The 56469-nt window shown below is 72.2% G+C and carries 51 protein-coding genes, 5 tRNA genes and 1 pseudogene (1 of these 57 only partly in view); 39 read left to right on the forward strand and 18 right to left on the reverse strand.

All coding sequences use genetic code 11. From position 1 onward, the window contains the following. Both ACIQUT_RS26665 and ACIQUT_RS26670 read left to right on the forward strand, forming a co-directional pair. Positions 1 to 146 (forward strand): carboxyl transferase domain-containing protein (locus tag ACIQUT_RS26665; RefSeq protein WP_403566515.1); only part of this gene is annotated, 146 nt, incomplete at its 5' end. Between the two features lie 38 nt (positions 147 to 184). After that, positions 185 to 388 (forward strand): acyl-CoA carboxylase subunit epsilon, encoded by a 204-nt coding sequence (locus tag ACIQUT_RS26670; RefSeq protein ID WP_403566516.1) that lies wholly within the window; start codon positions 185 to 187, stop codon positions 386 to 388. A gap of 338 nt (positions 389 to 726) precedes the next feature. Here ACIQUT_RS26670 and ACIQUT_RS26675 read toward each other — a convergent pair whose 3' ends face one another. From ACIQUT_RS26675 to ACIQUT_RS26710, 8 genes are all read right to left on the reverse strand, one after another. After that, positions 727 to 1308 carry an ATP/GTP-binding protein gene (locus ACIQUT_RS26675; RefSeq protein WP_037792108.1) on the reverse strand — a complete coding sequence of 194 codons (582 nt, stop codon included), beginning with the start codon at positions 1306 to 1308 and terminating at the stop codon, positions 727 to 729. After that, on the reverse strand, positions 1289 to 1843 hold the full coding sequence (locus ACIQUT_RS26680) for a DUF742 domain-containing protein (RefSeq protein WP_403566321.1): 555 nt from the start codon (positions 1841 to 1843) through the stop codon (positions 1289 to 1291). The genes ACIQUT_RS26675 and ACIQUT_RS26680 overlap by 20 nt, the downstream gene beginning before the upstream one ends. 93 nt (positions 1844 to 1936) lie before the next feature. Then, positions 1937 to 2350 (reverse strand): roadblock/LC7 domain-containing protein, encoded by a 414-nt coding sequence (locus ACIQUT_RS26685; protein WP_114058494.1) that lies wholly within the window; start codon positions 2348 to 2350, stop codon positions 1937 to 1939. 10 nt (positions 2351 to 2360) lie between these two features. After that, entirely contained in the window at positions 2361 to 5546 is a 3186-nt protein-coding gene (locus ACIQUT_RS26690) for a nitrate- and nitrite sensing domain-containing protein (RefSeq protein ID WP_403566323.1), read from the reverse strand. A gap of 292 nt (positions 5547 to 5838) precedes the next feature. Continuing rightward, on the reverse strand, positions 5839 to 6420 hold the full coding sequence (locus ACIQUT_RS26695; protein WP_403566325.1) for a GTP-binding protein: 582 nt from the start codon (positions 6418 to 6420) through the stop codon (positions 5839 to 5841). Next, on the reverse strand, positions 6401 to 6796 hold the full coding sequence (locus ACIQUT_RS26700; protein ID WP_125541140.1) for a DUF742 domain-containing protein: 396 nt from the start codon (positions 6794 to 6796) through the stop codon (positions 6401 to 6403). The genes ACIQUT_RS26695 and ACIQUT_RS26700 overlap by 20 nt, the downstream gene beginning before the upstream one ends. A 151-nt stretch (positions 6797 to 6947) precedes the next feature. Beyond that, positions 6948 to 7361 (reverse strand): roadblock/LC7 domain-containing protein, encoded by a 414-nt coding sequence (locus ACIQUT_RS26705; RefSeq protein WP_162793327.1) that lies wholly within the window; start codon positions 7359 to 7361, stop codon positions 6948 to 6950. A 9-nt stretch (positions 7362 to 7370) separates the two neighbouring features. Further along, positions 7371 to 11063 (reverse strand): nitrate- and nitrite sensing domain-containing protein, encoded by a 3693-nt coding sequence (locus ACIQUT_RS26710; protein WP_403566326.1) that lies wholly within the window; start codon positions 11061 to 11063, stop codon positions 7371 to 7373. Positions 11064 to 11627: 564 nt separating this feature from the next. Between ACIQUT_RS26710 and ACIQUT_RS26715 the strand changes: the two genes are divergently transcribed. The 9 genes from ACIQUT_RS26715 to ACIQUT_RS26755 all read left to right on the forward strand — a co-directional run bounded on the left by ACIQUT_RS26715 (position 11628) and on the right by ACIQUT_RS26755 (position 15629). After that, complete coding sequence (locus ACIQUT_RS26715; RefSeq protein ID WP_403566328.1) at positions 11628 to 11816, forward strand: hypothetical protein; 189 nt, start codon at positions 11628 to 11630, stop codon at positions 11814 to 11816. An 87-nt stretch (positions 11817 to 11903) separates the two neighbouring features. Beyond that, the gene (locus ACIQUT_RS26720) at positions 11904 to 12704 is read left to right on the forward strand and encodes a fumarylacetoacetate hydrolase family protein (RefSeq protein ID WP_403566329.1); all 801 of its coding nucleotides are present in this window, start codon (positions 11904 to 11906) and stop codon (positions 12702 to 12704) included. Then, entirely contained in the window at positions 12697 to 14181 is a 1485-nt protein-coding gene (gene gltX, locus ACIQUT_RS26725) for a glutamate--tRNA ligase (RefSeq protein WP_403566331.1), read from the forward strand. The genes ACIQUT_RS26720 and gltX overlap by 8 nt, the downstream gene beginning before the upstream one ends. A 129-nt stretch (positions 14182 to 14310) precedes the next feature. Further along, positions 14311 to 15039: an HAD family hydrolase gene (locus tag ACIQUT_RS26730; protein ID WP_403566332.1), complete on the forward strand. Its 729-nt coding sequence runs from the start codon at positions 14311 to 14313 to the stop codon at positions 15037 to 15039. Between the two features lie 89 nt (positions 15040 to 15128). Next, positions 15129 to 15200, forward strand: a tRNA-Gln gene (locus ACIQUT_RS26735). Positions 15201 to 15228: 28 nt separating this feature from the next. Continuing rightward, a tRNA-Glu gene (locus ACIQUT_RS26740) sits at positions 15229 to 15301 on the forward strand. Positions 15302 to 15362: 61 nt separating this feature from the next. Continuing rightward, positions 15363 to 15435: transfer RNA gene (locus ACIQUT_RS26745), tRNA-Glu, on the forward strand. 22 nt (positions 15436 to 15457) lie between these two features. Beyond that, a tRNA-Gln gene (locus ACIQUT_RS26750) sits at positions 15458 to 15529 on the forward strand. Between the two features lie 27 nt (positions 15530 to 15556). Continuing rightward, positions 15557 to 15629 (forward strand) — tRNA-Glu (locus ACIQUT_RS26755). A 180-nt stretch (positions 15630 to 15809) separates the two neighbouring features. On the opposite strand, the gene ndgR is transcribed toward ACIQUT_RS26755, so the two are convergent. After that, a complete protein-coding gene (gene ndgR, locus ACIQUT_RS26760) occupies positions 15810 to 16526 on the reverse strand; it encodes an IclR family transcriptional regulator NdgR (protein ID WP_114054338.1) in 717 nt (238 codons plus the stop codon). 184 nt (positions 16527 to 16710) lie between these two features. Between ndgR and leuC the strand changes: the two genes are divergently transcribed. The 4 genes from leuC to ACIQUT_RS26780 all read left to right on the forward strand — a co-directional run bounded on the left by leuC (position 16711) and on the right by ACIQUT_RS26780 (position 19922). Next, on the forward strand, positions 16711 to 18135 hold the full coding sequence (gene leuC / locus ACIQUT_RS26765; RefSeq protein ID WP_403566335.1) for a 3-isopropylmalate dehydratase large subunit: 1425 nt from the start codon (positions 16711 to 16713) through the stop codon (positions 18133 to 18135). Between the two features lie 3 nt (positions 18136 to 18138). Further along, the gene (gene leuD / locus ACIQUT_RS26770) at positions 18139 to 18732 is read left to right on the forward strand and encodes a 3-isopropylmalate dehydratase small subunit (RefSeq protein ID WP_403566336.1); all 594 of its coding nucleotides are present in this window, start codon (positions 18139 to 18141) and stop codon (positions 18730 to 18732) included. A gap of 137 nt (positions 18733 to 18869) precedes the next feature. Further along, entirely contained in the window at positions 18870 to 19097 is a 228-nt protein-coding gene (locus ACIQUT_RS26775) for a hypothetical protein (RefSeq protein ID WP_189811706.1), read from the forward strand. Positions 19098 to 19241: 144 nt separating this feature from the next. Beyond that, positions 19242 to 19922: an HU family DNA-binding protein gene (locus tag ACIQUT_RS26780; RefSeq protein WP_403566338.1), complete on the forward strand. Its 681-nt coding sequence runs from the start codon at positions 19242 to 19244 to the stop codon at positions 19920 to 19922. A gap of 282 nt (positions 19923 to 20204) precedes the next feature. On the opposite strand, the pseudogene cofC reads toward ACIQUT_RS26780, so the two are convergent. After that, positions 20205 to 20885: pseudogene (cofC, locus tag ACIQUT_RS26785) on the reverse strand (2-phospho-L-lactate guanylyltransferase); the annotation flags it as partial. A 169-nt stretch (positions 20886 to 21054) separates the two neighbouring features. Between cofC and ACIQUT_RS26790 the strand changes: the two are divergent. From ACIQUT_RS26790 to ACIQUT_RS26800, 3 genes are read left to right on the forward strand one after another with little or no spacing between them, the layout of a single operon-like run. Then, the gene (locus tag ACIQUT_RS26790) at positions 21055 to 21807 is read left to right on the forward strand and encodes a lysophospholipid acyltransferase family protein (protein WP_403566339.1); all 753 of its coding nucleotides are present in this window, start codon (positions 21055 to 21057) and stop codon (positions 21805 to 21807) included. Then, positions 21804 to 22814 (forward strand): NAD(P)H-dependent glycerol-3-phosphate dehydrogenase, encoded by a 1011-nt coding sequence (locus tag ACIQUT_RS26795; protein WP_403566341.1) that lies wholly within the window; start codon positions 21804 to 21806, stop codon positions 22812 to 22814. The genes ACIQUT_RS26790 and ACIQUT_RS26795 overlap by 4 nt, the downstream gene beginning before the upstream one ends. A 39-nt stretch (positions 22815 to 22853) precedes the next feature. Then, entirely contained in the window at positions 22854 to 24011 is a 1158-nt protein-coding gene (locus ACIQUT_RS26800; RefSeq protein WP_403566343.1) for a D-alanine--D-alanine ligase family protein, read from the forward strand. A 100-nt stretch (positions 24012 to 24111) separates the two neighbouring features. Here the strand turns inward: ACIQUT_RS26800 and ACIQUT_RS26805 are convergent, their stop codons facing one another. Together ACIQUT_RS26805 and ACIQUT_RS26810 are read right to left on the reverse strand one after the other, a co-directional pair. Beyond that, entirely contained in the window at positions 24112 to 24609 is a 498-nt protein-coding gene (locus tag ACIQUT_RS26805) for a DUF3515 domain-containing protein (protein ID WP_403566345.1), read from the reverse strand. Between the two features lie 23 nt (positions 24610 to 24632). Beyond that, the gene (locus ACIQUT_RS26810; protein ID WP_403566347.1) at positions 24633 to 24866 is read right to left on the reverse strand and encodes an Lrp/AsnC family transcriptional regulator; all 234 of its coding nucleotides are present in this window, start codon (positions 24864 to 24866) and stop codon (positions 24633 to 24635) included. Positions 24867 to 25111: 245 nt separating this feature from the next. Between ACIQUT_RS26810 and ACIQUT_RS26815 the strand changes: the two genes are divergently transcribed. Further along, complete coding sequence (locus ACIQUT_RS26815) at positions 25112 to 26095, forward strand: thiamine-phosphate kinase (RefSeq protein ID WP_403566349.1); 984 nt, start codon at positions 25112 to 25114, stop codon at positions 26093 to 26095. After that, positions 26092 to 26895 carry a bifunctional hydroxymethylpyrimidine kinase/phosphomethylpyrimidine kinase gene (thiD, locus tag ACIQUT_RS26820; RefSeq protein WP_403566351.1) on the forward strand — a complete coding sequence of 268 codons (804 nt, stop codon included), beginning with the start codon at positions 26092 to 26094 and terminating at the stop codon, positions 26893 to 26895. Before ACIQUT_RS26815 ends, thiD begins: the two co-directional genes overlap by 4 nt. Positions 26896 to 27063: 168 nt before the next feature. Here the strand turns inward: thiD and rpmB are convergent, their stop codons facing one another. Then, positions 27064 to 27249, reverse strand: a complete 186-nt coding sequence (gene rpmB, locus ACIQUT_RS26825) for a 50S ribosomal protein L28 (RefSeq protein ID WP_064070327.1) — start codon at positions 27247 to 27249, stop codon at positions 27064 to 27066. Positions 27250 to 27490: 241 nt separating this feature from the next. Here rpmB and ACIQUT_RS26830 point away from each other — a divergent pair, with 241 nt between their 5' ends. The 9 genes from ACIQUT_RS26830 (at position 27491) to mutM (ending at position 36692) form a co-directional block, all read left to right on the forward strand. Beyond that, complete coding sequence (locus tag ACIQUT_RS26830; RefSeq protein ID WP_403566353.1) at positions 27491 to 29152, forward strand: DAK2 domain-containing protein; 1662 nt, start codon at positions 27491 to 27493, stop codon at positions 29150 to 29152. A 16-nt stretch (positions 29153 to 29168) separates the two neighbouring features. Continuing rightward, on the forward strand, positions 29169 to 31397 hold the full coding sequence (gene recG, locus ACIQUT_RS26835) for an ATP-dependent DNA helicase RecG (RefSeq protein ID WP_403566354.1): 2229 nt from the start codon (positions 29169 to 29171) through the stop codon (positions 31395 to 31397). A 145-nt stretch (positions 31398 to 31542) separates the two neighbouring features. Beyond that, positions 31543 to 32121, forward strand: coding sequence for a 16S rRNA (guanine(966)-N(2))-methyltransferase RsmD (gene rsmD / locus ACIQUT_RS26840; protein ID WP_403566355.1), 579 nt, complete (start codon positions 31543 to 31545; stop codon positions 32119 to 32121). Positions 32122 to 32150: 29 nt separating this feature from the next. Then, positions 32151 to 32630 (forward strand): pantetheine-phosphate adenylyltransferase, encoded by a 480-nt coding sequence (gene coaD, locus ACIQUT_RS26845; RefSeq protein WP_403566518.1) that lies wholly within the window; start codon positions 32151 to 32153, stop codon positions 32628 to 32630. A 103-nt stretch (positions 32631 to 32733) separates the two neighbouring features. Beyond that, entirely contained in the window at positions 32734 to 33861 is a 1128-nt protein-coding gene (locus ACIQUT_RS26850; protein ID WP_403566357.1) for a cell division initiation protein, read from the forward strand. Between the two features lie 69 nt (positions 33862 to 33930). Then, a complete protein-coding gene (locus tag ACIQUT_RS26855; protein WP_403566359.1) occupies positions 33931 to 34641 on the forward strand; it encodes a YceD family protein in 711 nt (236 codons plus the stop codon). A 2-nt stretch (positions 34642 to 34643) separates the two neighbouring features. Next, on the forward strand, positions 34644 to 34817 hold the full coding sequence (rpmF, locus tag ACIQUT_RS26860) for a 50S ribosomal protein L32 (protein WP_026165248.1): 174 nt from the start codon (positions 34644 to 34646) through the stop codon (positions 34815 to 34817). 19 nt (positions 34818 to 34836) lie between these two features. Continuing rightward, positions 34837 to 35667 carry a ribonuclease III gene (rnc, locus tag ACIQUT_RS26865; RefSeq protein WP_403566361.1) on the forward strand — a complete coding sequence of 277 codons (831 nt, stop codon included), beginning with the start codon at positions 34837 to 34839 and terminating at the stop codon, positions 35665 to 35667. A gap of 164 nt (positions 35668 to 35831) precedes the next feature. Beyond that, the gene (gene mutM, locus ACIQUT_RS26870) at positions 35832 to 36692 is read left to right on the forward strand and encodes a bifunctional DNA-formamidopyrimidine glycosylase/DNA-(apurinic or apyrimidinic site) lyase (protein ID WP_403566362.1); all 861 of its coding nucleotides are present in this window, start codon (positions 35832 to 35834) and stop codon (positions 36690 to 36692) included. On the opposite strand, the gene ACIQUT_RS26875 is transcribed toward mutM, so the two are convergent. Next, entirely contained in the window at positions 36665 to 37045 is a 381-nt protein-coding gene (locus tag ACIQUT_RS26875; RefSeq protein ID WP_179172568.1) for a helix-turn-helix domain-containing protein, read from the reverse strand. The two genes, mutM and ACIQUT_RS26875, sit on opposite strands and share 28 nt — an antisense overlap. Before the next feature lie 86 nt (positions 37046 to 37131). Beyond that, positions 37132 to 38106 (reverse strand): CAP domain-containing protein, encoded by a 975-nt coding sequence (locus ACIQUT_RS26880; protein ID WP_403566364.1) that lies wholly within the window; start codon positions 38104 to 38106, stop codon positions 37132 to 37134. Between the two features lie 134 nt (positions 38107 to 38240). Here ACIQUT_RS26880 and ACIQUT_RS26885 point away from each other — a divergent pair, with 134 nt between their 5' ends. The 4 genes from ACIQUT_RS26885 to ACIQUT_RS26900 all read left to right on the forward strand — a co-directional run bounded on the left by ACIQUT_RS26885 (position 38241) and on the right by ACIQUT_RS26900 (position 44660). Next, the gene (locus ACIQUT_RS26885; RefSeq protein ID WP_361095212.1) at positions 38241 to 38522 is read left to right on the forward strand and encodes an acylphosphatase; all 282 of its coding nucleotides are present in this window, start codon (positions 38241 to 38243) and stop codon (positions 38520 to 38522) included. Between the two features lie 348 nt (positions 38523 to 38870). After that, complete coding sequence (locus ACIQUT_RS26890) at positions 38871 to 39086, forward strand: hypothetical protein (RefSeq protein WP_030162422.1); 216 nt, start codon at positions 38871 to 38873, stop codon at positions 39084 to 39086. Positions 39087 to 39240: 154 nt separating this feature from the next. After that, positions 39241 to 42987, forward strand: coding sequence for an AAA family ATPase (locus ACIQUT_RS26895; protein ID WP_403566366.1), 3747 nt, complete (start codon positions 39241 to 39243; stop codon positions 42985 to 42987). A gap of 233 nt (positions 42988 to 43220) precedes the next feature. After that, complete coding sequence (locus ACIQUT_RS26900) at positions 43221 to 44660, forward strand: sugar porter family MFS transporter (RefSeq protein ID WP_403566367.1); 1440 nt, start codon at positions 43221 to 43223, stop codon at positions 44658 to 44660. A 50-nt stretch (positions 44661 to 44710) separates the two neighbouring features. Here the strand turns inward: ACIQUT_RS26900 and ACIQUT_RS26905 are convergent, their stop codons facing one another. Both ACIQUT_RS26905 and ACIQUT_RS26910 read right to left on the reverse strand, forming a co-directional pair. Beyond that, on the reverse strand, positions 44711 to 45697 hold the full coding sequence (locus ACIQUT_RS26905; RefSeq protein ID WP_403566369.1) for an LLM class flavin-dependent oxidoreductase: 987 nt from the start codon (positions 45695 to 45697) through the stop codon (positions 44711 to 44713). A gap of 134 nt (positions 45698 to 45831) precedes the next feature. After that, the gene (locus tag ACIQUT_RS26910) at positions 45832 to 47301 is read right to left on the reverse strand and encodes a cytosine permease (RefSeq protein WP_403566370.1); all 1470 of its coding nucleotides are present in this window, start codon (positions 47299 to 47301) and stop codon (positions 45832 to 45834) included. 179 nt (positions 47302 to 47480) lie between these two features. Here ACIQUT_RS26910 and ftsY point away from each other — a divergent pair, with 179 nt between their 5' ends. Next, positions 47481 to 48707: a signal recognition particle-docking protein FtsY gene (ftsY, locus tag ACIQUT_RS26915; protein WP_403566371.1), complete on the forward strand. Its 1227-nt coding sequence runs from the start codon at positions 47481 to 47483 to the stop codon at positions 48705 to 48707. Between the two features lie 123 nt (positions 48708 to 48830). Here ftsY and ACIQUT_RS26920 read toward each other — a convergent pair whose 3' ends face one another. Further along, positions 48831 to 49499 (reverse strand): bifunctional DNA primase/polymerase, encoded by a 669-nt coding sequence (locus ACIQUT_RS26920; RefSeq protein WP_403566372.1) that lies wholly within the window; start codon positions 49497 to 49499, stop codon positions 48831 to 48833. Between the two features lie 394 nt (positions 49500 to 49893). Between ACIQUT_RS26920 and ACIQUT_RS26925 the strand changes: the two genes are divergently transcribed. From ACIQUT_RS26925 to ffh, 5 genes are all read left to right on the forward strand, one after another. Then, positions 49894 to 51399 (forward strand): hypothetical protein, encoded by a 1506-nt coding sequence (locus tag ACIQUT_RS26925; protein WP_403566374.1) that lies wholly within the window; start codon positions 49894 to 49896, stop codon positions 51397 to 51399. A gap of 320 nt (positions 51400 to 51719) precedes the next feature. Next, positions 51720 to 53066, forward strand: a complete 1347-nt coding sequence (locus tag ACIQUT_RS26930) for an ammonium transporter (protein ID WP_403566376.1) — start codon at positions 51720 to 51722, stop codon at positions 53064 to 53066. After that, positions 53063 to 53401, forward strand: coding sequence for a P-II family nitrogen regulator (locus ACIQUT_RS26935; protein WP_360628390.1), 339 nt, complete (start codon positions 53063 to 53065; stop codon positions 53399 to 53401). The genes ACIQUT_RS26930 and ACIQUT_RS26935 overlap by 4 nt, the downstream gene beginning before the upstream one ends. A gap of 16 nt (positions 53402 to 53417) precedes the next feature. After that, complete coding sequence (locus ACIQUT_RS26940; protein ID WP_403566377.1) at positions 53418 to 55838, forward strand: [protein-PII] uridylyltransferase; 2421 nt, start codon at positions 53418 to 53420, stop codon at positions 55836 to 55838. A 561-nt stretch (positions 55839 to 56399) separates the two neighbouring features. Continuing rightward, positions 56400 to 56469, forward strand: the 5' end (the start) of a protein-coding gene (gene ffh, locus ACIQUT_RS26945; RefSeq protein WP_403566379.1) for a signal recognition particle protein. Its footprint extends 1499 nt past the window's final position; the window shows 70 of its 1569 coding nt (coding positions 1–70); the start codon lies at positions 56400 to 56402; the stop codon falls past the right edge of the window.

Raw genomic sequence — 56469 nt, forward strand, 5'->3', positions numbered from 1 at the left:
ACCCGTACTACGCGGCCGAACGCGGCCTCGTCGACGACGTCATCGACCCCGCCGAGACCCGCGAGACGCTGATCGGCGCCCTCGCGATGCTCCGCAGCAAGCACGCCGATCTGCCGTCCCGCAAGCACGGCAACCCGCCGCAGTAACGAGCGAAGGAGACCTGCCACCCATGAGTCTGAGCACGATGAACCGCGCTGCCGACACCCTGCTGCGCGTCGAGAAGGGCAACGCCGAGCCGGAGGAGCTGGCCGCGATCACCGCGATCCTGCTCGCCCGCGCCGCCGCCACGCCGGAAGCCCGCCCGACGCACCGCATCGGCACCCAGGCCGGCTGGCGCCGCCTGGAGCGCGCCCGGGGCTTCCGCGCCCCGCACAGCTGGCAGGGCTGACCCGCAGCTGCCCTCCGTCAGGCCCCGCACCCTCCCCGGATCCGTCCCGGGCCCAGGGTGCGGGGCCTGACGCATTGCGCCACCGTGCCCTCGCCGCGGCGACCGCCGTGCCCGGCGTTCGGCATCTGAAGTGCCGACCGGGAACCCGCACACGGGACCCACGGTGCCCGCCGCGGCGGCAGGGGCGGCTGGGAGCCTCCCTGCGGGCCTCCCGGGACCCTGTTGGACCGAAGGGCTGCCGGGCGCGCACCAGGGCCTCAGGAGGCCGCGTACGGCGGGAACGGGAAAGGCCCCGTGTCCACAGGGACACGGGGCCTTCGCGTACGCGCTGCGCAGTGCTACCGCAGCCGTGCCATGAGGGCGTGCTCGACGAGGGTGATGAGCGCGCTCTTGGCGTCGGCCCGGTGGCGGGCGTCGGTGGTGATGATGGGGGCGTCCGGGCCGATCTGGAGGGCCTCGCGGACTTCTTCGGGGGTGTAGGGCTGGTGTCCGTCGAAGCCGTTGAGGGCGATGACGAAGGGCAGGCCGCTGTTCTCGAAGTAGTCGACGGCGGGGAAGCAGTCGGCGAGGCGGCGGGTGTCGACGAGGACGACGGCGCCGATGGCGCCGCGGACGAGGTCGTCCCACATGAACCAGAACCGGTCCTGTCCGGGGGTGCCGAACAGGTAGAGGATGAGGTCCTGGTCCAGGGTGATGCGGCCGAAGTCCATGGCGACGGTGGTCGTCGTCTTGTCCCCGGTGTGGGTGAGGTCGTCGATGCCGGCGGAGGCGCTGGTCATCACGGCTTCGGTGCGCAGCGGGTTGATCTCGGAGACCGCGCCGACGAACGTGGTCTTGCCCACGCCGAAGCCGCCCGCCACCACGATCTTCGCCGAGGTGGTGGAGCGAGCCGCTCCGCCGTTAGAGCTTGCGAAGTCCACTGAGCACCCTTTCGAGCAGTGTCACATCTGGCTGGCCACCGGCGGATTCGTCGCCGCCGGGCTGGTGAATGGCGACAAGGCCCGCCTCCGCCAGGTCGGCGACGAGAATGCGGGCGACACCAAGAGGAATGGAGAGAAGTGCCGAGATCTCCGCAACGGATTTGATCTCCAGGCACAGGCGGCAGATGCGCTGGTGCTCGGGCAACTGCCCTTGCATCCGCGCGGGGTCTGCCGTGGTACTGACCAGCGCCTCGATGGCGAGCTGGTAGCGCGGCCGCGTACGGCCGCCGGTCATCGCGTACGGGCGCACCAGCGGGTTGTGGGCCTTGGGAGCCTGCGGCTGACCGCCCCGGTGGGGCTGCTGCGGAGGCCGCTGGGGCACCTGGTGCTGGGGCTGGCCGTACGGCTGTTGCTGGTAGGGAGACTGCTCCGGCACGGGCCGGCTTGGCGCGGAGGGGAAGTTGAAGCGGTTCTGGTCGTGCCCACCCTGCGGCTGCTGAGAGCCGCCATAAGGATGTCCTCCGGGTGTTGTCACGTCTCCTCCTCCGACTCCAAGAACGCAGTACTCCCTGTGGAACCGCGCCACCGCACCCTACGGTGCGATGGCGCGAAACGCACTGCCTGTTTGCTAGTTGAGAAGGCTTCCCTGCAGTTCGGCGCGCAGGTCCGGGGTGAGGACCGTGCCCGCTCGATCCACGAGGAGGGCCATCTCGTAGCCGACGAGACCGATGTCGCACTCGGGGTGCGCGAGCACCGCGAGCGAGGACCCGTCGCTGATGGACATGAGGAAGAGGAATCCCCGGTCCATCTCGACGACAGTCTGGTTGACGGCGCCGCCCTCGAAGATGCGGGAGGCTCCGGCGGTCAGCGAGGTCAGACCGGAGGCCACGGCCGCCAGCTGATCCGCGCGGTCACGCGGGAATCCATCGGACATCGCCAGAAGGAGGCCGTCGGCGGAGACCACCACCGTGTGGGACACCCCGGGGGTGTTGTCCACGAAGTTGGTGATCAACCAGTTAAGGTTCTGTGCCGCCTGGCTCATCGGGCTCACACTAACGCTCCTGGTCATAGCTGTTACTTGACTGCTCAGTACCCGCGCTCCGGCCCTGCTGGACACCGCGCCGCAGGTTGCTCAACCTGCCGCGCACGTCCTCCGGAGCCCGGGAGACCTGGGGGCCGTTCTGCGGAGTCGTCTCCGCCGAACCTTCGACCAGGTTGGCCTTGGGCACCCGCCGAGGCAGACCGGACGCGGTGACCCCGCCCGCCTTCGGCTCACGGAGCTTTCCGGCTGCCGACCAGCGCTCGTCGTTCTTCGAGCGCCAGGCGTCGCTGCCCGTCTCGCCCTGCTCCGCGGCGGCGGGCTGCTGCTGTCGCGGCGACCGCTGCTCGAAGAGGGATCCGGGGGACTCCGCTTCCTGCTGCGCCGGCTGCCGCTGCTGCTGGCTGCCGCGGCGCGGCAGGCCCGCACCGGTCATCTGGTGACCGGCGTCGGCAGCGGCGCCCGGACGATCGAAGCCTACGCGGTCCGCGGCGGGTTCGGGAGCGACCTGGGGTTCCGATTCAGTCCCGTACCCCTGCTGGTAGCCATCGGAGTACGTGTTCTGCTCGGGCCACTCCGCATGCTGCGACTGGGCAGCGTAGCCGTTGTCGTAACCCTGCGCGTCCTGCTGAGGCTGCTGGTAACCCGCTTCCGCATAGGGGTAGTCCTGCTGCGGGTAGCCCTCGTAGCCCTGCTGGTCAGCGTGGGCCTGCTGCTCGTCGTACGAGGCGTCATAGCCCTGCGAGGGCTGCTGCTCGAACTCCGGATACGGCTGGTAGCCGTGCTCCGGCTGCGGTTCCGCATACTCCTGCTGCGCAGCGTAGTCGTCGGCCGGGGCCTGCGGCTGGTGCAGCTGCGCCTCCAGCGCCGCACGGCGGTCCTGCTGGCCGAGGGAGCGGCCGACCGCGTTCAGGCCGCCTTCGGCGCCCTGACCGTCGTAGCGGGAGTCGTCGAAGCCGAGTTCGGCGGCCGTGCGCATCGGCGCGGCCTGCTGGACGTGCTGCTCCGGGATCATCGAGGAGACGGTGAACTCGTCGTCCGGGATGCCCTCGCCACCGCCACCGTGGGTGATCGCGTCGGGGAGCATGACGAGCGACGTCGTACCGGCCGCCTCGCCCGAAGGACGCAGCTGGACGCGGATGTTGTGCCGGTCCGCCAGGCGGCCGACCACGAAGAGGCCCATGCGCTGCGAGATCGCGGCGTCCACGGTCGGCGGGTTGGCCAGCTTGTGGTTGATGTCCGCGAAGTCCTCGGCGGTCAGGCCGATGCCCTTGTCGTGGATCTCGACCATGACGCGGCTGTCCGGCAGACGCGTGGCGTTGACGCGGACCTTGGTCTGCGGGGAGGAGAACGTCGTGGCGTTCTCCAGCAGCTCGGCGAGCAGGTGCACGAGGTCGGTCACGGCCTGGCCGTGGATCTCGGCCTCGGAGACGTTCGACAGCTCGATGCGCTCGTACTGCTCCACCTCGGAGGAGGCGGCGCGCAGCACGTCGACGAGGGGCACCGGCTGGTCCCAGCGGCGGCCCGGCTCCTCGCCCGCGAGGATGAGGAGGTTCTCGCCGTTGCGGCGCATACGGGTGGCCAGGTGGTCCAGGCGGAAGAGGTTCTCCAGCTGGTCCGGGTCGGCCTCGTTGTTCTCCAGCTCGGTGATCAGGGTCAGCTGGCCCTCGATCAGCGACTGGTTGCGCATGGAGAGGTTCGTGAAGATCGCGTTGACGTTCCCTCGCAGGAGCGCCTGCTCGGCGGCGAGCCGGACGGCCTCCCGGTGGACCTGGTCGAAGGCGCGGGCAACCTCGCCGATCTCGTCCCGGGAGTCGATCGGGATCGGCGCGACGCGGGTGTCGACCTTGCCCGGGTCGGTCCGCGAGAGCTGGTCGACGAGCATCGGCAGGCGCTGCTCGGCGACGTCGAAGGCGGCGGAGCGCAGGCGGCGCATCGAGCGGCTCATCTGGCGGGCCACCATGGCGGCCAGGATGAAGGCGGCGAGCAGGGCCACGACCACCGCGGCGCCGGTCCAGATGGCGACGTTGCGGGCGTCGTCGGAGACCGTGACGGTGTCCTTGACGGCCTTGTCGAGGAGATCCTTCTCGATCTCGACGTAGCCCTCGAACTTGGCGGTGGCACCGGCCTGCCAGGCGGCCGGCGTGACGCCGATCTTCGCCAGGGCGGCGGGCTTGTCGCCCCGGGCTATCGCATCGGTCATGCCCGTGAGCACCGAGCCGTTGACCGTGGGCGGAGTCGTGAACGTGGTCCCGCTCTGCTCCGCCTGCGCCTTCGCGGCGGCGAGCTTCGCAGCCCCGTCCTGGGACTTCTTCTGCATGACGTCCTTGAAGCGGTTGACGTCATCGGCGGTGCCCGCGGCGATGTACTCGCCGACCGCGATCTCCTCGAGGTAGGCGTACGAGGAGAAGGCGACGAGCTGGGCCTTGCGGACCTCTTCGTCGGGGTTCGGGCGGACCAGCAGGTGCGTGCCGATGGAGCGCTGGAGCGACTCGGCGGCCTTGGCCAGCTCGATCGCGTAGACCATGCGCCCGTAGCTGGTCACGTTGCCGGTGCCCAGCCCCAGTTCATTGGAGAACTGCATCAGGTAGTGCTGGACGAGGAGGTAGCCGTCCTCGGTCGGGATGGGACCCAACTGGTTGGCGGAGGGGTTCTTCTTCGCCGTCTCGGGAGCCTTGAAGGCCGACTGGCGGACCAGCGACAGCTTGGGCTCCTCCTGGCGGAAGAGCTGCAGGCGCCGCTCCAGACCCTGGTTCTTCGGCAGGTCCTTGACGGCCTCGGCGAACTTGGCCTTCGCCTCGTTGGTGGCGTCGTAGGCCTTCGTGACCGCGGGGTTGTTCGCGTCGCCCTTCAGCAGCGGCTCGGCCGTGAGGTCGCGCTCGTTGAGCAGCGCCTGGCCGTATTCCGCCGCCGCCTGGACGATGCGGGCGGTCTTCTCGGCGTCCTTGGCCTCGTTCCAGGTGTCGAGGGATCCCTTCACCTGGAAGCCGCCCATGACCAGGCCGACGAGGACCGGTACGAGCAGGATGGCGTTCAGACGGGTCGCCACACGCCAGTTGCGGGGCGAGAACCTGCTGGTGCTGCCGCTCTTCGGCGCCGGTTCCACGGGCGCGTCGACGGGCGACGCGCCCGCGCGCTGCGGCGGGGTGAAGTTGCCGCGCGCGGATTCATCCACGGGGCTCGACTTGCTTCGCCTCACTCGACCAACAACCTCTCGGCGGTGCTACTAGCTGGTTAGTTGAATTCCAGCATGGTCAAGGGCCGTGTTCCAAACAGTTGGTTCCGGCCGGTCCCCGAGACCTTCGACACACGTAAAACGGACATAAAGAGCGAGCGGCGGAAAAAAGGGGGCCGCATGTGCGCGCAGCGGTACCGCCCGAACGCACGGTGTGCAGGTCTGGGGGCAATTCTCTGTCGAAACGTTATGAACGGGAAGGGCGGGCCGTGTCGTATGACACAGCCCGCCCTTCCGGTCCGCACGACAGGCCCGGTTACTTCAGCCGTGCCATGAGGGCGTGCTCGACGAGGGTGATGAGCGCGCTCTTGGCATCGGCCCGGTGGCGGGCGTCGGTGGTGATGATGGGGGCGTCCGGGCCGATCTGGAGGGCCTCGCGGACTTCTTCGGGGGTGTAGGGCTGGTGTCCCTCGAAGCCGTTGAGGGCGACGACGAAGGGCAGGCCGCTGTTCTCGAAGTAGTCGACGGCGGGGAAGCAGTCGGCGAGGCGGCGGGTGTCGACGAGGACGACGGCGCCGATGGCGCCGCGGACGAGGTCGTCCCACATGAACCAGAACCGGTCCTGTCCGGGGGTGCCGAACAGGTAGAGGATGAGGTCCTGGTCCAGGGTGATGCGGCCGAAGTCCATGGCGACGGTGGTCGTCGTCTTGTCCCCGGTGTGGGTGAGGTCGTCGATGCCGGCGGAGGCGCTGGTCATCACGGCTTCGGTGCGCAACGGGTTGATCTCGGAGACCGCGCCGACGAACGTGGTCTTGCCCACGCCGAAGCCGCCCGCCACCACGATCTTCGCCGAGGTGGTGGAGCGAGCCGCTCCGCCGTTAGAGCTTGCGAAGTCCACTGAGCACCCTTTCGAGCAGTGTCACGTCCGGCGTGCCGCCGGCCTCTCCGTTGCCCGGCTGGTGGATGGCCACCATGCCGGCCTCTGCCAGGTCGGCGACGAGGATCCGGGCCACACCGAGCGGCATGGACAGCAGTGCGGAGACCTCCGCGACCGACTTGACCTCGCGGCACAGCGTGCAGATGCGCTGGTGCTCGGGCAGCAGGCCGGACAGGTGCATCGGATCGGCCGTGGTGCTGACCAGCGCCTCGATGGCGAGCTGGTAGCGCGGCCGGGTCCGTCCGCCGGTCATGGCGTACGGGCGCACGAGCGGCTGGTCGCCCTCCGAGTACGACGAATCGTCGTACGCATCGGAATAGGCGGGGGGCGGGGTCATTGATCCTCCGGGCTGGACAGCAGTGGTCAGCGTGCCGTCTGACGGGGCGGCCGGTGGGGGGACGGTATGACGGCCTGACGGTGGTACTGGGCACTGGGGCGGGGGCCCCGCTTCCCCGGCCGGAAGTACCGTCCGGCCGGGGAATGGTCAGTCAGATGAGCAGGCTTCCCTGCAGTTCGGCGCGCAGGTCCGGGGTGAGGACCGTGCCCGCTCGATCCACGAGGAGGGCCATCTCGTAGCCGACGAGACCGATGTCGCACTCGGGGTGCGCGAGCACCGCGAGCGAGGACCCGTCGCTGACGGACATGAGGAAGAGGAATCCCCGGTCCATCTCGACCACGGTCTGGTTGACGGCGCCGCCCTCGAAGATGCGGGAGGCTCCGGCGGTCAGCGAGGTCAGACCGGAGGCCACGGCCGCCAGCTGATCCGCGCGGTCACGCGGGAATCCATCGGACATCGCCAGAAGGAGGCCGTCGGCGGAGACCACCACCGTGTGGGACACCCCGGGGGTGTTGTCCACGAAGTTGGTGATCAACCAGTTCAGGTTCTGTGCCGCCTGGCTCATCGAACTCAACTAACGCTCCTGCTGGTAAGTGGGGTCGATGTGGTAACTGCCGGTCTCCGGGCCGTTGTTTCCGGCCTGGCGACCCTGCTGGATACCGCGTCGGAGGTTGGTCAGACGACCCCGGACGTCATCCGGTGCACGCGAGACCTGGGGACCGGCCTGAGTGTCGGTCTGCTGCTGCGCGGTGCCGGCCACGAGGTTCGCCCGCGGAACTCGGCGGGGCAGCCCCGAAGTGGTGATGCCGCCGGCTGCGGGCTGGCGCACGCGCTCGGCCTGGCGCATCAGTTCGTCGTTCGGCGAGGAACGCCAGCTGACGGTCGGCGGCGTGCTGCCGTTCGCCGTCTGGGCGGACTCGGCCGAAGGCTCCTGGCCGCGCTGCGGCATCGGCTGCTGCGGGCGCTGGCGCGGAGCGGGCGCCGAGGCCGGAGGGGCGGCCTGCGGCTGCTGGAACGCGGACGGCGCCTGCCCGGACGGCTGGGAGCCGTCCTGCGGGTACCAGTTCGACTCCAGAGTGTCGAAGATCGGACTGCGCTCGCCGCCCGGGCCCCCGGCCGGCGGCAGGGCCTCCGGCTGCGGAGCCTGCGGGAGCTGGGGAGCCTGCGGCGGCGGCGGGAAGCTGCCGACGCCCGGGCCGCCGGGCCGCGGGGCCTGGAACTCGGGGCGGGCGAACTGTCCCGTGGTGGACGGGTCCGCCTGGCCGCGCATGTCCGGACGCTCGAACTGCCCGGTCGTGCTGTTGCCGCCGGCCTGCGGTCGCGGGGCACCGAAGTCCGGGCGCGGGAACTCGGCCGTGGAGCCGGGACCCGAGAGCTCGTCGTGGCCGCGCGGGACCTCCTGGCCGCCGTGGCGGGCCGGGGCGGCGCCCCAGCTGGTGGCCTGCGGTGCCCCGGCGGACGGACCGCCGGCGGCGCCGGCGCCGGCACCCGGGAGCTCCGGGCGCAGGGAGCCGTCACGCGGCGGCAGCTGCGGCCGGGCACCGCGCTGGGCCGGGGCCTCGGGGGCCTGCCCCGCGGGGGCGGCGGGCTGCGGCGGCTGCGGCCGCTCGAAGCCGTTGCCCTGCGGGAAGCCGGCCTGGCCGGAAGCGCCGGAAGCGCCGGAGGCGGCAGGGGCGGAGGCGGGACGGCCCTGGGGGCCGCCGGCGGGACCGCGGCCCGGCAGCGGGCTGTTGCCGCCGAAGGAGCCCTGGCCACCCTGGCCGGTCGGGGCACCGCCCGGCGCACCCGGCATGCCGGGGCCGCCCTGCGGACGCCCGCCGGGACCGCTCTGCTGCGGACGGCCGGGGAGGCCCTGCGGAGCGCCGGCGCCGCCCTGCTGGGCCAGCGCGGCACGCTGGCCCATGGCCGCGGCCACGCCGCTGCGCTGGGGGCCGGAGCCCACGGGCGGGCGGGCACCGCCGCCGCCCGGGCCGGAACCCTGGCCGCCGGAGCCGCCGGGGCCGCCCTGCTGGCCGGCGGCACCCTGGCCGCCGGGGCCGCCGGGCTTCTTGCCGCCCTGGGCGACGTCCACCGGGAGCATGACGAGGGCCGTCGTACCGCCGGAGTCGGACGGGCGCAGCTGAATGCGGATGCCGTGTCGCAGGGACAGGCGGCCGACCACGAAGAGGCCCATGCGGCGGGAGACGGAGACGTCCACGGTCGGCGGCGCGGCGAGCCGCTCGTTGATCGCGGCGAGGTCCTCGGGGGAGAGGCCGATGCCGGTGTCGTGGATCTCGACGAGCACGCGGCCGTCGGGCAGCGCGTGACCGGTGACCTTGACCTTGGTCTGCGGGGAGGAGAACGACGTCGCGTTCTCCAGCAGCTCGGCGAGCAGGTGCACGAGGTCGTTGACGACGCGGCCGGCGACCTCGGTCGCCGGGACCGCGGCCAGTTCGATGCGCTCGTACTGCTCCACCTCGGACGCGGCGGCGCGGAGCACGTCGACGAGCGGGACGGGGCGGGTCCACCGGCGGCCCGGCTCCTCGCCCGCGAGGACGAGGAGGTTTTCGCCGTTACGTCGCATGCGGGTCGCGAGGTGGTCGAGCTTGAAGAGCGAGGACAGCTGGTCCGGGTCGGCCTCGCGCGACTCCAGTTCGGAGATGAGCGAGAGCTGACGCTGGATGAGGCCCTGGCTGCGGCGCGAGAGGTTGGTGAACATCGCGTTGACGTTGCCCCGCAGAAGGGCCTGCTCGGCGGCGAGGCGGACCGCCTCGCGGTGCACGTCGTCGAAGGCCGCGGCAACCTGGCCGATCTCGTCGCGGGTGTGCAGGCCGACGGACTCCACGGACGTGTCGACGTCCTGCGGGTCGGACTCGGACAGCTGCTTGACGAGCTCGGGCAGGCGTTCCTGGGCGACCCGGGTGGCGGTGTCCTGCAGGCGGCGCAGCGAGCGGATCATGGACCGGGCCATGACGAAGGCGCCGACGAGGGAGACGCCGAGCACGAGGAGGATCAGGGCACCGTTGATGATCGCGTCGCGCTGCGACTCGCTCTTCAGCTCACGGGCCTTCTGCTCCATGTCCTCGAGCAGCGTCAGCTCGATGACCTTCATGGCCTGGAGCTTGGTGTCGTCCGCGTCGTACCAGTCCATCCAGGACTTGTACTGCGTCTCCTTGCTGAACTGGTCCTTCGTGGACAGGACGCGGCGGGTGTAGTGGTCCGCCTTGCCGATCTCCGGGTTGCCGTCGCCGAGCGAGGCGAGGAGGTCCTCGGTCTTGCCCTGGTAGACGAGTTCGAAGGTCTTCTTCGCCTGGCTCTCGCCGCGGAGTGCGGAGAGCGCGTAGAGGCGGTCGTTCTCGGTGAGCGTGCCGGCCTTCTCGTTGCTGTCGGGCAGCGAGGCGGCGATGATCGCGCGCTGGATCGAGGCGTATTCCTTGGCGGAGGAGAACGCCGCCAGGGCACGCGTACGCTTGATCATCTCGGGGCTGGACGTGGCCTGGGCCATGTCCTGGGAGAGCGAGAGCAGCGAGACGATCAGCGAGTTGTACTCGGTGACGGTCTGCTGGGCACCGTTCTGGTACGCCTTCTTGCGGATCGCCTCGATCTCGGTGAGCTGACGGCCGATCTGCAGGATGTTGTTGCGGATCGACTTGAGCGTCTCGTCCTTGTCCTCCGTGGCGTCGACCTTGTCGGTCGCGGCGGCGAAGGACTTGAGGGCGCCATCGGTGTTCGCCCGGACACCCTGGGTGAGGCTGTCGGGCTTGCCCGACTTGTCGATCGACAGCGGACCCGCCGACTTGTCGCGCTCCTCCTGGAGCGCGGCGGCCAGGTTGGTGGCCTGACGCGTCATCGTCGTCAGCAGCTGCATGTGCTCGAGCTGCGAGATGTCGTTGAGCGAGTCGTTGATGCGGAAGCCACCGAGCGTGGTGGCGGCGACGACAGGCAGGGTCAGCAGCGACACCAGTCGCGTGCTGATTCGCCAGTTCTGCATGTGCAGACGCGATCCGGGCCCGGCAGGGGCCTTCGGTATCGCGGTGTCCTTGTCGGCCGGCTCCTCGACCGCGGCCTTCCCCTTGGACTTGCCCCTGGGCTTGATGCGGGAGGCCTTGCTCTTCGCTCCCGAGGGGCCGGGTCCCGTGCCTTCGAGGGCCGGCGCGCGGCCCTGGGCGTGCTGGGGCGATGAGCCTCGGTCGGTCCCGCCGCGCGGGTCCTGCTCCGCAGCAGCGTCCCCTCTGCCCTGAAGGGCCTGGGGAGACCCCTTGCCGTCCCTCTTGAATCGTCCCTGCACTAGCGTCGCAACCTCTGGACCAGGCGTCCCGCCGGGCGACCGGTGGGACGGTGTCGAGTCGTGGGGCGCTGTCGCGGCCCCATGGTGGTCGTCGGTGACCGGCGCGTCTCCTACTTCACCGCCGCTCGGCGCGGTCTCGCGCCACCTGCGCGCCGGCTGTCTCGCGCGGCGGTCTCGCGCATTCCAGCACAGTGCCGGACCTCCAACAAGGTGCACGGACCGGCCCTGCAGATCATCGACGGAACGTGAGGGTGTGACTACGCCGCGTGTGGCGCCTTTCGGGGCGAAATGGACTTACACGATTCAAATGCAACAGCCGTCAAGGTGTCCCAGTCGAGATGATCAGGAGCGGAATGGCTGATTCAGTGGCGTAATGTCCGTTTCGCCGCTTCGGGTTGACCGTCTGTTATGTCCGGATTGCCGGGTCGCTGGTGAGCAAACTCACATGGCCGAGGCCGATAGTTCCCGGTTCAGGGCGCGAATCGGATGTTTAGCCTTGCCCTTTACAGGGTTGAAGGAACCGACAACCCCACCCGACAACCGAGCCGAGGGCCCGAGACTCCGATGAAGACGACGATGATGTTCCGCAACATAGCCAACCCGCGCCGCACCACCCTCGCGCACCTGAAGGACGCCGAGGAGCTGCAGTCGGCCCCGGCTCCGGAACACGCCGTCGAGCTGCCGACCCAGACCGCGAACCCGCGCCGCACCGTGCTGATGCACGCCCCGGCGGCCGCACCCGCCGCCGAGTAAAGGAACGCGAAGCCCCGCCCCCGCCGCGCTAGCCTGGAGTCCGCAGACTCCAGCCAGCGGAAATAAACAGAGGGGCAGGCGCAAGACGTGCGCATCGCCAGGTTCTCGATCGACGGCAATGTCGCGTTCGGCGCGGTCGAGGGCGGCACCGCCCCCGGCGCCGAGGGCGAGCTCGTCCTCGACATCATCAAGGGCATCCCGTTCGCGGACTTCGAGCTCTCCGGCACGAAGGTCCCGCTGAGCAAGGTCCGGCTCCTGCCGCCCGTGCTCCCGAACAAGGTCGTGGCCGTCGGCCGCAACTACGCGGAGCACGCGGCGGAGCTCGGCAACAAGGTCCCCGAGGCCCCCATCACCTTCTTCAAGCCGTCCACCTCGGTGGTCGGCCCGGGCGACCCGATCACGTACCCGTCCTTCTCCCAGGACCTCCACCACGAGGCGGAGCTCGCCGTGGTGATCGGCCGGATGTGCCGCGAGGTCCCGCGGGAGCGGGTCAAGGACGTCATCCTCGGCTACACCTGCGCCAACGACGTCACCGCCCGCGACGTGCAGCAGCGCGAGCAGCAGTGGGCCCGCGCGAAGGGCTTCGACAGCGCCTGCCCGCTCGGCCCCTGGATCGAGACCGGCCTGGACCCGGCGGCGATCGCCGAGGGCCTGGCCGTCCAGTGCACCGTCAACGGCGAGCAGCGCCAGCTCGGCAGCACCCGCGACATGGTCCGCTCCGTCGAGGACCTGGTCGTGCACATCAGCGAGGCCATGACGCTGCTGCCCGGCGACGTCATCCTCACGGGGACCCCGGCCGGAGTCGGCCCCCTCAACGTCGGCGACGAGGTCGCCGTCACCATCGAAGGCATCGGCACTCTCACCAACAAGGTGATCAAGCGTGGCTAACGCGACCCCCGTCCGCGTACGTTTCTGTCCCTCCCCGACCGGCAACCCCCACGTGGGCCTGGTCCGGACGGCCCTGTTCAACTGGGCGTTCGCCCGCCACCACGGCGGCACGTTCGTCTTCCGCATCGAGGACACCGACGCGGCGCGCGACTCCGAGGAGTCGTACGACCAGCTCCTCGACTCGCTGCGCTGGCTCGGCTTCACCTGGGACGAGGGTCCCGAGGTGGGCGGCCCGCACGCCCCGTACCGCCAGTCGCAGCGCATGGACGTCTACGCGGACATCGCGCAGAAGCTCAGGGACGGCGGCTACGCGTACGACTGCTACTGCACCACCGAGGAGCTCGACGCCCGCCGCGCGGCCGCCCGCGCCGCCGGCAAGCCCTCCGGCTACGACGGCCACTGCCGCGAGCTGACCGCCGTGCAGCTGGAGGCGTACCGGGGCGAGCACCGCACGCCGATCGTCCGCTTCCGGATGCCCGACGAGCCGATCACCTTCACCGACCTGGTCCGCGGCGAGCTGACCTTCACCCCGGAGAACGTGCCGGACTTCGGCATCCTGCGTGCCAACGGCGCCCCGCTCTACACGCTCGTCAACCCGGTCGACGACGCGCTGATGGAGATCACCCACGTGCTCCGCGGCGAGGACCTGCTGTCCTCCACCCCGCGCCAGATCGCGCTGTACAAGGCGCTGATGGAGCTGGGGATCGCCAAGGGCGTCCCGCAGTTCGGCCACCTGCCGTACGTCATGGGCGAGGGCAACAAGAAGCTCTCCAAGCGCGACCCCGAGTCCTCGCTCAACCTGTACCGCGAGCGCGGCTTCCTCTCCGAGGGCCTGCTGAACTACCTCTCGCTCCTCGGCTGGTCCTTCTCCAAGGACCAGGACATCTTCTCGATCGAGGAGATGGTGGCGAAGTTCGACATCACCGAGGTCAACGCCAACCCGGCCCGCTTCGACCTGAAGAAGGCCGAGGCGATCAACGCCGACCACATCCGCCGGCTGGACGAGAAGGCCTTCGCGGACGCCTGCGCCCCGTGGCTGCAGGCCCCGTTCGCGAACTGGGAGCCCGAGGAGTTCGACGCCGAGGCCTGGGCCGTCATCGCCCCGTACGCCCAGACCCGCGTGACCGTCCTGTCGGACATCACCGCCAACGTCGACTTCCTGTTCCGCAAGGAGCCGGTCGAGGACCAGGCGTCCTGGGACAAGGCCATGAAGGGCGAGCCCGCGGCGCTGCTCACCACCGCGCGCGGCCACCTGGAGGCGGCCGACTGGAGCGACCCCGAGGCCCTCAAGCAGGCCGTCCTGACCGCCGGCGAGGCCCACGGCCTCAAGCTCGGCAAGGCCCAGGCCCCGGTCCGCGTGGCTGTCACCGGCCGCACCGTCGGCCTGCCGCTCTTCGAGTCGCTGCAGATCCTGGGCAAGGAGCGCTCGCTGGCCCGCATCGACGCGGCCCTGGCGAAGCTGGCCGCCGCCGCGTAGGCGGCAGGCGCCACCGTCCCGCAGGGGGCGGCCCCCGGTTCGTCCGGAGGCCGCCCCCTGCGGCGTTCCGCGTGACGGACTTCACCATCGGGCCCACGCGGGACGGGGAGTCGGCGTAGCCTCGGCGGTATGCCGATCCGCGCCGTGCTGTGGGACATCGACGACACCCTGTTCGACTACACGGGGGCGGACACCGCCGGGCTCGCCCGCCGGCTCGCCGAGGAGGGCCTGGACGGGCGCTACGGCTCCCCGGAGAAGGCGCTCGCGCTGTGGCGGGAGGCCACCGCCCGGCACTGGGACCGCTTCGCGGCGGGCGAGGTGACCTTCCGGGGCCAGCGCCGGGACCGGGTGCGGGACTTCCTCGGCGAGCCCGCGATGGGCGACGAGGAGGCCGATGCCTGGTTCGACCGGTACGTGGAGCACTACAAGGCCGCCTGGACCGTCTTCCCCGACGTCGTGCCCGCCCTGGACGCCCTGGCGGGCCGCTACCGGCACGGCGTGCTCTCCAACTCCTCCAGCGTCAACCAGGACCCCAAGCTGCGCGCGCTCGGCCTGCGCGAGCGCTTCGAGGTGCTGGTGTGCGCCGCCGAGCTCGGGGTCAGCAAGCCCGAGGAGGCGGCCTTCCACGCGGCCTGCGAGGCGCTGGGGCTGCCTCCCGGGGACACGGCCTACGTGGGCGACCAGCCGGAGATCGACGCCCGCGGCGCCCGCGACGCCGGAATGACGGCGGTGTGGCTCGACCGCGGCGGCGACAGGGGGCCCGCACCCGCCGGCGTACACCGGATCGAGGGGCTTGCGCAGCTCCCGGAGGTGCTGGCCGGGGATACCCGTTTTGGAGCACGGTCAGCCATCCGGTAATGTTCTTTCTGCGCCGCCGGGGCGGGCCGAAAGGCCGGAAACCGGAGGAGCAGCCCGAAGGAAAATCCCCGCAAGGGATTGACTTCTGGTGGGGTATGGTGTAATTGGCAACACGAGGGTTTCTGGTTCCCTTATTCTAGGTTCGAGTCCTGGTACCCCAGCGCAGTGCAGCAGTAATCGCAGTGCTTTGCCCCCGTTGTGTAGCGGCCTAGCACGCCGCCCTCTCAAGGCGGTAGCGCCGGTTCGAATCCGGTCGGGGGTACAGATCCTTCCCGCGAGGGGTCCTGGGTAGCTCCCGGACATCTTGATGCAGGATCGCTAGGGCCCCCGTTGTGTAGCGGCCTAGCACGCCGCCCTCTCAAGGCGGTAGCGCCGGTTCGAATCCGGTCGGGGGTACTCAGGTTGGTTCAGACCACCTTGGGCTATGGTGTAATTGGCAACACGAAGGTTTCTGGTTCCTTTGTTCTAGGTTCGAGTCCTGGTAGCCCAGCGCAGTACAGCGCAAGCTGTAAGGCATGCCCCCGTTGTGTAGCGGCCTAGCACGCCGCCCTCTCAAGGCGGTAGCGCCGGTTCGAATCCGGTCGGGGGTACACACAGGAGAGGCCCTCCGCGTTCATCGCGGAGGGCCTCTTCGTCGTTCCCGCCCCGGGTGGCCCCGTACGTTCCCGCCGTGGCGCGGTGCACAAGGACGGGCCCGGAGGCGCGTGTTCGGACGTGTGCGGCGTCGTACGCGCCCCCGGGCCCGGGGGAAGGGGAAAGGGGCCGGGAGGTCAGCCGGCGCGGCGCAGGGCCTCGGTCAGGCGCGCAGCGGCGTCGATGACCGCCTGGGCGTGCATCCGGCCGGGGTGGCGGGTCAGGCGCTCGATCGGCCCGGAGACCGACACGGCGGCCACCACGCGGTTCGAGGGCCCGCGCACCGGCGCCGAGACGGACGCCACACCCGGCTCCCGCTCGCCGATCGACTGCGCCCAGCCGCGGCGCCGCACGCCGGACAGGGCCGTCGCCGTGAAGCGCGCGCCCTGCAGCCCGCGGTGCAGCCGCTCGGGCTCCTCCCAGGCCATCAGGATCTGCGCGGCCGAGCCGGCCTTCATCGGGAGCGTGGAGCCCACCGGCACCGTGTCCCGCAGGCCGGACAGCCGCTCGGCGGCCGCCACGCAGATGCGCATGTCCCCCTGCCGGCGGTAGAGCTGCGCGCTCTCCCCGGTCACGTCGCGGAGGTGGGTGAGTACCGGTCCCGCCGTGGCCAGCAGGCGGTCCTCGCCGGCCGCGGCGGCGAGCTCCGCCAGCCGCGGTCCGAGGATGAACCGGCCCTGCATGTCCCTCGCCACCATCCGGTGGTGTTCCAGTGCCACGGCCAGGCGATGTGCCGTGGGTCGTGCGAGCCCTGTCGCCGCGACCAGCCCGGCGAGGGTGGCCGGACCGGACTCCAGTGCGCTCAAAACCAGAGCTGCCTTGTCGAGAACGCCGACGCCGCTAGAGTTGTCCATGAAACGATATTCACGTCTCACACTGTGAAACGCAAGTTCAATTTTTCCAAGAACCAGCGAGTCTGTATGTGCGGGTCCACGAACCACTGGGTCCGAGGCCGTCGTCCGGCACGTGGGGTACCGGCGATCGGCGCACCACATCTCTATGAAGCGCCGGCCGCACCGGCCGGCCGGAGGGAAAGCGATGGGTAGGACACTCGCGGAGAAGGTCTGGGACGACCACGTCGTCCGGCGCGCCGAGGGCGAGCCCGACCTCCTCTTCATCGATCTGCACCTGCTGCACGAGGTGACCAGCCCCCAGGCCTTCGAGGGCCTGCGGCAGGCCGGCCGCAAGGTCCGCCGTCTCGACCTCACCATCGCGACCGAGGACCACAACACCCCCACCCTCGACATCGACAAGCCGATCGCGGACCCGGTCTCCCGGGCCCAGCTGGAGACGCTGCGCAAGAACTGCGCCGAGTTCGGCGTACGCCTGCACCCGCTCGGCGACGTCGAGCAGGGCGTCGTCCACGTCGTGGGACCGCAGCTCGGCCTGACCCAGCCCGGTACCACCGTGGTCTGCGGCGACTCGCACACGTCCACGCACGGCGCCTTCGGCGCGCTGGCCTTCGGCATCGGCACCAGCCAGGTCGAGCACGTCCTGGCCACCCAGACCCTGCCGCTGGCCCGCCCCAAGACGATGGCGATCACCGTCACCGGCGAGCTGGCCGAGGGCGTCACCGCCAAGGACCTGATCCTGGCGATCATCGCCAGGATCGGCACCGGCGGCGGCCAGGGCTACGTCATCGAATACCGCGGCGAGGCCATCGAGAAGCTGTCGATGGAAGCCCGCATGACCATCTGCAACATGTCGATCGAGGCCGGCGCCCGCGCGGGCATGATCGCCCCCGATCAGACCACCTTCGACTACCTCCGGGGCCGTGACCACGCCCCGACGGGCGAGGACTGGGACGCGGCCGTCGCCTACTGGAAGACCCTGCGCACCGACGAGGACGCCGTCTTCGACGCCGAGGTCGTCATCGACGGCACCGCCCTGTCGCCGTTCGTCACCTGGGGCACCAATCCGGGCCAGGGCGCCCCGCTGTCGGCCAGCGTCCCCGACCCGGCTTCGTACGAGGACGCCTCGGAGCGCCTGGCCGCCGAAAAGGCCCTGGAATACATGGGGTTGACGGCCGGGCAGCCGCTGCGGGACATCAGGGTGGACACCGTCTTCGTAGGCTCCTGCACCAACGGCCGGATCGAGGACCTGCGCGCCGTCGCCGACGTCATCAAGGGCCGCAAAGTCGCCGACGGCGTACGGATGCTGGTCGTCCCCGGCTCGGTCCGCGTCGCCCTCCAGGCGGTCGAGGAGGGCCTGGACCGGGTCTTCAAGGAGGCCGGAGCCGAGTGGCGGCACGCCGGCTGCTCCATGTGCCTGGGCATGAACCCCGACCAACTGGCCCCCGGTGAGCGCTCCGCGTCCACCTCCAACCGCAACTTCGAGGGCCGGCAGGGCAAGGGCGGCCGTACGCACCTGGTCTCCCCGCAGGTGGCCGCCGCCACCGCGGTCCTGGGCCACCTGGCCTCGCCCGCCGACCTGTCCGACGCCCACGCCACCGCCGGAGTCTGAACCATGGAAGCCTTCACCACCCACACCGGCCGGGCCGTGCCGCTGCGCCGCAGCAACGTCGACACCGACCAGATCATCCCGGCCCACTGGCTGAAGAAGATCACCCGTGACGGTTTCGAGGACGGGCTCTTCGAGGCCTGGCGCAAGGACCCCGAGTTCGTCACCAACCGCCCCGAGCGCGCGGGCGCCACGGTGCTGATCGCCGGCCCCGACTTCGGCACCGGCTCCTCCCGCGAGCACGCCGTCTGGGCCCTGCAGAACTTCGGCTTCAAAACGGTCATCTCCTCCCGCTTCGCCGACATCTTCCGCGGCAACTCGCTGAAGAACGGGCTGCTGACGGTCGTCCTCCCGCAGGAGACCGTCGACCGCCTGTGGGAGCTGACCGAGGCCGACCCGGCCGCCGAGGTGACCGTCGACCTGGTCGCCCGCCAGGTCCGCGCGGCGGGAATCGAGGCGGAGTTCGAACTCGACGACAACGCCCGGTGGCGTCTGTTGGAGGGCCTGGACGACATCTCGCTCACCCTTCAGAACGAAGCCGACATCGACGCTTACGAAAGCGCCCGGCCCCGTTTCAAGCCGCGTACGATTCGCGCCTGATTACAGCCTGATCAGGGGTTATTCACCTTCTGAAGATCACGCGGACAACACTGTGCCCCCCGCCCCGCGGCGGGGGGCACAGCCGTGTGTTGAGGCCCCGTGAGGCGACAACTCGCCCCAGATGGCACAATCTGTGCATGGAACGCGACAGTCAACTGGAGCTCTACCAACTCGTCGCGGACCGGTTGAAAGAAGCACACACACGGGTGCGCACACTGCAAGTCCCGGAGGGCGTAAGGATGGCGCTGTCCCGGAAGCTGTTGGTCGTCACGGCTGCGGCGAAACATGATCTCGCCGATGCGGCAAGGCGCCTGGACAGGTTGATGAAGGACCTCGACGAGGGTCGATTCCCTGAAGGCGACTGATGCGAAGGAACTCCGCAACGGGCACTTCCGTTGCGGCACTAGGGTGATTAGCCCGTTTCGTGTTTGATTTGCGGTATATATCCGCCTAACGTGCGAAATAAGCTTGAACACATTCGTTCTGGCGATGTCTCCGAAGGGGAAGACGTGAACAAGGCGCAGCTCGTAGAAGCGATTGCCGACAAGCTGGGCGGCCGCCAGCAGGCCGCCGACGCTGTCGACGCGGTACTGGACGCCATGGTCCGCGCGGTCGTCGCAGGCGACCGGGTCTCGGTCACGGGCTTCGGCTCGTTCGAGAAGGTGGACCGGCCGGCTCGCTACGCCCGCAACCCGCAGACGGGTGAGCGCGTCCGGGTCAAGAAGACCTCGGTTCCCCGCTTCCGCGCGGGCCAGGGCTTCAAGGACCTGGTCAGCGGCACCAAGAAGCTCCCCAAGGGCGACGAGGTGGCCGTGAAGAAGGCGCCCAAGGGCAGCCTGACCGGCGGCGTTTCCGCCACGGTCAAGAAGGCCGCGGCCAAGAAGACCACCGCCGCCAAGAAGGCGGCCGTGAAGAAGACGACGGCGGCCGCGGCGAAGAAGGCCGCGGCGGTCAAGAAGACGACCGCGGCGGCGAAGAAGACCACCGCGGCCAAGAAGGCGACGGCGGCGAAGACCACCGCCGCGGCGAAGAAGACGACGGCCGCCAAGAAGGCGACCACCGCGAAGAAGACCGCGCCCGCCACCAAGGCCGTCGCGAAGAAGGCCCCGGCCAAGAAGACCACGGCGCGCTCGACCGCTGCGAAGAAGACCACCACCGCCGCGAAGAAGACCACCGCCCGCAAGAAGTAGGGCACACGTCTCACACGCCGGGCCGGCTTCCCCAGGGGAGCCGGCCCGCGGTGCGTTATCGCAGGTCAGAAGTTTTCTTCGTCAGAACGTCTGCAAGGTGACCAGGGTGATCCGCAGGCCCGCGCCCGCACCCGAGGTCTCGATCCGGACCCGCTGGCCCGGGCGCAGCAGCCGCAGCCCGCCCGCGTCGAACGCCGGGGCGTCGAACGGCACCGGCGTGCCGTCGTCCAGCAGCACGCTGCCGCTGCGGGTCCGGGGGTCGTACGTGTACGCGGTCGCCTGCATACCGGCACTGTATCGGGCCGTGTGCGGGCCCACGCCCAGGGAGAGCGCCCTGCGCAGATCCGCCCCCGTGTCCACGTCCCGGCGCACGCTGTCCACCCCCGACAGGGCGATTTCCGCCGCGCCCGACGCGGAATGCCGGACCCGCGACGGCCCCCCGAACGAGGGTGCCAATTCCGACTCCGGGGCCGCGGAAAGCAAGGTCGTACCGATTCCCGCGGCGTCCGCGAGAAATGCCCGGGGAAATGCGGATGCCGCTTCGAGCACGCGTAGCAATTCCGGCGGACGCAGTGCGGGGAGATCCGCGTTCATCGCGGCGACCGCCGCCCGGGGCCGGGCCGCGCGTATCTCCCGCGCCCCGTGGGCGAGAGCCGCGTTGAGGCCCGCGCCCGGCGCGTCCGCCACGATCCGCGCCCCCAGCCGGGCCAGTTCCGGCCCCGCCGCCGGGTCGTCCGTGACGACCACCACATCCGCCACCGCCGGGCAGGCCAGCGCCCCCGCCACGGTGTCCTGCGCGAACGCCAGCGCCAGTCCCGGCCGCGAGGCGCCCACGGCGGCCGCGAGCCGGCTCTTGGCCACGGCCAAGGGCTTCAGCGGGATCACCAGGCTCCAGGCGGCGTTCGTGGCGGACCCCTTCCCTCCGGTGCCCGGCGGCACCCCCGCGTGCCATGGCCGGGTCATGAGCCGGTCATGCATCGGTCCATTGTCGCCCCCCTCCGCCCGGCCCGGGGCTCCGGCGGGCTGAGCGGGGCGTACGGTGTTCTCGACAGGGACCGGTCCCAAGGCCACACTTGCGGCCGACGAGGTGCCCCAACCGCACCGGTCCCCGAGCCCAGAGGAAGGTGTCCGAGTGTCCCGCCGCAGAATCGGCTTCTGGTACCGCCTGGCGGCGGTCATCGCAAAACCGCCGCTCGTGGTGCTTTTCAAGCGGGACTGGCAGGGAATGGAGCACATTCCGGCCGACGGCGGATTCATCACCGCCGTCAACCACAACTCGTACCTGGACCCGCTCTCCTACGCGCACTACCAGTACAACACCGGCCGCGTGCCCCGCTTCCTCGCGAAGGCCGCCCTGTTCAAGGTGCCGTTCGTCGGCGCCATCCTGCACGGCTCCGGCCAGATCCCCGTCTACCGCGAGACCACCAACGCCCTGGACGCGTTCCGGTCCGCCGTGGACGCCATCGAGCGCGGCGAGTGCGTCGCCTTCTACCCGGAAGGCACCCTCACCCGCGACCCCGACGTGTGGCCGATGGCCGGCAAGACCGGCGCCGCCCGCGTCGCGCTGATGACCAAGGCGCCGGTCATCCCGGTGGCCCAGTGGGGCGCCAACCTGGCCATGCCGCCGTACGCCAGGGAGAACAAGGTCCGGCTGTTCCCGCGCAAGACCCTCCAGGTGCTCGCCGGGCCGCCCGTGGACCTCACCCCGTACTACGACCGGGAACCCACCCCGGAGGTCCTCAAGGAGGCCACCGAGGCCATCATGGAGGCCATCACCGCCCTCCTGGAGGAGCTGCGCGGAGAGCAGGCGCCCGACCGGCCGTACGACCACCGCACGGCCAGGGCGGAACAGCGGCGCAAGGCCGCGGGGGAGGGCACCAAGTGACGCGTCCCGTCAAGGCAGCCGTCTTCTCGGCGGGCTCCTGGGGCACCGCCTTCGGCATGGTGCTCGCCGACGCCGGCTGCGAGGTCACCCTGTGGGCCCGCCGCCCGGAGGTCGCCGACGCCATCAACACCGGCCGCACCAACCCGGACTACTTCCCCGGCGTGGAGCTCCCGGCGAACCTGCGCGCCACCACCGACCCGGCCGAGGCCGCCCGCGGCGCCGACTTCACCGTCCTGTCCATCCCCTCCCAGACCCTGCGCGGCAACCTCGCCGAATGGGCGCCGCTGCTGGAGCCCGACACCGTCCTCGTCTCGCTGATGAAGGGCATCGAACTGGGCACGGCCAAGCGGATGAGCGAGGTCATCGAGGAGGTCGCCAAGGTGCCCGCCGAGCGGGTCGCCGTCGTCACCGGCCCCAACCTGGCCCGCGAGATCGTCGCCCGGCAGCCCGCCGCCGCGGTCGTCGCCTGCTCCGACGGGGCCGTCGCCCAGCGCCTCCAGGCCGCCTGCCACACCGCCTACTTCCGCCCGTACACCAGCACCGACGTCATCGGCTGCGAGCTCGGCGGCGCCGTGAAGAACGTCATCGGCCTCGCCGTCGGCATCGCGGACGGCATGGGCCTCGGCGACAACACCAAGGGCTCCCTCATCACCCGCGGCCTCGCCGAGGCCACCCGGCTGGGCGTGGCCATGGGCGCCGACCCGCTGACCTTCTCCGGCCTCGCGGGCCTCGGCGACCTGGTCGCCACCTGCTCCTCGCCGCTCTCCCGGAACCACACCTTCGGCACCAACCTCGGCCGCGGGATGACCCTGGAGGAGACCATCGCGGTCACCAAGCAGACCGCCGAGGGCGTCAAGTCCTGCCAGTCGGTGGCCGATCTGGCCCGCCGCCACGGGGTCGACATGCCGATCACCGACACGGTCGTCGAGATCGTCCACCACGGCAAGCCGCCGCTGGTCGCACTCAAGGACCTGATGGCCCGCAGCGCCAAACCGGAACGGCGCTGACTCCATTCCGGACGTATGAGCGGGTACCCTCGTGGCGATATGAGCAGCGAGAACCTCCCCCAGACCCCTGAGCAGCAGGGCCGCAAGCCCCGCGTGGCCGTCGTGTTCGGCGGCCGCAGCTCGGAACACGCCATTTCGGTCGTCACGGCGGGCGCCGTGCTGCGCGCGATCGACCGCTCCAAGTACGAGGTGCTGCCCATCGGCATCACCGCGGACGGGCGGTGGGCGCTGACCGCCGACGAGCCCGAGCGGATGGCCATCGCCGACCGCAAGCTCCCGAGCGTCGCGGAGCTCGCCGAGTCCGACGAGGGCGGCGTCGTGCTCTCCGTCGACCCGGCCAGCCGCGAGGTCGTCTACACCGAGCCGGGCGCCGTCCCCAAGGCCCTGGGCGAGGTCGACGTCGTCTTCCCCGTGCTCCACGGCCCGTACGGCGAGGACGGCACCCTGCAGGGCCTGCTGGAGCTCTCCGGCGTCCCGTACGTCGGCTCCGGCGTCCTGGCCTCGGCCGTCGGCCAGGACAAGGAGTACATGAAGCGCGTCTTCACCTCCTTCGGCCTCGCCGTCGGCCCGTACCTGACCATCCGCCCCCGCGAGTGGGACGCCGACCAGGACGCCGCCAAGGCCCGGATCCTGGACTTCGCCGGCGAGCACGGCTGGCCGCTGTTCATCAAGCCCGCCCGGGCCGGGTCCTCCATCGGCATCACCAAGGTCGACGACGTCTCCGGGCTGGACGAGGCCATCCGCGAGGCCCGCCGCCACGACCCGAAGGTCATCGTGGAAGCGCTGCTGCGCGGCCGCGAGATCGAGTGCGGGGTGCTGGAGTTCGAGGACGGGCCGCGCGCGAGCGCGCCCGCCGAGATCCCGCCGGTCTCCAGCCACGACTTCTACGACTTCGAGGCCAAGTACATCGACTCCGCCGCGGGCATCGTGCCCGCCCCGCTCACCCCGGAGCAGACCGCCGAGGTGCAGCGGCTCGCGGTCGAGGCCTTCGAGGCCGCGTCCTGCGAGGGCCTGGTGCGCGCCGACTTCTTCCTCACCGAGGACGGCACCTTCGTCATCAACGAGATCAACACCATGCCCGGCTTCACGCCGATCTCCATGTACCCGCGGATGTGGCAGGAGACGGGCGTCTCCTACGCGGAGCTGGTGGACCGCCTGATCGAGGCGGCCCTGCGCCGTTCCACCGGGCTGCGCTAGCCGCGGCCCGCGGCGCGGCCGGCCGGCCCGCCCGCACACGCGAAACCGCCCGCCGGGGGAATCCCGGCGGGCGGTCGGTGTGTCGGTACGCGTCGGCGCGTCAGTACGAGGAGATCCCCTCCGGAACGGTCTTGGACACCGCGGCGGACAGCCCGACCAGCATCCCCGCGTCCGAGGCGTGCTCCTTGTCGACCCGGACCTCCGTGTACGCCAGCCGCATCCCGGTGGTGAACCGGAAGGAGCCGTCGTCGAGCTTCTCCAGCAGCCAGGCGACGTCGTTCACGTGGACGCCTTCCTGCTGGGGATCGGCCATCTTGGCGGGCTTGGGGATACCGCACCGCAGTACGATCGCCGAGCCGCCCCACGCGGCGGTCAGACCGGACTCCGGCTCGGTGGGAGTCCGTTCCAGACCGGCCACCGTCTCCGGGAGTTCCCTGTGCAGCGCCGCGCAGAACCCCGCGACGTCGGCGGGCGGTGTGGGCGGAGGGTCCACCCGGGCCGCCCCGCCGCCCGGGGAGCAGCCCGCGAGGGCGGCTGCCGTGACCAGGGCGGACAGGGCGGGCACACGGACACGGAGCGGCCGGTGGTGGGTTGACATCACCGGCCAAGAGTAGACGGGGGCTACAGATGGACCACCGGGCAGGTCAGGGTGCGGGTGATGCCCTCCACCTGCTGGACGCGGGCGACCACCATGCGTCCGAGATCGTCCACGGTGTCGGCCTGGGCGCGCACGATCACGTCGTACGGGCCCGTCACGTCCTCCGCCTGGATCACCCCCGGGATCTGGGCGATGGACTCGGCGACGAACGACGCCTTGCCCACCTCGGTCTGGATGAGGATGTACGCCTGTACCACGGAACCTCCAGAGCGGCCACGAGGATCGATTCCCCTAACCTCAGGATGGGCCCGTGGACAGCGGGCGGGCCCGGGGAAGAAGGGACGCCACGGTACCGCGTCGCCGTGCACCGCGGGGAGACCCGGGTGATCGGCGCCACGCACAGCGGGGCGTACGAAGAGCAGAAGTTGACGTATCAGTTGACGGTACCCAGAGCTGTGACGGGGCGCGACCGCAAGCGGACTGGGCAAGAAGGGGCACAGCGATGAAGGGCACTGTGGGCGAGCTGGGGGAGTTCGGGCTCATTCGGGAGCTCACCTCACGGCTCACCACCACCCCGGCGGTCCGGCTCGGGCCGGGCGACGACGCCGCAGTGGTGTCCGCCCCCGACCGCAGGGTCGTGGCGAGCACGGACATCCTGCTGGAGGGCCGGCACTTCCGGCGCGACTGGTCCACGGCCTACGACGTCGGACGCAAGGCCGCCGCGCAGAACCTCGCCGACATCGCCGCCATGGGCGCGGTGCCGACCGCGCTGCTGCTCGGCCTGGTCGTCCCGGCCGAGCTGCCGGTCACCTGGCCCACCGAGCTCATGGACGGCCTGCGCGACGAGTGCCAGGTCGCCGGGGCGGCCGTGGTCGGCGGGGACGTCGTCCGCGGCGACACGATCACCGTCGCCATCACCGCCCTCGGCGACCTGCGCAACCACGAGCCGGTGCTGCGCTCCGGCGCCCAGCCCGGCGACGTCGTCGCCGTCACCGGCTGGCTCGGCTGGTCCGCGGCCGGCTACGCGGTCCTCAAGCGCGGCTTCCGCTCCCCGCGGGCCTTCGTCGAGGCGCACCGGCGGCCCGAGCCCCCGTACCACGCGGGCCCGGCGGCGGCCGGACTCGGCGCCACGGCCATGACCGACGTGAGCGACGGCCTGATCGCCGACCTCGGGCACATCGCCGAGGCCAGCAAGGTACGGATCGACCTGCGCTCGGCGGCCGTCGACATCCCGACGCAGATGCACGACATCGGGCAGGCGGTCGGCGTCGACCCCTTGCAGTGGGTGCTCACCGGGGGAGAGGATCACGCCATCGTGGCGACGTTCCCGCCCGACGTGAAGCTGCCCGCCCGCTGGAAGGTCATCGGGGAGGTGCTGAACCGGTCCGCGCTGCCCCAGGTGACCGTCGACGGGGCGCCCTGGACCAACACCGGCGGCTGGGACCACTTCGGCTCCGACCCCTCCGACGAGGAGATCCCCCGATGAGCGACGCGCCGCCGCTGTGCCTGACCGTTGCCGGGTCGGACTCCGGCGGCGGCGCAGGCATCCAGGCCGACCTCAAGACCATGCTGGCGCTCGGCGTGCACGGGATGAGCGTGGTGACCGCCGTGACCGCGCAGAACTCCCTCGGGGTGCGCGGGGTCTGGGAGCTGCCCGCCGAGGCCGTCACCGCCCAGTACCGGGCCGTCGCCGACGACATCGGCGTCCGGGCGGTGAAGACCGGGATGCTCTCCTCTGCCGCCCTGGTGGAGACGGTGGCCGGGCTCCTCGCCGCCAACGGCGCCCCGGCGGTCGTGGACCCCGTCGGGGTCTCCAAGCACGGGGACGCACTGCTCGCCCCCTCGGCGCTGGACGCCGTACGCGGGGAGCTGCTGCCGCGGGCCACCGTGGCGACGCCCAACCTGGACGAGGTGGCGCAGCTCACCGGGCTGGTCGTGGAGAGCGAGGACGACATGCGGCGGGCCGCCGACGCCGTCCTCGCCCTCGGGCCCGAGTGGGCGCTGATCAAGGGCGGGCACCTGGCCGCCCACGGCGGCGAGGCCGCCGACCTGCTGTCGGACGGCGAGACGCAGCTGTGGCTGCGCTCCCCGCGCCACGACAACCGGCACACCCACGGCACCGGCTGCACCCTCGCCGCCGCGATCGCCGCCGGGCTCGCCAAGGGACAGGACGTGCCGCAGGCCGTCATGGCGGCCAAGGAGTACGTGACCGGCGCCATCGCGGCCGGCTTCGCGCTCGGCGGCGGCATCGGACCGGTGGACCACGCCTGGCAGTGGCGCCGCTGACGCACCCGCCCGCCCCGGAAACGGACGGAAGCCCGCCGCATCGGCTGATGCGGCGGGCTTCCGCGCCCGGAGAGGAAGACTCCCGCAGGCAAAGGCAAAAGGCCGGTCCACGAGGTGGACCGGCCTTCCAGGCAACCGGAAAGGGCTGCGCTACGACGACGGGACGCGTCAGCGCGAGACCTTGCCGGCCTTGATGCACGAGGTGCAGGCGTTGAGGCGCTTCGGCGTCCCACTGACCACGGCACGGACGCGCTGGATGTTCGGGTTCCAGCGACGGGACGTACGGCGGTGCGAGTGCGAGATGTTGTTGCCGAAGCCCGGCCCCTTGCCGCAAACGTCGCAGTTGGCAGCCACAGGTCACTCCAAAGACTTCAGATGCACTTACAGTGAAATCCGGCGCACCGGATCAGAAATCTGAAGTGGTTTGCCGGGGGGAAAGCCCGACTCTCATCGGGCAACCGGAGCAGCATACAACGTCTGCTCCCGTCCAAGAAAACTACCATGGCCGCCGCCCGGCCCGCCCCGCGGTCCCCGCGCCCCGGAGGCGCTTCGTTACCCTGCGGTGAACCCTGGCCCGCACAAGGAGGAACGCCCGGTGCCGCACGAGCAGCAGCCGCAGCCCTTCGACGAGCTCGACGCCGCAGCGGTGCGCACCTGGAGCTCGCTGGCCCTGGCTGCGCTCGACCGGGCCCGCGACGACATCGACGCGATCAACGTCTACCCGGTCGCGGACGCGGACACCGGCACCAACCTCTACCTCACCGCCGAGTCGGCCGACCGCGCCCTGGATGCCGCCGGGACCGCTGCCTCCCTCGGCCAGGCCGTACGGGCCTGGGCGCACGGCGCGCTCATAGGCGCCCGCGGAAACTCCGGGACCATCCTGGCCCAGCTGCTGCGCGGGGTCGCCGACGTCCTGGACGACGAACCGGCGGGGCGGGGCCCGGACCGGCTGCTGGCCCAGGCGCTGACCCGGGCCGCGCAGGAGGCGTACGAGGCCGTCGCGCACCCCGTCGAGGGGACCATGCTCACCGTGGCCGCCGCGGCGGCGCGGGCCGCCGAGACCGCCGCGGCGGCCGCCGGAACGGCCGCCGGGAGCGTCGCGGACGTCGCCCGGGCCGCGTACGAGGGGGCCCGCACGGCCCTCGCCGACACCCCGGGGCAGCTGGCCGAGCTGGGCCGGGCCGGCGTGGTCGACGCCGGGGGCTGCGGGCTGGTCGCGGTGCTCGGGGCCCTGTGGCAGACGCTGTCCGGGCAGGAGCCCGCCGCGGAGGCGGTCCGCGGCCGGGCCGTGCCCGCACCCGTGTCCGTACCGCAGCAGCAGCCCTGCGAGGCCCACGAGGAGCACGGCGGGCCCGCCTACGAGGTGGTGTACCTGCTGGAGGCCGCCGAGGAGGCGGTGGCGGTGCTCCGCGCGCGGCTCGACGGCCTCGGCGACTCCCTCGTGGTGGTCGGCGGCGACGAGCTGTGGAACGTGCACGTCCACGTCGACGACCCCGGAGCCGCCGTGGAGGCCGGCGTCGTCGCCGGACGGCCGTACCGGATCCGCATCACCCACTTCGGCGACGAGCGGCGCCGGGCGGCACGCGGGGAGCGCGCCCAGCGGGCCGTCGTCGCCGTGGTCCCCGGCGAGGGCCTGGCCGGCCTGTGCGCCGAGGCCGGCGCGACCACCGTCCTCACCCCGCCCGGACGCGCCCCCGACCCCGACGAGCTCGCCGACGCCGTCCGGCGCGCCCACGCCCGCGAGGTCGTGCTGCTGCCCGGCGGCGCCGACCAGCGCGCGGCCGCGGCCGCCGCGGCCGAACGGGCCCGCGCCGACGGCGTCCGGGTCGCGGTGATCCCCACCCGGTCCGCGGTCCAGGGCCTGGCCGCCCTCGCCGTGCACGACCCGGAGGCCACCTTCGACGAGGACGTCGTCGCCATGACCGCGGCCGCCGGCGCCACCCGCTACGCGGAACTCGCCGTCGCCGAACGGCAGTCCTTCACCTCCGCCGGGATCTGCCAGGCCGGCGACGTGCTCGGGCTGATCGACGGCGACGTCGCCGTCATCGGCGCCGGCCTCGCCGACACCGCCGAGGCGGTCCTGGAGCGGATGCTCGGCTCCGGCGGCGAACTCGTCACCCTGGTCCTGGGACCCGAGGTGCCGGACGCCCTCGCCGAACGGCTGGAGGCCCACGTCCAGCACGGCCACCTGGCCGTGGACACCGTCGTCTACCGGGGCGGCCGCCACTCGGCGCCCCTGCTGATCGGGGTCGAATAGCCCTCTTGTCGGCGCCATGGTGTGCAATGAACACGTGCCCGCGCTCGACGAAGACCTCAAGAAGACGCTCGGCCCCGCCACCGCCAAGGTGCTGGCCGAGCAGCTCGGCCTGCACACGGCCCTGGACCTGCTCCACCACTACCCGAGGCGGTACGCCGAGCGCGGCGAGCTGACCTCGCTGGACGGGCTCGCCGACCAGCTCGACGAGCACGTCACCGTCGTCGCCCAGGTCGCCGACGCCCGCATCCTGACCTTCAACGGCGGCCGCGGCAAACGCCTGGAGGTGACCATCACCGACGGCAGCGGCCGGCTCCAGCTCGTGTTCTTCGGCGCGGGCGTGCACAAGCCGCACAAGGAGCTGCTGCCCGGCCGCCGCGCCATGTTCGCGGGCAAGGTGTCCCTGTTCAACCGCAAGCTCCAGCTGGCCCACCCCGCCTACGAGCCGCTCGGCGCCGACGCGGGCGAGTCCGACGCCGCCGCGGCCTTCGCCGGCAGGATCATCCCGATCTACCCGGCCTGCAAGCAGCTGGAGTCCTGGAAGATCGCCAAAGCCGTCGACGCCGTCCTGCCGCGCGCGGGCGAAGCCGTGGACCCGCTGCCGCCGGAGCTGCGCGAGGGCCGCGGACTGGTCCCGCTCCACGAGGCCCTGCTGAAGATCCACCGGCCGGGCGCGAAGGCCGACATCGAGGACGCCCGGCAGCGCCTGAAGTGGGACGAGGCCTTCGTCCTCCAGACCGCCCTGGCCCGCCGCCGGCACGCCGACTCCCAGCTCCCGGCCGTCCCCCGGCGCCCCGCCCCCGGCGGGCTGCTCGACACCTTCGACGCCAAGCTGCCCTTTACCCTCACCGAGGGCCAGCAGACCGTCTCCCGCGAGATCTTCGACGACCTCGCCACCGAACACCCCATGCACCGCCTCCTCCAGGGCGAGGTCGGCTCCGGCAAGACGCTGGTCGCGCTGCGGGCCATGCTCGCCGTCGTGGACTGCGGCGGGCAGGCCGCCATGCTCGCGCCCACCGAGGTCCTCGCCCAGCAACACCACCGCTCGATCACCGAGATGATGGGCGAGCTCGCCGAGGGCGGGATGCTCGGCGGGTCCGAGCAGGGCACCAAGGTCGTCCTCCTCACCGGCTCCATGGGCGCGGCCGCGCGCCGGCAGGCCCTGCTCGACCTGGTCACCGGCGAGGCGGGCATCGTCATCGGCACCCACGCCCTCATCGAGGACAAGGTCCAGTTCCACGACCTGGGCCTGGTCGTCGTCGACGAACAGCACCGCTTCGGCGTCGAGCAGCGCGACGCGCTTCGGGCGAAGGGGCACTCCCAGGGGGAAAAGCGGACGCCGCACCTGCTGGTGATGACCGCGACCCCGATCCCGCGCACCGTCGCGATGACCGTCTTCGGGGACCTGGAGACCTCCGTCCTCGACCAGCTGCCCGCCGGCCGCTCCCCGATCGCCACCCACGTCGTCCCCGCCAAGGACAAGCCGCACTTCCTCACCCGGGCCTGGGATCGGGTCCGCGAGGAGGTCGAGGCCGGCCACCAGGCGTACGTGGTCTGCCCCCGCATCGGCGACGACGCCGACCAGGCCGACCAGCGCAAGAAGAAGCCGTCCCCCGAGGACGAGAGCGAGAAGCGCCCGCCGCTGGCCGTCCTGGAGATCGCCGAGCAGCTGTCCCGCGGGCCCCTGGCCGGGCTGTCCGTCGAGGTGCTGCACGGCCGGATGGACCCCGCCGACAAGGACGACGTCATGCGGCGCTTCGCCGCCGGCGAGGTCCAGGTGCTGGTCGCCACCACCGTCATCGAGGTCGGCGTCAACGTCCCGAACTCCACCGTCATGGTGATCATGGACGCGGACCGGTTCGGGGTCTCCCAGCTCCACCAGCTCCGCGGCCGCGTCGGCCGCGGCTCGGCCCCCGGCCTGTGCCTGCTGGTCAGCGAGATGCACGAGGCGAGCCCGGCCCGGGCCCGGCTGGGCGCGGTCGCCGCCACGCTGGACGGCTTCGAGCTCTCCCGGATCGACCTCGAACAGCGCCGCGAGGGCGATGTCCTCGGCCAGGCCCAGTCGGGCGCGCGGTCCTCGCTGCGGATGCTCGCGGTCATCGAGGACGAGGAGGTCATCGCCCAGGCCCGCGAGGAGGCCACCCGCGTCGTCGCCGCCGACCCGGAGCTGGAGGGGCTTCCGGGCCTCCGGGGCGCCCTGGAGGCCCTGCTGGACGCCGAGCGGGAGCAGTACCTGGAGAAGGGCTGAGAGAAGGGCTGCGGGAAGGCCGGAAGAAGGGCTGCGGGAAGGCCGGAGGAAGGGCCGGGCAAGGCCGGGGCGAGGGCCGGGCGGAACCGCCGGAAGGCACGGCATATCGTGGAGGCGCTGTGATCGCCGTAGTGAAGGACCCCAGATGACCCGCGTGATCGCCGGCACCGCCGGCGGGCGACGGCTGGCCGTGCCCCCCGGCACCGGCACCCGGCCGACCTCGGACCGGATGCGCGAAGGCCTGTTCTCCACCTGGGAGTCGCTGCACGGCGTCCAGGGGGCCCGGGTGCTCGACCTGTACGCCGGCTCCGGCGCCGTCGGCCTGGAGGCCCTCTCCCGCGGCGCGGCGCACGCCCTGCTCGTCGAGGCCGACGCCAGGGCCGGCAAGGTGATCCGGGACAACATCAAGGCACTGGCCCTGCCCGGTGCCGAGTTCCGGGCCGGCAAGGCGGAGCAGATCGTCGCCGTACCCGCCGGCGGGGAGCCGTACGACGTGGTCTTCCTGGACCCCCCGTACGCCGTCGGCCACGCAGATCTTGGCGAGATCCTGCTCACACTCCGCGCCAACGGCTGGATCACGGACGATGCGCTCGTCACCGTGGAGCGCGGCACCAGGAGCGGCGCGTTCCCGTGGCCCGAGGGATTCGAGCCGCTCCGCTCCCGCAAGTACGGCGAGGGCACCCTGTGGTACGGCCGCGCCGCCTTCACCAGCGAAGAGTCATGATGACCGCTCCGGAGAGCAAGGGGACCAAGTTGCGCCGCGCCGTCTGTCCGGGGTCGTTCGACCCCATCACCAACGGACACCTCGACATCATCGGCCGGGCCTCCCGGCTGTACGACGTCGTCCACGTCGCCGTCATGATCAACCAGTCCAAGAAGGGGCTGTTCACCGTCGAGGAGCGGATCGAGCTGATCCGCGAGGCGACCGCCGGGTACGGCAACGTCGAGGTCGAGTCCTTCCACGGACTGCTCGTCGACTTCTGCAAGCAGCGCGACATCCCCGCCATCGTCAAGGGGCTGCGCGCCGTCAGCGACTTCGACTACGAGCTCCAGATGGCGCAGATGAACATGGGGCTCTCGGGCGTCGAAACGCTGTTCGTGCCCACCAACCCCACCTACAGCTTCCTGTCCTCCTCCCTGGTCAAGGAGGTCGCGGCCTGGGGCGGCGACGTCTCCCACCTGCTGCCCCCGCACGTGCACGCGGCACTGACCGCCCGGCTCGCCGAGCGCTGACCGGCTGACGGCGCGCCGGACCGTGTCCGGCGCCGCCCCGGTGGGCATACAGTCGACCCGTCCGTCTCGGGACCGTCCCGAGGCCGAGGAAGTGCGAGCCACCGTGGACGTGCAGAAGAAGCTCGACGGGATCGTCGCAGCCGTCGGCAGCGCCCGCTCCATGCCCATGTCGGCCTCCTGCGTGATCAACCGCGCCGAGCTGCTCGCCCTGCTCGACGAGGTCCGCCAGGCGCTGCCCGGCTCCCTGGCGCAGGCGCAGGAGCTCATCGGCGGCCGCGAGCAGATGGTCGAGGAGGCCCGGCGGGAGGCGGACCGGATCATCGAGTCCGCGCACGTCCAGCGCGGCACGCTGATCTCCGACACCGAGGTCGCCCGCCGCTCCCGGGACGAGGCGGACCGGATCCTGGCCGCGGCGCACCGGGAGGCGGCGGAGATCCGCGCGCAGGCCGACGACTACGTCGACAGCAAGCTCGCGAACTTCGAGGTCGTGCTCGCCAAGACCATCGGCTCGGTGGACCGCGGCCGCGAGAAGCTGCTGGGCCACGGGCCCGGGCTGGACGAGCACGGCCACCCGGACGCGGACGCCCCCGAGCCAGGCACCGACCCGGAGGACCGGCGGCGGCAGGCGGACGCGTACGTGGACGCCAAGCTGGCGACCTTCGAGGCGGTGCTGACCAAGACCCTGGAGGCCGTCGGCCGCGGCCGGCAGAAGCTGCTGGGCCAGGTGCCCACGGACGACCTGGGCGCCCACCTCGCCGCCCAGGACGCGGCCGGCGTGCCGCAGTCCCGGTCGGCGAGCGACGCGGACTTCCTGGCGGGCCTGGCCGAGCCGGCGCAGCCCCTCCGGGCCCCCGCCCCCGCCATCCCGGCGCAGGCAGCCGCGGAGCCCGCGTACGACGCGTACGGCTACGGGCAGCAGCCCGCCCTGCAGGACGGCTACCCCGCCGTCGGCAGCGGCTCCACCGGAGCGGCTTACCCCGTTGCAAGCAGCGGCTCCACCGGAGCGGCTTACCCCGCGCCCCCCTATGGGGACCCGTACGGGTACCAGCAGCAGCCCCCGGCCCAGCCGGACCCGTACGCGGCGGCCTACGGCGGGCAGCCGGACCCGTACGCGGCCTACGGGCAGCAGGGGGCGGTGCGCCCGCAGCAGGGGGCGCTCGACGAGACCAGCTTCTTCGACACGAGCATGATCAACCTGGACGAGCTGCGCAGGTACGAACAGGGCCGCTGAACCCGGATTGGGCTCAGGGCGGACGGCCGGGTATCCTGGCTGTTCGGTCGCGCGTATGCGTCGCGATCCATGCTGCCCTTGAGCGGCGGAATTCTTGATCTTCAGCGATCTGTGAAAGCAGGAACGGCCCTGAACACCCGCCTCGACCACCGCAACCCCCTCGTGTTCGACACGCACGAGCTGGGTCGGCGTCCTGGTGCCATGCAGCGGCTGTCCCGCGAGATCGCGGCTCCGGCGGACCTCGGTATCGCCGGTGTCATCGGAGTGCCGGAAGGCGCTCCGCTGGAGCTGGAACTCCGTCTGGAGTCGGTCATGGAAGGGGTGCTCGTCACAGGCACCGTCCGTGCATCGGCCGAAGGGGAGTGCGTAAGGTGTCTGGAGCCCGTCGGTCGCGAGATCGATGCGGACTTCCAGGAGATGTTCTCGTACCCTGACGCCGACGACCGGGGCCGCCTCAAAGCGGAGCCGGCCGACGACGCCGAGGACGACGAGGACACGCTCTACCTTGAGGACGGCTTGTTCGACCTCGAACCCGTGCTGCGCGACGCGGTGGTGCTCGCACTGCCGCTGCAGCCGGTGTGCCGGGAGGACTGTCTCGGACTGTGCCCGCAGTGCGGGGTCAGCCTGAACGAGGACCCGGAGCACCACCACGACGCCGTCGACATCCGTTGGGCGGCATTGCAGGAACTCGTCGGGACCGATCAGGACGGCGAGAAGGACAACATGAGCGGCACTGCATCTGACGACGTTCAGAGCGCCGCCGAGAAGCAGGAGAAGTAGCCGTGGCTGTTCCGAAGCGGAAGATGTCGCGCAGCAACACGCGCCACCGCCGGTCGCAGTGGAAGGCTGCGGTCCCCACCCTGGTTTCGTGCGAGCGCTGCCAGGAGCCGAAGCAGCAGCACATCGCGTGCCCGAGCTGCGGCACCTACAACAAGCGCCAGGTCCTCGAGGTCTGAGCGGCTGGTGAGAGGCGCAATGTCTGAGCTGTCCAACGCTGAAGAGCAGGCAGACAGTAAGAACGCGGCCTCGTCCCACACGCTTCTGGAAGGGCGGCTCGGGTATCGACTCGAGTCCGCCCTTCTGGTGCGTGCACTGACCCACCGCTCGTACGCATACGAGAACGGCGGCCTGCCCACGAACGAGCGCCTGGAGTTCCTCGGAGACTCCGTCCTCGGACTGGTGGTCACGGACACGCTGTACAACACCCACCCCGACCTGCCGGAAGGCCAGCTGGCCAAACTGCGGGCCGCGGTGGTCAACTCGCGTGCTCTGGCGGAAGTGGGTCGCGGCCTCGATCTCGGCTCCTTCATCCGGCTCGGCCGGGGCGAAGAGGGCACGGGCGGCCGGGACAAGGCCTCCATCCTCGCCGACACCCTCGAAGCGGTGATCGGCGCGGTCTACCTCGACAAGGGCCTCGAAGCGGCCTCGGAGCTGGTGCACCGGCTCTTCGACCCGCTGATCGAGAAGTCCTCGAACCTCGGGGCCGGCCTGGACTGGAAGACCAGCCTCCAGGAACTGACGGCCGCCGAAGGCCTTGGCGTGCCCGAGTACCTGGTCACCGAGACCGGTCCGGACCACGAGAAGACCTTCACCGCTGCCGCCCGCGTCGGTGGTGTCTCGTACGGCACCGGAACCGGTCGCAGCAAGAAGGAAGCGGAACAGCAGGCGGCCGAGTCCGCATGGCGCGGCATCCGTGCCGCTGCGGACGAGCGGAAGGCCGCGGAAGCCGCAGCCTCCGACGGAGCACCGGCCGCGGCCGGTGACGGCGGGGCGCCGACCCCCGCCGGTCCGGCGCCGAAGGCCTGACCCTTCCTTCCGATCCCCCCGCGGATCATCCCGCCCGCCCCTGCCGGAACAGGGGCGGGCGGTTCTGCGTTTGACGGTGTGACGGGGAGCGCGCCGGGGGCGGGCGGCCGGCCGGTAGGCTCGCGGCGGAGACCCGAAGAGCCGTACCCCACCGGAGGAACACCGTGCCCGAGCTGCCCGAGGTCGAAGTGGTGCGGCGGGGCCTGGAGCGCTGGGTGGCCGGGCGGACCGTCGACGCCGTCGAGGTGCTGCACCCGCGCGCCGTGCGCCGGCACCCGGCGGGCGGGGCCGACTTCGCGGCGCGGCTGGCCGGCCGGACCATCGGCGTGCCGCAGCGGCGCGGGAAGTACTTGTGGCTGCCTCTGGAGGGGCGGGACCTGTCGGTCCTCGGCCACCTCGGCATGAGCGGGCAGCTGCTGGTGCAGCCCGAGGACGCCCCCGACGAGAAGCACCTGCGCATCCGCCTCCGCTTCAAGGACGGTGCGGGCACCGAGCTCCGCTTCGTCGACCAGCGCACCTTCGGCGGGCTCTCCCTCCACGACACCACGGCCGACGGGCTGCCCGACGTCATCGCGCACATCGCCCGGGACCCGCTGGACCCCCTCTTCGACGAGGACGCCTACCACCGCGCGCTGCGGGCCAAGCGGACCACCGTCAAGCGGGCCCTGCTCGACCAGTCCCTGATCAGCGGGGTCGGCAACATCTACGCCGACGAGGCCCTGTGGCGGTCCCGGCTGCACTACGAGCGAGCCACGGCCGCCCTCACGCGCCCGCGGAGCACGGAACTCCTCGGCCACGTCCGGGACGTGATGAACGCGGCCCTCGCCGTCGGCGGTACCAGCTTCGACAGCCTCTACGTCAACGTGAACGGCGAGTCGGGCTACTTCGACCGCTCGCTGGACGCCTACGGGCGCGAGGACGAGCCCTGCCGGCGCTGCGGCACCGCGATACGGCGGCGCCCCTGGATGAACCGGTCCAGCTACTTCTGCCCGCGCTGTCAGCGGCCGCCGCGCGTGGCGTCGTAGGACTCCCGGGCGGTCAGCACCTGCGGCATGCTGCCCTCCAGGAAGTGGATGAGGGCCAGCAGCCGGTCGGCCACCTCGATGCCGAGCGGCGTCAACTCGTAGTCGACGCGCGGCGGGTTGGTGGGCTGCGCCTCCCGGTGGACGATGCCGTCGCGCTCCAGCGCCTGGAGGGTCTGCGACAGCATCTTCTCGCTGACGCCGTCCACCTTGCGGCGCAGCTCGTTGAAACGGCAGGAGCCGTCGCGCAGGGCGCCGACCGTGAGGCTGCCCCAGCGGCCGGTGACGTGCTCCAGGGTCTCCCGGGACGGGCAGGCCCGGGCGAAGGCGTCGAACGGCAGTGCTGTCGTCTCCATGCGGCCAGCTTAACCGCGCGCAGCGCTTGCGGACAGGTTGCGCTGTCGTGCGGTAAGCGCCCGGCCGCCGTGCGGCCGGCCGCCGCTCAGAAGCCGAAGTCCTGGGTCCACCAGGGTCCGCCGGCCGCGAGGTACACGCCGACGCCGAGGGTGCGGAACTCGCAGTTGAGGATGTTGGCCTTGTGGCCGGGGCTGTTCATCCACGCGTTCATCGCGGCCTGGGCGTCGCCCTGGCCGCGGGCTATGTTCTCGCCGCCGATGCCGGAGATGCCCGCGTTCGCGGCCCGGTTCCACGGCGTGTTGCCGTCGGGGTCGGTGTGGTCGAAGAAGCCGCGGAGGGCCATGTCCTTGCTGAACGCCCCGGCCAGCGCCGCGAGCGGCGGGTTTGCCCGTACCGGACCGCAGCCGGCCTGTGCCCGCACCTGGTTGACCAGCGTCACCACGGCGGCCTCCTCCGCGGAGTGGCCGTCGTCGGGTGTGCGCGCCGGGGCGGCGGGCGGCTTGGGTGCGGCCGGCTTGGGCGCGGCCGGCTTCGGGGCGGCCGGCTTCGGGGCGACGGGCTGGGGCGCGGGCTGCTGCGGAGCGGCCGGCTTGGGCGCGTCCGGCTTGGGCGCGTCCGGCTTGGGCGCGTCCGGCTGGGGAGCGGCCTGCTTCGGAGCGGCGCTCTTCTCCGGCGCCGGGGCCGATGCGGACGGGGAAGGAGAGGCGGACGTGCTCGGCGAGGCCGACGGCGAGGGGGAGGCCGACGGCGAGGGGGAGCCGGACGGCGAGGCGGTGGCCGTGTCGGGGGTGCGGCCGGACAGGTTGGCGAGGCCACCCTGCTGCTCGACCGGGGCGACGGCCCCGGCGGTGCCCGCGGGCCTCGCCTCCGTGCGGTCGGCCGCGGAGCCGGCCGCGGTGACCCCCACGTAGGGGAAGGAGGAGCCCACCGGTACCACGCCGGTGGTGACGGCGGCCGTGGCCAGGACCACGGCCACGGCGCCACCCAGCAGGCCGGCGTGCGCGGCGGTGCGGCGCCTGTCGACGCGGTGCGGCGCCGCGGGAAGTCGGTGGCGACCCATCGGTCCTGCCTTCCTACAAGTCCAAGATCATCCTTTGTGCACCCAAATGGGTGAGTTCATTGCTGCGTGACTGTACCGTCCCGGTGCCCGGGGGCGATGCCCTCCGTGATCGACCTCCCGGTTAGCGTTCACGCATGAACGAAGATGTCCGCCTGACCGCCTGGGTGCGCGGCCGTGTACAGCGCGTGGGCTTCCGCTGGTTCACCAGGGCCAATGCGCTGGAGATCGGCGGGCTCGTCGGCTTCGCGCTCAACCTCGACGACGGTCGAGTGCAGGTGGTGGCCGAAGGTCAACGTGAGAATTGCCACCGGCTGCTCGACTGGCTGCGCTCCGCCGACACGCCCGGGAGGGTCGACGGGGTGACGGAAATCTGGGGGACCCCGCGCGGCGGTTACGACGACTTCGCGATCAGGTGAGCGCTCGGATGACCATGTACTGATCACATCTCCGGACCTCGCACACCGTGCCGGATCTGCGCGTTCGTCCTGCGCGCGTTGCCGGAGGCGCGGAACCGTGGAACGCTCGAAGGTGCGGACGATCTCCACGCCCCTTGGGAGAGCCGGGCGGCCCGCCGATACGGGGCGTGATCGTGTTGACCGTCAAACTTTTTGGTGAGACGCTGGAAGCCCCGCGCACCTGAGCTGTTTGGCAGTGATGGAGTAGTAAGCGCAGTGACTGGCCGTCGCTGTCGGACATCCGCGGGTGCGATTCCCTCACGACCCACACCGCTTCGGTCGGTCACTCAGTGTGGAGGACCATCCATCATGGCAAAGGCGCTTCTCGGTTACGTCGGCGGTTCCGACCCGCGACTCCTCGCCGAGATGCGACGGCTTCAGCAGCGCGTCCAGGACCTTGAGTCCGAGCTCGTACGGATTCAGTCCGAAAACGACGCGCTGAACGCGGCCGCCGCTCAGCACGGAGACTCGCTGCTGGACCGCATCGACATCGACGTACCCCAGGCGGAGCCTGCGCTCACCTGATCCGCGCTCACTCGTCGCTCGATTCCAGCCCCGCACGATCTGCAAGGGACGCTTCGGCGTCCCTTCTTTCTTTTGCGGAGCCGAATTCCTTGACGTCACTTGTGCCCTGCACCTTCATGGGTGAAACCGAAAGCGACAGGTAGAGTCCGGCGGCGTGCACCTCAAGTCCCTGACCCTGCGAGGCTTCAAGTCCTTCGCGTCCGCCACCACCCTGCGTTTCGAGCCCGGCATCACCTGCGTGGTGGGCCCCAACGGCTCCGGAAAGTCCAACGTGGTGGACGCGCTGTCCTGGGTCATGGGGGAGCAGGGCGCCAAGTCCCTGCGCGGCGGGAAGATGGAGGACGTCATCTTCGCCGGGACGACCGGGCGGCCGCCGCTCGGGCGCGCCGAGGTCTCGCTGACCATCGACAATTCCGACGGCGCCCTGCCGATCGACTACGCCGAGGTCACCATCACCCGGATCATGTTCCGCGGCGGCAGCAGCGAATACCAGATCAACGGCGACACCTGCCGGCTGCTCGACATCCAGGAACTGCTCTCCGACTCCGGCATCGGCCGCGAGATGCACGTCATCGTCGGCCAGGGCCAGCTGGACTCCGTCCTGCACGCCGACCCGGGCGGCCGCCGCGCCTTCATCGAGGAGGCGGCCGGCGTCCTCAAACACCGCAAGCGCAAGGAGAAGGCGCTGCGGAAACTGGACGCGATGCAGGCCAACCTGGCGCGCGTCCAGGACCTCACCGACGAGCTGCGCCGCCAGCTCAAACCGTTGGGGCGGCAGGCCGCGGTGGCCCGGCGGGCGGCCGTGATCCAGGCCGACCTGCGGGACGCCCGGCTGCGGCTGCTCGCCGACGACCTCGTCGCGCTGCGCACCGCCCTGGCTGCGGAGATCGCCGACGAGGCGGCGCTGAAGGAACGCAAGGAGGCCGCCGAGGCCCAGCTCGCCGAGGCGCTGCGGCGGGAGGCGGAGCTGGAGGAAACGGTGAGCCGGCTCACGCCGCGGCTCCAGCGGGCGCAGCAGACCTGGTACGAGCTCTCGCAGTTGGCCGAACGGGTGCGCGGCACGGTGTCCCTGGCCGAGGCCCGGGTCACGTCGGCCACCGCTCCCGCCGAGGAGGAGCGGCGCGGCCGCGACCCCGAGGACATGGAGCGCGAGGCGGCGCGGATCCGCGAGCAGGAGGCGGAGCTGACGGCGGCTCTGGAGGCGGCCTCCCGCGCCCTGGAGGACACGGTCGAGCACCGCGCCGAGCTGGAGCGGGCCCTCGCCGAGGAGGAGCGGCGGCTGCGGGACGCGGCGCGGGCCCTCGCCGACCGGCGCGAGAACCTGGCCCGGCTGACGGGGCGGCTGGGCGCGGCCCGGTCCCGGGCCGGGGCGGCGCAGGCCGGGATCGACCGGCTGGTGGCGGCCCGCGAGGAGGCGGAGCAGCGGGCGGGTGCCGCGCAGGCGGAGTACGAGGCGCTGGCCGAGGAGGTCGGCGGGCTCGACGAGCCGGAGGAGGACGGCGCGTACGAGGCCGCGAGGGCGGAGCTGGCGGCCGCGGAGACCGCCCTGGCGGCGGCACGGGACGCGGCCACCGCCGCCGAGCGCTCCCGGGCGGCGGTCGCGGCCCGCCGGGACGCGCTGGCGCTCGGGCTGCGCCGCAAGGACGGCACCGGGGCGGTGCTCGCCGCGAAGGAGCGGCTGGCCGGACTCCTCGGCCCGGCCGCGGAACGGCTGACGGTGACCCCGGGCCACGAGGCCGCCGTCGCCGCGGCCCTCGGCGCCGCGGCGGACGCCGTGGCGGTGGCCTCGCCGGGCGCCGCCGCCGAAGCCATCCGCCACCTCCGCGCATCGGACGCAGGCCGCGCCGCCTTCCTGATCACCCCCGCCCCGGCCGCCGCCCCGGACCGGGCCACCCCTGCTTCGGGCGCGGCTGCTGAGGCGCCCCCGCCGGATGGACCCGGTGGCGGGATGCCGGGGACGCCGGGGATGCCGGGGATGCCGGGGACGCTGGGAATGCCGGGGATTCCGGGTCCGGACGCGGCTGCGGCTGCGCCGGCCTCGGATGCCGCCTTTTCGGCGCCCGCCGTGGACGCGCCCGGCGGCCGGACCGCCGGTGGGCCGGGGACGCCCGTGGCCGAGGTGGTGCGGGGGGAGCCCGGGCTGGTGCGGGCCGTGGCGCGGGTGCTGCGGGAGTACGTCGTCGTCCCGACGCTGGAGGAGGCCGAGGCGCTGGTTGCGGCGCAGCCCGACGCCGTGGCCGTCACCCTCGACGGCGACGTGCTCGGGGCGCACCACGCGCACGGCGGTTCCGCGGCCGCCCCCAGCCTGATCGAGGTGCAGGCGGCCGTCGACGAGGCGGCCGCCGAGCTGGACCGGCTGGACGGGCAGTGCAAGGAGCTCGGCGAGGCCCAGGAGGCCGCGCGGGAGCTGCGCCGCGGGCTCGCGGCCCGGGTCGAGGAGGCCGGTGAGCGGCGCCGTGCCGCGGAGCAGGCCCGGGCCGGGGTGGCCCAGCAGCTCGGGCGGCTCGCCGGGCAGGCCAAGGGCGCCGCGGGTGAGGCGGAGCGTACGGCGGCCGCGGCGGCCAAGGCGCAGGAGGCGCTGGAGCAGGCGCTGGCCGAGGTGGAGGAGTGCGCCGAACGGCTCGCCGCCGCCGAGGCGATGCCGGTGGAGCAGGAGCCGGACACCGCCGTGCGCGACCGGCTCGCCGCCGACGGGGCCAATGCCCGGCAGACCGAGATGGAGGCCCGCCTCCAGCTGCGTACCCACGAGGAGCGGGTCAAGGGCCTGGCCGGCCGGGCCGACGCCCTCGACCGCGGCGCCCGCGCCGAGCGCGAGGCGCGGGCGCGGGCCGAGCGCCGCCGCCGGCGGCTGCAGTACGAGGCGGGGGTGGCCCGGGCCGTCGCCGACGGCGCCCGCCAGCTCCTCGCGCACCTCGACGTCTCCCTGGGCCGCGCCGAGCAGGAGCGTGCCGCCGCCGAGCAGGCGAAGGCGCTGCGCGAGCGGGAGCTCGCCGAGGCGCGGGGCCGCGGCCGGGACCTCAAGGGCGAACTGGACAAGCTCACCGACTCCGTCCACCGCGGGGAGGTCCTCGGGGCCGAGAAGCGGCTGCGCATCGAGCAGGTGGAGGGCCGGGCCCTGGAGGAGTTCGGGGTCGAGTCCGCGGCCCTCGTCGCCGAGTACGGGCCCGACCAGCCGGTGCCGCCGAGCCCGCCCGCGGAGGGGGAGGAGCTTCCCGCGGACCCGGAGCACCCCCGCAACCGGCCCGGGCCGTACGTCCGCGCACAGCAGGAGAAGCGGCTGAAGGCCGCCGAGCGCGCCCACCAGCAGCTCGGCAAGGTGAACCCGCTCGCACTGGAGGAGTTCGCGGCGCTGGAGGAGCGCCACAGGTTCCTCAGCGAGCAGCTCGAAGACCTCCGCAAGACCCGCGCCGACCTGCTCCAGGTGGTTCGCGAGGTCGACGAGCGCGTGCAGCAGGTCTTCACCGAGGCCTACCGGGACACCGCCCGGGAGTTCGAGGGGGTCTTCGCGCGGCTGTTCCCCGGCGGCGAGGGCCGGCTCGTCCTCACCGACCCCGACAACATGTTGACCACGGGCGTCGACGTGGAGGCCCGGCCGCCGGGCAAGAAGGTCAAGCGGCTGTCGCTGCTCTCCGGCGGCGAGCGGTCGCTGACCGCGGTCGCCCTGCTGGTGTCCATCTTCAAGGCCCGGCCGAGCCCGTTCTACGTGATGGACGAGGTCGAGGCGGCGCTCGACGACACCAACCTCCAGCGGCTGATCCGGATCATGCAGGAGCTCCAGGAGAGCTCGCAGCTGATCGTCATCACGCACCAGAAGCGGACGATGGAGGTCGCCGATGCCCTCTACGGCGTATCCATGCAGGGCGACGGTGTCTCCAAGGTGATCAGCCAGCGGCTGCGCTGACTCCCCTTCACTTCAAGAAGTGAATGTCCTGCCCTCTGGGCTCTCGCGCTATCTCGGGACATCCTCCCTGCCGTGGAGTTCCTCTCGCGCTATTGACTTCAAGAACTGAACACATAAGCTCGCTCCGCCGCCCTATCCATTCGAGTGGTGCCGGATCTTCGGCTGTGCGCCACTGGTAGCACCACCCCACCCACACCCGCCCGCCGCCGCAGCCGGGCACGCAGGAGCACACCTTGAGCAGCAGCAGGAGCGCAGCGCCGCCGCCGCCCGCGAGCAGCGGGCGCGCCGCCCGCCCCGACCACCTCGGGCACGTCGTCTTCATCACCGCCGCCGCCGCGATGGGCGGCTTCCTCTTCGGCTACGACAGCGCCGTGATCAACGGCGCCGTCGAGGCGATCCGGGACCGGTTCGACATCGGCTCCGAGGCGCTGGCACAGGTGATCGCCGCCGCGCTGATCGGCTGCGCGATCGGCGCGGCCACCGCGGGCCGGATCGCCGACCGGATCGGCCGCATCCGGTGCATGCAGATCGCGTCGGTCCTGTTCGCCGCCAGCGCGATCGGCTCGGCCCTGCCGTTCGCCCTGTGGGACCTGGCCGTGTGGCGGGTCATCGGCGGCTTCGCCATCGGCATGGCCTCCGTCATCGGCCCGGCCTACATCGCCGAGGTCTCTCCGGCGGCGTACCGGGGCCGGCTGGCCTCCTTCCAGCAGGCCGCCATCGTCATCGGCATCGCCATCTCCCAGCTCGTCAACTGGGGCATCCTCAACATGGCCGGCGGCGAGCAGCGCGGAGAGCTCGGCGGGCTCGAAGCCTGGCAGTGGATGCTGGGCGTGATGGTCATCCCGGCCCTGCTCTACGGCCTGCTGTCCTTCGCCATCCCCGAGTCCCCGCGGTTCCTGATCTCGGTGGGCCGCACCGAGCAGGCCAAGAAGGTCCTCACCGAGGTCGAGGGCTCCGGCATCGACACCGACGTGCGTGTGGCCGAGATCGACCGCGCCATGCGCTCCGAGCACAAGTCCACCTTCAAGGACCTCCTCGGCGGCCGCTTCGGCCTGCTGCCCATCGTCTGGGTCGGCATCGGCCTGTCGGTCTTCCAGCAGCTCGTCGGCATCAACGTGATCTTCTACTACAGCTCCTCGCTGTGGCAGTCCGTCGGCATCGACCCGAGCAGCTCGTTCTTCTACTCGTTCACCACGTCGATCATCAACATCGTCGGCACCGTGATCGCCATGGTCTTCGTCGACCGGATCGGCCGCCGGCCCCTCGCCCTGATCGGCTCGGCCGGCATGGCCGTCTCCCTCGGAGCCGCCGCCTGGGCGTTCTCGTACAAGACCGAGACCGGCGGCGAGATCTCCATCCCGGAGACCCAGGGCACCGTCGCCCTCCTCGCCGCCCACTCCTTCGTGCTCTTCTTCGCCCTCTCCTGGGGCGTGGTGGTGTGGGTGCTCCTCGGCGAGATGTTCCCCAACCGGATCCGCGCCGCGGCGCTCGGCGTCGCCGCGGCCGCCCAGTGGGTCGCCAACTGGCTCGTCACCGTCACCTTCCCGACGCTGTCGGACTGGAACCTGTCCGGCGCCTACATGATCTACACCGGCTTCGCCCTGCTCTCGATTCCGTTCGTCCTCAAGTGGGTGCCGGAGACGAAGGGCAAGGCGTTGGAGGAGATGGGGTAACCACCCCCGCCAACAACCCCCACTCCTCTCGCACCGGGTGCTGCCCCGGCTCAGTCCCTGAGCCGGGGCAGCACCTGTTCGCACAGCAGGTGCAGGCTGCGCCAGCCCTCGTCCGGCGGCATCCCGCCGCACAGCGGGTGCAGCACCAGGTTCCCCGCCCCGCCCGCCGCCCGGGCGTACGCGACCGCCTCGTCCGGGGTCAGCACCCGGTACACGCCCTCCGCGCGCAGCTCCTCCACCGTCCGCGCGCGCGACCGCACCGCGCTGCGGATCTCCTTCGACTGCCAGGACGCGTACGTGCCCGCCTCGTGCAGGAAGCAGCCGCCGTACTCCGCCCACACCCGGTCCGGGTCCGCGGCGATGTGCAGCAGCGGCGTCTCGGCCGCCGGCATCAGGCAGAAGCCCTCCGTGCCGTACTCCGCCAGCCGCGCCGTGTAGTACGCCTGGAGCTCCGGCAGGTGCGCGCTCGGGAAGAACGGCAGCCCGAACCGGGCCGCGCGGCGCGCCGCGGCCCGCGAGCTGCCCCCGACCAGCAGCACCGGGTGCGGCCGGGTGAACGGCGCCGGGGTCACCCGCACCGTGCGGCCGCGGAAGCGGAACGGCTCGCCCGTCCATGCCGCGAGCAGCGTTTCCAGCAGCTCGTCCTGGAGCCGGCCGCGCCGGCCCCAGTCGACGCCGTGCTGCTCGTACTCCTCGGGCCGGTAGCCGATCCCCGCGACGGTGACGAGCCGGCCGCCGCTCAGCAGGTCCAGGACGGCGATGTCCTCGGCCAGCCGCAGCGGGTCGTGCAGCGGGCCGATGACCGCCGAGACGGTGACGGAGATCCGCCGGGTGGCGCCGAGGACCGCGCCCGCGAAGGCGAACGGCGAGGGCAGCCAGTTGTTGTCCGTGCCGTGGTGCTCCTCGGTCTGGACGGTGTCGACGCCGCGGCCGTCCGCGTACCGCGCCATCTCCAGGGCGGCCCGGTAGCGGGCGGACAGGCTCCCGGGGGTGCCGTGCGGATCGACGAGGTTGAACCGGGCCACGGTGACGGGCATGAGGAAGGTCCCCCTTCGCCGGATGCGGGTGAGCGGGCGAAGGGGGACGGTAGCTGACCGGCCGTCAGTTGGACAGGGCCGTGTCCGGGAGAGGGCCGTATGCGGGGGAGGGGCGGGTCCGGGGGAGGGGCGGGTCAGCCGGACAGGGACGCCGTCCGCTCCGGCCGCCCGGCCTCCGCCTCCGGCCGCTCGCCGTCCGCGGCCGCCGGCTCCGCCTGCGGGGTGCGCGGCAGTACGGCGTACAGCGCGCCGGAGGTGAGGATGCCGGCCGCCCAGCCCAGGCCGTTCGCGCCGATCCAGGTGTCGGCGAGGGGACCCGCGAACCAGTCGACCCGCGTGAAGAGCAGCCCCACCGCGAGGGCCGCACCCCACGCCGCCATGGCCTGCCAGGCGTACCCGCCCCGGTACCAGTAGGCGCTGGTGCGCGAGGTGTCCAGCAGCGCGGCCCCGTCGTAGGACGTCCGGCGCAGCATGTCCACGCCGAAGACGCCGATCCACGCGGAGAAGGCCACCGCCAGCAGCGTCAGGAAGGAGATGAACGAGCCGAAGAAGCTGGTGGCGACGACCATCAGCAGGAAGCCGAAGACCAGGCTGATCGCCGCGTTGACGCTGACCGCGGCCGCGCGCGGCACCTTGATGCCGAGGGTCTGCGCGGTGAACCCGGCCGAGTACATCGACATCGAGTTGATCAGCAGCATGCCGACCAGCGCGATCAGCAGGTACGGGACCGCGATCCAGGCGGGCAGCAGGCGCCCGATGAAGGAGACCGGGTCCTGCGCGGAGGCCAGGTCCGGCGTCCCGACCGCCATGACCGCGCCCATCAGCACCATCGGGATGACGACGACGGCCGCACCGCCGACGGTGGTGCCGACCACCCCCCTGGTGGAGGCCGTGCGCGGCAGGTAGCGGGTGAAGTCCGGGCCGGACGGCACCCAGCTGATGCCGCCGGCGGCGATGGTGCCGATGCCCGCGACCATCATCGCGGTGGAGCCCGCCGGCTTGCCGAACACCGCGGACCAGTCGGTCCCGGCGACCAGCCAGCCCAGCACCAGCAGGCTGAACGCGCCGAACAGGTACGTCGACCAGGTCGAGCAGACGCGCAGCGCGCTGATGCCGAGCCCGGACACCAGGAAGGTGCAGCCGACGAACAGCAGCAGGGTGACCACGATCAGCGCGGTGTTCTTCTGCACGCCGAACAGCAGGTCCAGCACCGTCAGCAGGGCGAACGCGCCGCTGACCGCGTTGATCGTCTCCCAGCCCCAGCGGGCGATCCAGATCAGCGTCCCGGGGAAGAGGTTGCCGCGCTGCCCGAACACCGCCCGCGACAGCGCCATGCCGGGCGCGCCGCCGCGCCGGCCGGCGATCGAGATCAGGCCCACGAGCCCGTACGAGACGACGGGGGCGGTCACCGCGACGACCAGCACCTGCCAGATGTTCAGCCCGTTGGAGATCACCAGCCCGGCGCCCATGGTCAGCAGCAGCACGCTGATGTTGGCGGCGACCCAGGTGGGGAAGAGCTCGCGGACCCGGCCGGTGCGCTCCTCGTCGGGTACGGGTTCCAGACCGCGGGTCTCTATCGCGCCGTCGGCGGACTCGGCAGGCATACGTGCTCCGATGGGGTGATGTGCAGAGAGTCACCCATCATCGTCGTTTTCGCCTGAAAGGTACAAACGGCGGCGGATGGCCGGAGACGGGGACGGGCCGGACGCGGCCGCGGCGCAGCCGCGGCCCGAGCCGGGATGCCCCGGGCCCGGCGACCGGGTCACGCATACTGAGTTTCGCTATGGACATCCTCATCATTGCTCTACTCATCGCCCTGGTCGCGGTCGTCGTGGCCGGCGGGCTCGTGGTCGGCAGCCGCAAGAAGAAGCAGCTGCCGCCCCCGGCGCCGCCGAGCACGCCGACCATCACTGCCCCGCCCGCCGAACCGCAGGTGGGGGAGGACGCCGCCACGACGGCGGAAGAGCCGCGCCGCACGATCGAGGAGGTCGTACTCCCCGAGGCGGAGGCGGCGGCCCCTGCGGCCCCCGAGGCGCCGGTCGTCCCGGCCCAGACCGCTCCCCCCGCCCCCGAGATCGAGGTGCCCGAGCCCACCGCCGGCCGCCTGGTCCGGCTCCGCGCACGGCTCGCGCGCTCGCAGAACTCCCTCGGCAAGGGGCTGCTCACGCTGCTGTCCCGCGAGCACCTCGACGAGGACACCTGGGAGGAGATCGAGGAGACCCTCCTCATCGCCGACGTCGGTGTCGTCCCCACCCAGGAGCTGGTCGACCGGCTCCGCGAGCGGGTGCGGGTCCTCGGCACCCGCACCCCGGCCGATCTGCGCGCCCTGCTGCGCGAGGAGCTGCTGACCCTGATCGGCACCGACCTCGACCGCGCCGTGAAGACGGAGAGCGGCACCGACACCCCCGGCGTGGTGATGGTCGTCGGCGTCAACGGCACCGGCAAGACCACCACCACCGGCAAGCTCGCCCGCGTCCTCGTCGCCGACGGCCGCAGCGTCGTGCTCGGCGCGGCCGACACCTTCCGCGCCGCCGCCGCGGACCAGCTCCAGACCTGGGGCGAGCGGGTCGGTGCGCGCACCGTGCGCGGCCCCGAGGGCGGCGACCCCGCCTCGATCGCCTTCGACGCGGTCAAGGAGGGCATCGCCGAGAGCGCCGACGTGGTGCTCATCGACACCGCCGGCCGCCTGCACACCAAGACCGGCCTCATGGACGAGCTCGGCAAGGTCAAGCGCGTCGTGGAGAAGCACGGCCCGCTGGACGAGGTCCTGCTCGTCCTCGACGCGACCACCGGGCAGAACGGCCTCACCCAGGCCCGCGTCTTCGCCGAGGTCGTGGACATCACCGGCATCGTGCTCACCAAGCTCGACGGCACCGCCAAGGGCGGCATCGTCGTCGCCGTGCAGCGCGAGCTCGGCGTCCCGGTCAAGCTCGTCGGCCTCGGCGAGGGTCCGGACGACCTGGCGCCCTTCGAGCCGGAGGCCTTCGTCGACGCCCTGATCGGCGACTGAGCCCCCGTACGCACGCCGACGCCCCCGCGTTCCGCCCGGAACGCGGGGGCGCTGCCGTTCGCGCCGGGAGCGGGCGCGGCCGGTACGGCGGGCCCGGCGGGCCGGCCGGGCACGGCCGCGGGGCTACCGCCGCAGCCGGTGGCAGATGTACGCGAGCGTGCCCAGCAGGAGCCGGGCCTGCGGCGGGCCGTCTGCGGAGTCGAGGGCGGGCGGGCGCAGCCAGCCGACGGGGCCGAGGCCGGCGTAGTCGGACGGCGGAGCGGTCACGAAGGAGCCCTGCCCCAGGGCGCGCAGGTCCAGGTCGGCGTCGTCCCAGCCCATCCGGTAGAGCAGCTGCGGAAGGCCGGCCGCCGCGCCGGGGGCCACGAAGAACTGGGCCCGGCCGTCCGGGGTCGCGGTGACCGGCCCGAGCGGCAGGCCCATCCGCTCCAGCCGGACCAGCGCCCGGCGTCCGGCCTCCTCCGACACCTCGATGACGTCGAAGCCGCGGCCCACCGGCAGCAGGACCGCCGCGCCCGGGTACTCGCCCCAGGCCGCGGTGACCTCGTCCAGGGTGGCGCCCGCTCTGACGGTGGGGGCGAGCGGCAGGGGGTGCGCGCCCGGCGCGGGGCAGTCCGTGCGGCCGCAGGAGCAGGCGCGGGCGGGTGCCGCGGCCCGGGCGCCGGGGACCGCGTCCCAGCCCCACAGTCCGGTGTACTCCGCCACCGCCGTGCACTCCGACGTCCGCCCGCGGCGCCGGGCGCCGGAGCGGAATTCCTTGGTGCTGCGGCTGCTGCCGATCGTGAAGCCCATGCCCATGCCCCCTCCAACGGGTTGGATGCGCCGGTGGTTACGACGTCGGCGGGTGCGGGCCGAGCCCGGTTTCCGGCGGTACGCCCGGCGCACTCCTCGCCGCGCGCGCCCCGAGCGCACTCCCGTCCAACCGATCACTTTTGGCTCGCTGCCCAGTGAATCGCGCCTGGCGGGTGGCTTCTCCGAACGAAGGGGTGGCGAATGGTGGCGTTTCAACGATCGGGCTCGCCCCGGGGGTGATCGTAGGATTACTTTCGGTGCACGAACCCGAACGGCGGACCCGGATGTGGTTATGCCGGAGGCAAGGCGTGAAGGACCTGTGAAGGTCCCCGGCGGCGCCCGCCGCCCCGGCCAGGGTTTCGTGAGAACAGACTGAGCGGATGGGGGCGTTCCAGTGAGCGGCAACGGCGCAAGCGGAACGAGCGGAGAACCGGACCTCCCGGGCCCGGTCGCCCGCAACGAACAGCTGACTTCCTGGTTCGTGCGCAGCGGCTGGTCCAAGGGCGAACTCGCCCGCCAGGTGAACCGGCGCGCCCGGCAGATGGGCGCCCACCACATCAGCACGGACACCTCCCGGGTGCGCCGCTGGCTCGACGGCGAACAACCCCGCGAACCCGTCCCGCGCATCCTGTCCGAGCTGTTCTCCGAACGGTTCGGCTCGGTCGTCGCCATCGAGCAGCTCGGCCTGCGCACCGCCCACCAGACCCCCTCCGTCTCCGGCGTGGACCTGCCCTGGGCCGGCCCGCAGACCGTCGAACTGCTCGGCGAGTTCTCCCGCAGCGACCTGATGCTCGCCCGCCGCGGCTTCCTCGGGACCTCGCTCGCCCTCTCCGCCGGCCCCGCCCTCATCGAGCCCATGCAGCGCTGGCTCGTCCCGGCCCCGGCCGCCGACCCGGCCGCCCGCGAGCCCGGCTCCGGCGGCGCACTGAGCGGCCACCGCCCGCCCCGGCTGTCCGGACCGGAACTCGACCTCCTCGAATCCACCACCGTGATGTTCCGCCAGTGGGACGCCCAGTGCGGCGGCGGACTGCGCCGCAAGGCCGTCGTGGGCCAGCTCCACGAGGTCACCGACCTGCTCCAGGAGACCCACCCGGCCCCCGTCATGCGGCGGCTGTTCAAGGTCGCCGCCGAACTCGCCGAACTCGCCGGCTGGATGAGCTACGACGTCGGCCTGCACCCCACCGCGCAGAAGTACTTCGTCCTCGCGCTGCACGCCGCCAAGGAAGCCGGGGACAAGCCCCTCGGCTCGTACATCCTCTCCAACATGAGCCGCCAGATGATCCACCTCGGCCGCCCCGAGGACGCCCTGGAGCTCATCCACCTCGCCCAGTACGGCAGCCGCGACTGCGCCGGCCCCCGCACCCAGGCCATGCTGTATGCGATGGAGGCCCGCGCCTACGCCAACATGGGCCAGCCCAGCCGCTGCAAGCGGGCCGTCCGCATGGCCGAGGACACCTTCGGCGACATCGCCTTCGCCGCCGAGCCCGAGCCCGACTGGATCCGCTTCTTCACCGAGGCCGAGCTCAACGGCGAGAACTCCCACTCCTACCGCGACCTCGCCTACGTCGCCGGCCGCAGCCCCATGTACGCCTCCCTCGCCGAACCGGTCATGGAACGGGCCGTCGAACTCTTCGGCAAGGACGAGGTGCACCAGCGCTCCTACGCCCTCAACCTCATCGGCATGGCCACGGTGCACCTGCTCCAGCGCGAGCCCGAGCAGGCCGTCGTCCTCGTCGACCGGGCCCTCGAAGTGGCCGGAAAGATTCGGTCCGAAAGGGTGAACACCCGGCTGCGGAAGACCGTCGACACCGCCGCCCGTGAGTACGGCGACGTCGCCGACGTGGTCCGGCTCACCGACCACCTCGCCGCCCGCCTCCCCGAGGCCGCGGAGGCCGTCTGACGGCCCCACCCGGCCGCCCCCCGAGGCCCCGGCCGCGGCAGACACCCCGTGAAGCCCGATCAGGCTCCCCCAGCCAGGACTCCCGGGTGCTGCCGCGGCCGGCCCCCTTGAACCACGCGTTCATGGACGCGTAACACGTCCGACCTCTTCGTCACGGGCGCGAAACATCGAGCGGCGCCGCCGGAAACCGGCCTGCGCGAATCTCATGGCCATTAACCGGCCAGCCCTCAGGATCCGGGCCCACCCCCGGCCCACCCCCTGCGCCGCTGCACGTTCCACGATCGCCCGCACGCGAACGTACCGACGACGAGGAGACGCCGATGGCAGCAGCCATCACGACCCTCGCGGCAGACGCCCCGACGCTCTCCGCCGCGAACACCGGGTTCATGCTCATCTGCTCCGCCCTGGTCATGCTGATGACCCCGGGCCTCGCCTTCTTCTACGGGGGCATGGTCCGCGTCAAGAGCAGCCTCAACATGCTGATGATGAGCTTCATCAGCCTCGGGATCGTCACGATCCTGTGGGTCCTCTACGGCTTCAGCATCGCCTTCGGCGCCGACACCGGCGGAGTCATCGGCTGGTCCTCCGACTACGTCGGCCTCAGCGGCATCGGCATCACCGAACTGTGGGACGGCTACACCATCCCCGTCTACGTCTTCGCCGTCTTCCAGCTCATGTTCGCCGTCATCACCCCCGCCCTGATCAGCGGCGCCCTCGCCGACCGCGTCAAGTTCAGCGCCTGGGCCCTGTTCACCGCCCTGTGGGCCACCCTCGTCTACTTCCCCGTCGCCCACTGGGTCTGGGCCCCCGGCGGCTGGCTCTTCGACCTCGGCGTGATCGACTTCGCGGGCGGCACCGCCGTCCACATCAACGCGGGCGCCGCCGCCCTCGCCGTCATCCTCGTCATCGGCAAGCGCGTCGGCTTCAAGAAGGACCCGATGCGCCCGCACAGCCTCCCCCTCGTCATGCTCGGCGCCGGCCTGCTGTGGTTCGGCTGGTTCGGCTTCAACGCCGGCTCCTGGCTCGGCAACGACGACGGTGTCGGCGCCGTGATGTTCGTCAACACCCAGGTCGCCACCGCCGCCGCCATGCTCGCCTGGCTCGCCTACGAGAAGCTGCGCCACGGCTCCTTCACCACCCTCGGCGCCGCCTCCGGCGCGGTCGCCGGCCTCGTCGCCATCACCCCCGCCGGCGGCTCCTGCTCCCCGCTCGGCGCGATCGCCATCGGCGCCATCGCCGGCCTGCTGTGCGCCATGGCCGTCGGCCTCAAGTACAAGTTCGGCTACGACGACTCCCTCGACGTCGTCGGCGTCCACCTCGTCGGCGGCATCGTCGGCTCCCTCCTCGTCGGCTTCTTCGCCACCGGCGGCGTCCAGTCCGACGCGGCCGGCCTCTTCTACGGCGGCGGCCTCGAACAGCTCGGCAAGCAGGCCGTGGGCGTCTTCTCCGTCCTCGCCTACTCTCTCGTCGCGTCCGCCGCGCTCGCCCTCCTCCTCGACAAGACGATGGGGATGCGGGTCACCGAGGACGACGAGGTCTCCGGCATCGACCAGGTCGAGCACGCCGAGACCGCCTACGACTTCAGCGGGGCCGGCGGCGGCACCTCCGTCCGGAGCACCGCCCACACCGCCGCCCCCGCCGCCGCGAGCAAGAAGGTTGACGCATGAAGCTGATCACCGCGATCGTCAAGCCGCACCGGCTGGACGAGATCAAGGACGCCCTCCAGCGGTACGGAGTGCAGGGCCTGACCGTCTCCGAGGCCAGCGGCTACGGCCGCCAGCGCGGCCACACCGAGGTCTACCGCGGTGCCGAGTACACCGTGGACCTCGTACCGAAGATCCGCATCGAGGTCGTCGTCGAGGACGACGACGCCGAGTCGGTCATGGAAATCCTGGTGAACGGCGCCCGCACCGGCAAGATCGGTGACGGCAAGGTGTGGAGCGTCCCCGTGGACGCCCTCATCCGCGTCCGCACCGGCGAGCGCGGCGCCGAAGCGCTCTAGCGACGGGAGAACCTGGGTGACGAGCGTCGAAGAGACCACAGGCCCCTCCGACCCCGGACCCAGCGGCTACGCCGCGGCCCGGCTGCGGCTCCTCCAGGAGGAGCCGCGGTCCGGGCCCTCGCGGCGTTCCGCGCTGGCCGGGCTGACCGACGACTGGCTGAACGCCCTGTTCACCACCGCCGCGCGGGAGACCGGCGTACGCGGCGCCGCCCTCGTCGCCGTCGGCGGCTACGGACGCGGCGAACTCTCCCCGCGCAGCGACCTCGACCTGCTCCTGCTCCACGACGGCAAGGCCGCCCCCGCCGACCTGGCCCGCCTCGCCGACCGCCTCTGGTACCCCGTCTGGGACCTCGGCCTCTCCCTCGACCACTCCGTCCGCACCCCCGGCGAAGCCCGCAAGACCGCCGCCGACGACCTCAAGGTCCACCTCGGACTGCTCGACGCCCGCCCCGTCGCCGGCGACCTCGGCCTCCTCACCGGCCTGCGCACCTCCGTCCTCGCCGACTGGCGCAACCACGCCCCCAAACGCCTCCCCCAGCTGCACGCCATGTGCCGCGAACGGGCCGACCGGGCCGGCGAACTCCGCTTCCTCCTCGAACCCGACCTCAAAGAGGCCCGCGGCGGCCTCCGCGACGTCACCGCCCTGCGCGCCGTCGCCGCCTCCTGGCTCGCCGACGCCCCCCGCGAGGGACTCGCCGACGCCCGCCGCCGGCTCCTCGACGCCCGCGACGCCCTCCACCTCGTCACCGGCCGCGCCGGCGACCGGCTCGCCCTCCAGGAACAGGACCAGGTCGCCGCCCGCCTCGGCCTGCTCGACGCGGACGCGCTGCTCCGCGAGGTCTACGAGGCCGCCCGCACCGTCGCCTACGCCGCCGACGTCACCTGGCGCGAAGTCGGCCGCGTCCTGCGCGCCCGCGCCGCCCGGCCCCGGCTGCGCGGACTCCTCGGCACCCGCGCCGCCACCCCCGAACGGGCCCCGCTCGCCGAGGGCGTCGTCGAATCCGACGGCGAAGCCGTACTCGCCCTCGTCGCCCGCCCCGAACGCGACCCGGTCCTCGCCCTGCGCCTCGGCGCCGCCGCCGCCCAGGCCGGGCTGCCGGTCTCCCCGCACGCCGTACGCCGCCTCGCCGCCCAGAGCCGCCCGCTGCCCGTGCCCTGGCCCGCCGAAGCCCGCGAACAGCTCCTCACCCTGCTCGGAGCGGGGGAACCGACCGTCGGCGTCTGGGAGGCCCTGGAAGCCGAGGGCATCATCTCCGCGCTCCTGCCCGACTGGGAACGGGTCCGCTGCCGCCCCCAGCGCAACCCCGTCCACACCTGGACCGTCGACCGGCACCTCGTGGAGACCGCCGTCCGCGCCTCCGCCATGACCCGCCGCGTCGGCCGCCCCGACCTGCTGCTCATGGCCGCCCTGCTCCACGACATCGGCAAGGGCTGGCCCGGCGACCACTCCGCCGTCGGCGAGACCATCACCCGCGACACGGCCGTCCGCGTCGGCTTCGGCCCCGCCGACGCCGACGTCCTGGCCACCCTGGTCCGCCACCACCTGCTGCTGGCCGAGACCGCCACCCGGCGCGACCTCGACGACCCCGCCACCGTCCGCTTTGTCGCCGAAGCCGTCGGCACCCCCGGCACCCTGGAACTCCTCCACGCCCTCACCGAGGCCGACGCGCTCGCCACCGGCCCCGCCGCCTGGTCGGCCTGGCGCGCCTCCCTGGTCGCCGACCTCGTCCGGCGGGTCGCAGCCGTCCTCGGCGGGGCCCCCGTCCCCGGACAACCCGACCCGGCACCCTCCGCCGAGGAAGAACGCCTCGCGGTGGAGGCCCTGCGGACCGGGGAACCCGTCCTCGCCCTGCACACCCGCCACGAGGAGGACGCCGTCGGAGTGGAACTGGCCGTCGCCGTCCCCGACCAGCCGGGCGTCCTGCCCGCCGTCGCCGGCGTCCTCGCCCTGCACCGGCTCACCGTCCGCGCCGCCGACCTGCGCGCACTGGAACTCCCCGACCACCTCGGCGAAGCCCTCGTGCTCCACTGGCGGGTCGCCGCCGAGTACGGCTCCCTGCCCGAGGCCGCACGGCTCCGCGCCGACCTCGTCCGGGCCCTGGACGGCTCCCTCGACGTCTCCGCGAAGCTCGCCGACCGGGAAGCGGCCTACCCGCGGCGGCGCGGGGTGGTCCCGCCGCCACCCCGGGTCACCGTGGTCCCGGACGTGTCCGCGCTCGCCACCGTCCTGGAGGTGCGGGCCCCCGACGCCGTGGGGCTGCTGCACCGCATCGGGCGGGCCCTGGAGGGGGCGGGCGTCCGCGTCCGCAGCGCGCACGTCTCGACGCTGGGCGCGAACGCCGTGGACTCCCTGTACGTCACCACGGTCGAGGGCAAGCCCCTCGACCCCGCCGACGCGGCCACGGTGGCGGAGGGCCTCGCCGCCGCCCTGTCCTAACCGCAGCCGCAGCCGCAGCCGCAGCCGCCGTCACCGCCGGAGCCGCCGCTGCTGCGGCCGCCGCAGCCGCCGGGGAGTTCCGCCGTCGTCGGAGCCGCCCCGTCGCAGCCGCAGCCGCCACCGTCGGAGCGGCTGTCGTCGGCTGCTGGCCCGCCGCTGCGCGGAGCCATTCCCCGGCCCCGCCTCTTCCCGCTGCACAGAATCTGTGGCTCCGCCGCGTGGCGGGGCTCCACCCCGGACCCCGGTGCCTCGAACGCCGGCGGGGCCGGAAGATCCAGCCCGCGCGGCGTTTGAGCGCACCGGGCGTGCCCCGCACAGCAACCCGTCCCCCGACGGTCGGCCGCTCGTTGTAGAGGTGTGCTCCCCCCGATGCGGAGGTGAACCGGCGGGGATGACCCCGAGCGCGCCCGAGGCGCCGCGGTGTCCAATGCCTGCTCCCCGTACATGCGGGGATTACAGCCCCGCCTGCCTCATCCGGCAGGCGGGGCCTATTCGTCTGCGCGGCCGGATACCCTGGATGACGATTCTCAACGTCCCCGACCCCAAGGACCAGCGAGCGCCGTGTTCGATACCCTCTCCGACCGCCTGGCGAGTACTTTCAAGACCCTGCGAGGCAAGGGGCGCTTGTCCG

Source organism: Streptomyces sp. NPDC090445 (assembly GCF_044769385.1).
Taxonomy (GTDB): domain Bacteria; phylum Actinomycetota; class Actinomycetes; order Streptomycetales; family Streptomycetaceae; genus Streptomyces.

Coding starts and splice junctions, on each gene's coding strand:
- ACIQUT_RS26905 (WP_403566369.1), bottom strand. CDS start 45,697: ATGCCCGTCACCGTGGCCCGGTTCAACCTCGTCGATCCGCACGGCACC.
- ACIQUT_RS26705 (WP_162793327.1), bottom strand. CDS start 7,361: ATGAGCCAGGCGGCACAGAACCTGAACTGGTTGATCACCAACTTCGTG.
- ACIQUT_RS26890 (WP_030162422.1), top strand. CDS start 38,871: ATGGCAAAGGCGCTTCTCGGTTACGTCGGCGGTTCCGACCCGCGACTC.
- ACIQUT_RS26910 (WP_403566370.1), bottom strand. CDS start 47,301: ATGCCTGCCGAGTCCGCCGACGGCGCGATAGAGACCCGCGGTCTGGAA.
- ftsY (WP_403566371.1), top strand. CDS start 47,481: ATGGACATCCTCATCATTGCTCTACTCATCGCCCTGGTCGCGGTCGTC.
- leuD (WP_403566336.1), top strand. CDS start 18,139: ATGGAAGCCTTCACCACCCACACCGGCCGGGCCGTGCCGCTGCGCCGC.
- ACIQUT_RS26880 (WP_403566364.1), bottom strand. CDS start 38,106: ATGGGTCGCCACCGACTTCCCGCGGCGCCGCACCGCGTCGACAGGCGC.
- ACIQUT_RS26855 (WP_403566359.1), top strand. CDS start 33,931: ATGCTGCCCTTGAGCGGCGGAATTCTTGATCTTCAGCGATCTGTGAAA.
- ndgR (WP_114054338.1), bottom strand. CDS start 16,526: ATGGACAACTCTAGCGGCGTCGGCGTTCTCGACAAGGCAGCTCTGGTT.
- rsmD (WP_403566355.1), top strand. CDS start 31,543: ATGACCCGCGTGATCGCCGGCACCGCCGGCGGGCGACGGCTGGCCGTG.
- thiD (WP_403566351.1), top strand. CDS start 26,092: ATGAGCGACGCGCCGCCGCTGTGCCTGACCGTTGCCGGGTCGGACTCC.
- ACIQUT_RS26930 (WP_403566376.1), top strand. CDS start 51,720: ATGGCAGCAGCCATCACGACCCTCGCGGCAGACGCCCCGACGCTCTCC.
- ACIQUT_RS26885 (WP_361095212.1), top strand. CDS start 38,241: ATGAACGAAGATGTCCGCCTGACCGCCTGGGTGCGCGGCCGTGTACAG.
- leuC (WP_403566335.1), top strand. CDS start 16,711: ATGGGTAGGACACTCGCGGAGAAGGTCTGGGACGACCACGTCGTCCGG.
- ACIQUT_RS26685 (WP_114058494.1), bottom strand. CDS start 2,350: ATGAGCCAGGCGGCACAGAACCTTAACTGGTTGATCACCAACTTCGTG.
- ACIQUT_RS26800 (WP_403566343.1), top strand. CDS start 22,854: ATGAGCAGCGAGAACCTCCCCCAGACCCCTGAGCAGCAGGGCCGCAAG.
- ACIQUT_RS26670 (WP_403566516.1), top strand. CDS start 185: ATGAACCGCGCTGCCGACACCCTGCTGCGCGTCGAGAAGGGCAACGCC.
- recG (WP_403566354.1), top strand. CDS start 29,169: ATGGTGTGCAATGAACACGTGCCCGCGCTCGACGAAGACCTCAAGAAG.
- ACIQUT_RS26775 (WP_189811706.1), top strand. CDS start 18,870: ATGGAACGCGACAGTCAACTGGAGCTCTACCAACTCGTCGCGGACCGG.
- ACIQUT_RS26730 (WP_403566332.1), top strand. CDS start 14,311: ATGCCGATCCGCGCCGTGCTGTGGGACATCGACGACACCCTGTTCGAC.
- ACIQUT_RS26715 (WP_403566328.1), top strand. CDS start 11,628: ATGAAGACGACGATGATGTTCCGCAACATAGCCAACCCGCGCCGCACC.
- ACIQUT_RS26935 (WP_360628390.1), top strand. CDS start 53,063: ATGAAGCTGATCACCGCGATCGTCAAGCCGCACCGGCTGGACGAGATC.
- ACIQUT_RS26805 (WP_403566345.1), bottom strand. CDS start 24,609: ATGTCAACCCACCACCGGCCGCTCCGTGTCCGTGTGCCCGCCCTGTCC.
- ACIQUT_RS26920 (WP_403566372.1), bottom strand. CDS start 49,499: ATGGGCTTCACGATCGGCAGCAGCCGCAGCACCAAGGAATTCCGCTCC.
- ACIQUT_RS26700 (WP_125541140.1), bottom strand. CDS start 6,796: ATGACCCCGCCCCCCGCCTATTCCGATGCGTACGACGATTCGTCGTAC.
- rnc (WP_403566361.1), top strand. CDS start 34,837: ATGTCTGAGCTGTCCAACGCTGAAGAGCAGGCAGACAGTAAGAACGCG.
- ACIQUT_RS26875 (WP_179172568.1), bottom strand. CDS start 37,045: ATGGAGACGACAGCACTGCCGTTCGACGCCTTCGCCCGGGCCTGCCCG.
- ACIQUT_RS26815 (WP_403566349.1), top strand. CDS start 25,112: ATGAAGGGCACTGTGGGCGAGCTGGGGGAGTTCGGGCTCATTCGGGAG.